This is a genomic window from Kocuria massiliensis (genome assembly GCF_900169715.1).
In the GTDB taxonomy this organism is placed as follows: Bacteria; Actinomycetota; Actinomycetes; order Actinomycetales; family Micrococcaceae; genus Rothia; species Rothia massiliensis.
This window is the reverse complement of sequence record NZ_LT835160.1, coordinates 1-57,671: the sequence shown is the minus strand read 5'-3', so window position 1 is coordinate 57,671 and position 57,671 is coordinate 1. Positions and strand designations below refer to the sequence as shown.

At 60.6% G+C, this 57,671-nt stretch carries 54 protein-coding genes (1 of these 54 running past the window's edge); 46 read left to right on the top strand and 8 right to left on the bottom strand.

Translation table 11 applies throughout. The features are described 5' to 3' along the window. The 3 genes in view from B9Y51_RS01780 to B9Y51_RS11385 are tightly spaced (each overlapping or abutting the next) and all read left to right on the top strand, a layout consistent with a single transcriptional unit that may run on beyond the window. Positions 1-889, top strand: partial view of a DUF819 family protein gene (locus tag B9Y51_RS01780; RefSeq protein ID WP_085528593.1) — the 3' portion only. Its footprint begins 266 nt before the window's first position; only the last 889 of its 1,155 coding nucleotides appear in the window; its start codon lies off the left edge, out of view; the stop codon is at positions 887-889. Further along, a complete protein-coding gene (locus tag B9Y51_RS01775) occupies positions 889-2,037 on the top strand; it encodes a dipeptide epimerase (RefSeq protein ID WP_143467955.1) in 1,149 nt (382 codons plus the stop codon). Before B9Y51_RS01780 ends, B9Y51_RS01775 begins: the two co-directional genes overlap by 1 nt. Next, positions 2,034-3,077, top strand: a complete 1,044-nt coding sequence (locus tag B9Y51_RS11385; RefSeq protein ID WP_085528592.1) for a C40 family peptidase — start codon at positions 2,034-2,036, stop codon at positions 3,075-3,077. The genes B9Y51_RS01775 and B9Y51_RS11385 overlap by 4 nt, the downstream gene beginning before the upstream one ends. A 40-nt stretch (positions 3,078-3,117) precedes the next feature. On the opposite strand, the gene B9Y51_RS01765 is transcribed toward B9Y51_RS11385, so the two are convergent. Continuing rightward, positions 3,118-3,921, bottom strand: coding sequence for a serine hydrolase (locus B9Y51_RS01765; protein WP_085528591.1), 804 nt, complete (start codon positions 3,919-3,921; stop codon positions 3,118-3,120). Between the two features lie 70 nt (positions 3,922-3,991). Next, positions 3,992-5,956, bottom strand: a complete 1,965-nt coding sequence (locus tag B9Y51_RS01760) for an acyltransferase family protein (RefSeq protein WP_158088229.1) — start codon at positions 5,954-5,956, stop codon at positions 3,992-3,994. A gap of 192 nt (positions 5,957-6,148) precedes the next feature. Here B9Y51_RS01760 and dapB point away from each other — a divergent pair, with 192 nt between their 5' ends. From dapB to B9Y51_RS01705, 11 genes are all read left to right on the top strand, one after another. Next, on the top strand, positions 6,149-6,904 hold the full coding sequence (dapB, locus tag B9Y51_RS01755) for a 4-hydroxy-tetrahydrodipicolinate reductase (RefSeq protein WP_085528589.1): 756 nt from the start codon (positions 6,149-6,151) through the stop codon (positions 6,902-6,904). Positions 6,905-6,906: 2 nt separating this feature from the next. Further along, positions 6,907-7,524, top strand: a complete 618-nt coding sequence (locus B9Y51_RS01750) for a hypothetical protein (protein WP_173834726.1) — start codon at positions 6,907-6,909, stop codon at positions 7,522-7,524. A 21-nt stretch (positions 7,525-7,545) separates the two neighbouring features. Further along, complete coding sequence (gene dapA / locus B9Y51_RS01745) at positions 7,546-8,475, top strand: 4-hydroxy-tetrahydrodipicolinate synthase (protein WP_085528587.1); 930 nt, start codon at positions 7,546-7,548, stop codon at positions 8,473-8,475. Between the two features lie 52 nt (positions 8,476-8,527). Continuing rightward, positions 8,528-10,234 carry a ribonuclease J gene (locus tag B9Y51_RS01740; RefSeq protein WP_048679150.1) on the top strand — a complete coding sequence of 569 codons (1,707 nt, stop codon included), beginning with the start codon at positions 8,528-8,530 and terminating at the stop codon, positions 10,232-10,234. 116 nt (positions 10,235-10,350) lie between these two features. Further along, positions 10,351-13,350, top strand: a complete 3,000-nt coding sequence (locus tag B9Y51_RS01735; RefSeq protein ID WP_085528586.1) for a DNA translocase FtsK — start codon at positions 10,351-10,353, stop codon at positions 13,348-13,350. A gap of 46 nt (positions 13,351-13,396) precedes the next feature. Continuing rightward, a complete protein-coding gene (pgsA, locus tag B9Y51_RS01730; protein ID WP_085528585.1) occupies positions 13,397-14,026 on the top strand; it encodes a CDP-diacylglycerol--glycerol-3-phosphate 3-phosphatidyltransferase in 630 nt (209 codons plus the stop codon). After that, complete coding sequence (locus B9Y51_RS01725) at positions 14,023-14,532, top strand: CinA family protein (RefSeq protein ID WP_048679143.1); 510 nt, start codon at positions 14,023-14,025, stop codon at positions 14,530-14,532. Before pgsA ends, B9Y51_RS01725 begins: the two co-directional genes overlap by 4 nt. A 211-nt stretch (positions 14,533-14,743) precedes the next feature. Continuing rightward, entirely contained in the window at positions 14,744-15,196 is a 453-nt protein-coding gene (locus tag B9Y51_RS01720) for a helix-turn-helix domain-containing protein (RefSeq protein WP_048679140.1), read from the top strand. Positions 15,197-15,391: 195 nt separating this feature from the next. After that, positions 15,392-15,613, top strand: a complete 222-nt coding sequence (locus B9Y51_RS01715) for a DUF3046 domain-containing protein (RefSeq protein WP_048679938.1) — start codon at positions 15,392-15,394, stop codon at positions 15,611-15,613. 194 nt (positions 15,614-15,807) lie between these two features. Continuing rightward, entirely contained in the window at positions 15,808-16,938 is a 1,131-nt protein-coding gene (gene recA / locus B9Y51_RS01710; RefSeq protein ID WP_048679138.1) for a recombinase RecA, read from the top strand. Next, a complete protein-coding gene (locus tag B9Y51_RS01705; protein WP_245826018.1) occupies positions 16,938-17,717 on the top strand; it encodes a regulatory protein RecX in 780 nt (259 codons plus the stop codon). Before recA ends, B9Y51_RS01705 begins: the two co-directional genes overlap by 1 nt. A gap of 21 nt (positions 17,718-17,738) precedes the next feature. Here B9Y51_RS01705 and B9Y51_RS11015 read toward each other — a convergent pair whose 3' ends face one another. After that, complete coding sequence (locus B9Y51_RS11015) at positions 17,739-18,008, bottom strand: hypothetical protein (protein ID WP_143467954.1); 270 nt, start codon at positions 18,006-18,008, stop codon at positions 17,739-17,741. 801 nt (positions 18,009-18,809) lie between these two features. Here B9Y51_RS11015 and miaB point away from each other — a divergent pair. The 3 genes from miaB (at position 18,810) to dapF (ending at position 22,350) form a co-directional block, all read left to right on the top strand. Beyond that, positions 18,810-20,333, top strand: coding sequence for a tRNA (N6-isopentenyl adenosine(37)-C2)-methylthiotransferase MiaB (miaB, locus tag B9Y51_RS01695; protein WP_048679132.1), 1,524 nt, complete (start codon positions 18,810-18,812; stop codon positions 20,331-20,333). Positions 20,334-20,403: 70 nt separating this feature from the next. Then, complete coding sequence (miaA, locus tag B9Y51_RS01690; protein WP_085528891.1) at positions 20,404-21,324, top strand: tRNA (adenosine(37)-N6)-dimethylallyltransferase MiaA; 921 nt, start codon at positions 20,404-20,406, stop codon at positions 21,322-21,324. A 126-nt stretch (positions 21,325-21,450) separates the two neighbouring features. Next, complete coding sequence (gene dapF, locus B9Y51_RS01685) at positions 21,451-22,350, top strand: diaminopimelate epimerase (protein ID WP_245826046.1); 900 nt, start codon at positions 21,451-21,453, stop codon at positions 22,348-22,350. A 30-nt stretch (positions 22,351-22,380) separates the two neighbouring features. Here dapF and B9Y51_RS01680 read toward each other — a convergent pair whose 3' ends face one another. Continuing rightward, positions 22,381-22,986, bottom strand: a complete 606-nt coding sequence (locus B9Y51_RS01680) for a class I SAM-dependent methyltransferase (RefSeq protein WP_048679129.1) — start codon at positions 22,984-22,986, stop codon at positions 22,381-22,383. 167 nt (positions 22,987-23,153) lie between these two features. Between B9Y51_RS01680 and hflX the strand changes: the two genes are divergently transcribed. Together hflX and B9Y51_RS01670 are read left to right on the top strand one after the other, a co-directional pair. Next, positions 23,154-24,716, top strand: coding sequence for a GTPase HflX (hflX, locus tag B9Y51_RS01675; RefSeq protein ID WP_048679125.1), 1,563 nt, complete (start codon positions 23,154-23,156; stop codon positions 24,714-24,716). Beyond that, on the top strand, positions 24,640-26,790 hold the full coding sequence (locus B9Y51_RS01670) for an ATP-dependent DNA helicase (RefSeq protein ID WP_082156654.1): 2,151 nt from the start codon (positions 24,640-24,642) through the stop codon (positions 26,788-26,790). The genes hflX and B9Y51_RS01670 overlap by 77 nt, the downstream gene beginning before the upstream one ends. Before the next feature lie 99 nt (positions 26,791-26,889). Here B9Y51_RS01670 and lexA read toward each other — a convergent pair whose 3' ends face one another. Then, positions 26,890-27,603 carry a transcriptional repressor LexA gene (lexA, locus tag B9Y51_RS01665; RefSeq protein ID WP_085528582.1) on the bottom strand — a complete coding sequence of 238 codons (714 nt, stop codon included), beginning with the start codon at positions 27,601-27,603 and terminating at the stop codon, positions 26,890-26,892. Positions 27,604-27,879: 276 nt separating this feature from the next. Between lexA and B9Y51_RS01660 the strand changes: the two genes are divergently transcribed. Genes B9Y51_RS01660 through B9Y51_RS01635 form a run of 7 tightly spaced genes read left to right on the top strand, consistent with a single transcriptional unit; the run spans position 27,880 to position 32,624 of the window. Next, positions 27,880-28,281, top strand: coding sequence for a LysM peptidoglycan-binding domain-containing protein (locus tag B9Y51_RS01660; RefSeq protein WP_048679120.1), 402 nt, complete (start codon positions 27,880-27,882; stop codon positions 28,279-28,281). A 23-nt stretch (positions 28,282-28,304) separates the two neighbouring features. Further along, positions 28,305-29,420, top strand: coding sequence for a histidinol-phosphate transaminase (locus tag B9Y51_RS01655; protein WP_048679118.1), 1,116 nt, complete (start codon positions 28,305-28,307; stop codon positions 29,418-29,420). Between the two features lie 57 nt (positions 29,421-29,477). Next, positions 29,478-30,092, top strand: a complete 615-nt coding sequence (gene hisB / locus B9Y51_RS01650) for an imidazoleglycerol-phosphate dehydratase HisB (RefSeq protein ID WP_085528581.1) — start codon at positions 29,478-29,480, stop codon at positions 30,090-30,092. Further along, positions 30,092-30,850, top strand: coding sequence for an imidazole glycerol phosphate synthase subunit HisH (gene hisH / locus B9Y51_RS01645; protein WP_085528580.1), 759 nt, complete (start codon positions 30,092-30,094; stop codon positions 30,848-30,850). The genes hisB and hisH overlap by 1 nt, the downstream gene beginning before the upstream one ends. Continuing rightward, positions 30,850-31,017, top strand: a complete 168-nt coding sequence (locus B9Y51_RS11200; RefSeq protein ID WP_173834725.1) for a hypothetical protein — start codon at positions 30,850-30,852, stop codon at positions 31,015-31,017. The genes hisH and B9Y51_RS11200 overlap by 1 nt, the downstream gene beginning before the upstream one ends. 6 nt (positions 31,018-31,023) lie before the next feature. Further along, positions 31,024-31,767: a bifunctional 1-(5-phosphoribosyl)-5-((5-phosphoribosylamino)methylideneamino)imidazole-4-carboxamide isomerase/phosphoribosylanthranilate isomerase PriA gene (gene priA / locus B9Y51_RS01640; protein ID WP_085528579.1), complete on the top strand. Its 744-nt coding sequence runs from the start codon at positions 31,024-31,026 to the stop codon at positions 31,765-31,767. After that, complete coding sequence (locus B9Y51_RS01635) at positions 31,767-32,624, top strand: SseB family protein (protein WP_085528578.1); 858 nt, start codon at positions 31,767-31,769, stop codon at positions 32,622-32,624. The genes priA and B9Y51_RS01635 overlap by 1 nt, the downstream gene beginning before the upstream one ends. A gap of 87 nt (positions 32,625-32,711) precedes the next feature. Here the strand turns inward: B9Y51_RS01635 and B9Y51_RS01630 are convergent, their stop codons facing one another. Next, entirely contained in the window at positions 32,712-33,164 is a 453-nt protein-coding gene (locus tag B9Y51_RS01630; protein ID WP_048679106.1) for a DUF1844 domain-containing protein, read from the bottom strand. 343 nt (positions 33,165-33,507) lie between these two features. Here B9Y51_RS01630 and infC point away from each other — a divergent pair, with 343 nt between their 5' ends. From infC to B9Y51_RS01585, 9 genes are all read left to right on the top strand, one after another. Further along, positions 33,508-34,185, top strand: a complete 678-nt coding sequence (gene infC / locus B9Y51_RS01625; RefSeq protein ID WP_048679103.1) for a translation initiation factor IF-3 — start codon at positions 33,508-33,510, stop codon at positions 34,183-34,185. A gap of 138 nt (positions 34,186-34,323) precedes the next feature. Then, on the top strand, positions 34,324-34,518 hold the full coding sequence (gene rpmI, locus B9Y51_RS01620; RefSeq protein ID WP_030016127.1) for a 50S ribosomal protein L35: 195 nt from the start codon (positions 34,324-34,326) through the stop codon (positions 34,516-34,518). 90 nt (positions 34,519-34,608) lie between these two features. After that, the gene (gene rplT / locus B9Y51_RS01615) at positions 34,609-34,989 is read left to right on the top strand and encodes a 50S ribosomal protein L20 (RefSeq protein ID WP_048679098.1); all 381 of its coding nucleotides are present in this window, start codon (positions 34,609-34,611) and stop codon (positions 34,987-34,989) included. A gap of 153 nt (positions 34,990-35,142) precedes the next feature. Then, positions 35,143-36,078, top strand: coding sequence for a TrmH family RNA methyltransferase (locus tag B9Y51_RS01610; protein WP_085528577.1), 936 nt, complete (start codon positions 35,143-35,145; stop codon positions 36,076-36,078). Positions 36,079-36,144: 66 nt separating this feature from the next. Then, entirely contained in the window at positions 36,145-37,101 is a 957-nt protein-coding gene (locus B9Y51_RS01605) for a cation diffusion facilitator family transporter (RefSeq protein ID WP_085528576.1), read from the top strand. 3 nt (positions 37,102-37,104) lie between these two features. After that, positions 37,105-37,539 carry a (deoxy)nucleoside triphosphate pyrophosphohydrolase gene (locus B9Y51_RS01600; RefSeq protein WP_085528575.1) on the top strand — a complete coding sequence of 145 codons (435 nt, stop codon included), beginning with the start codon at positions 37,105-37,107 and terminating at the stop codon, positions 37,537-37,539. 111 nt (positions 37,540-37,650) lie between these two features. Next, on the top strand, positions 37,651-38,781 hold the full coding sequence (gene pheS, locus B9Y51_RS01595; RefSeq protein WP_048679087.1) for a phenylalanine--tRNA ligase subunit alpha: 1,131 nt from the start codon (positions 37,651-37,653) through the stop codon (positions 38,779-38,781). A gap of 3 nt (positions 38,782-38,784) precedes the next feature. After that, a complete protein-coding gene (gene pheT, locus B9Y51_RS01590) occupies positions 38,785-41,337 on the top strand; it encodes a phenylalanine--tRNA ligase subunit beta (RefSeq protein WP_085528574.1) in 2,553 nt (850 codons plus the stop codon). 64 nt (positions 41,338-41,401) lie between these two features. Beyond that, positions 41,402-42,028 carry a hypothetical protein gene (locus B9Y51_RS01585; RefSeq protein ID WP_085528573.1) on the top strand — a complete coding sequence of 209 codons (627 nt, stop codon included), beginning with the start codon at positions 41,402-41,404 and terminating at the stop codon, positions 42,026-42,028. 119 nt (positions 42,029-42,147) lie between these two features. Here B9Y51_RS01585 and B9Y51_RS01580 read toward each other — a convergent pair whose 3' ends face one another. Then, on the bottom strand, positions 42,148-43,146 hold the full coding sequence (locus B9Y51_RS01580) for a quinone oxidoreductase family protein (protein ID WP_342742319.1): 999 nt from the start codon (positions 43,144-43,146) through the stop codon (positions 42,148-42,150). A gap of 98 nt (positions 43,147-43,244) precedes the next feature. Between B9Y51_RS01580 and argC the strand changes: the two genes are divergently transcribed. The 6 genes from argC to B9Y51_RS01550 all read left to right on the top strand — a co-directional run bounded on the left by argC (position 43,245) and on the right by B9Y51_RS01550 (position 49,230). Next, a complete protein-coding gene (argC, locus tag B9Y51_RS01575; protein WP_085528572.1) occupies positions 43,245-44,306 on the top strand; it encodes an N-acetyl-gamma-glutamyl-phosphate reductase in 1,062 nt (353 codons plus the stop codon). Then, complete coding sequence (gene argJ, locus B9Y51_RS01570; RefSeq protein ID WP_085528571.1) at positions 44,303-45,517, top strand: bifunctional glutamate N-acetyltransferase/amino-acid acetyltransferase ArgJ; 1,215 nt, start codon at positions 44,303-44,305, stop codon at positions 45,515-45,517. Before argC ends, argJ begins: the two co-directional genes overlap by 4 nt. Before the next feature lie 67 nt (positions 45,518-45,584). Continuing rightward, complete coding sequence (argB, locus tag B9Y51_RS01565) at positions 45,585-46,535, top strand: acetylglutamate kinase (RefSeq protein WP_245826045.1); 951 nt, start codon at positions 45,585-45,587, stop codon at positions 46,533-46,535. Further along, positions 46,532-47,755, top strand: coding sequence for an acetylornithine transaminase (locus tag B9Y51_RS01560; RefSeq protein WP_085528570.1), 1,224 nt, complete (start codon positions 46,532-46,534; stop codon positions 47,753-47,755). The genes argB and B9Y51_RS01560 overlap by 4 nt, the downstream gene beginning before the upstream one ends. Positions 47,756-47,800: 45 nt before the next feature. Next, positions 47,801-48,745: an ornithine carbamoyltransferase gene (gene argF, locus B9Y51_RS01555; RefSeq protein WP_048679075.1), complete on the top strand. Its 945-nt coding sequence runs from the start codon at positions 47,801-47,803 to the stop codon at positions 48,743-48,745. A 5-nt stretch (positions 48,746-48,750) separates the two neighbouring features. After that, positions 48,751-49,230, top strand: a complete 480-nt coding sequence (locus tag B9Y51_RS01550) for an arginine repressor (RefSeq protein WP_085528888.1) — start codon at positions 48,751-48,753, stop codon at positions 49,228-49,230. Positions 49,231-49,248: 18 nt separating this feature from the next. Here B9Y51_RS01550 and B9Y51_RS01545 read toward each other — a convergent pair whose 3' ends face one another. Continuing rightward, positions 49,249-49,668, bottom strand: coding sequence for an ankyrin repeat domain-containing protein (locus B9Y51_RS01545; protein ID WP_085528569.1), 420 nt, complete (start codon positions 49,666-49,668; stop codon positions 49,249-49,251). A gap of 181 nt (positions 49,669-49,849) precedes the next feature. On the opposite strand from B9Y51_RS01545, the gene B9Y51_RS01540 reads away from it, so the two are divergent. The 5 genes from B9Y51_RS01540 to tyrS all read left to right on the top strand — a co-directional run bounded on the left by B9Y51_RS01540 (position 49,850) and on the right by tyrS (position 57,101). After that, positions 49,850-51,055, top strand: coding sequence for an argininosuccinate synthase (locus B9Y51_RS01540; RefSeq protein ID WP_048679069.1), 1,206 nt, complete (start codon positions 49,850-49,852; stop codon positions 51,053-51,055). Between the two features lie 114 nt (positions 51,056-51,169). Beyond that, complete coding sequence (argH, locus tag B9Y51_RS01535) at positions 51,170-52,618, top strand: argininosuccinate lyase (RefSeq protein WP_245826017.1); 1,449 nt, start codon at positions 51,170-51,172, stop codon at positions 52,616-52,618. 156 nt (positions 52,619-52,774) lie between these two features. Continuing rightward, positions 52,775-53,326, top strand: coding sequence for an adenine phosphoribosyltransferase (locus B9Y51_RS01530; RefSeq protein WP_048679063.1), 552 nt, complete (start codon positions 52,775-52,777; stop codon positions 53,324-53,326). A 55-nt stretch (positions 53,327-53,381) separates the two neighbouring features. Then, positions 53,382-55,712, top strand: a complete 2,331-nt coding sequence (locus B9Y51_RS01525; RefSeq protein WP_085528568.1) for a HelD family protein — start codon at positions 53,382-53,384, stop codon at positions 55,710-55,712. Between the two features lie 60 nt (positions 55,713-55,772). Next, positions 55,773-57,101 carry a tyrosine--tRNA ligase gene (tyrS, locus tag B9Y51_RS01520; RefSeq protein ID WP_085528567.1) on the top strand — a complete coding sequence of 443 codons (1,329 nt, stop codon included), beginning with the start codon at positions 55,773-55,775 and terminating at the stop codon, positions 57,099-57,101. Positions 57,102-57,671 lie beyond the last annotated feature (570 nt).

The window sequence follows — 57,671 nt, the reverse complement described above, 5'->3', positions numbered from 1 at the left end:
GCTCGGACCCAAACTGTTGCTCACCTTCGTCGTCACCGCCTTCAGCATTTTTCTCGGTTTTGTGGTGGCGTTCTTGATTCTTCAGAAGGTCTTGGACCCGGAAGCATGGAAGGCCTTGGGCGCACTCTCGGCGTCGTGGACGGGCGGCTCCGCCAACATGGTGGCGGTCCAATCTATTCTTCAGGCCCCGCAGAACGTCTTCGGATATGTCCTGATCGTGGACACCATCATCTACTCGGTGTGGTTGCTGGTGATGTTTGGCTCGGTGTCGATTTCCGACAAATTTAATGCCTGGACCAAGGCTGATACGAGCTATCTCGATGCCCACTCAGGGGAGAAAGAGGCCGACCAGCAGAAGCCGATCGATCTGGGATCGCTCATGTGCGTGATCGGTTTCGGAATCTTCATCTCCGCAGTGGCCACCGCTATCGGAAATGTTTTGCCTGAGGTTGGCGTGGTCATTACGTCGAGCACCTGGACCATTCTCATCGTCAGCGTGTTGGGCTTGGTGATCGGTTCCACCCGGCTCGGAGCCGTCGCCGGATCGAGCGAGGTTGCCACCGTCATGCTGTACCTGATTATCGGAATCATTGCATCGCAGTCCGATTTTTCCTCGCTGGCTCAAGCGCCGTTGTACCTGGTGGCGGGCGTCATCGTCATGATCGTGCACATCGTCGTGATGGTCGTATACGCCAAATTGACTCGGACGGAACTCTTCAGCCTCGCCGTTGCGAGCACGGCCAACATTGGGGGCATCGCCTCCGCACCGGTGGTCGCGAGCGCCTTCAATCGGCAGCTCGTCCCCGTGGGTGTGCTCTTTGCCCTGATGGGTGCATTCCTGGGGACATTCTTCGGGCTCATCACCGCGCAAGTTTTGGCGGTGCTGTGATGATGGAGTCAACCGAAAAGCACCTGAGCATGCCAGCCCCGACGGATGGCGCACTGACCGTCCGTCGCCTCGCTACCGTGCCTTACCGTGGCCCTTTGGTCCGGCCTTTTGTGACATCCCGACGTCGAGCGGATGCCATCGACGGAGTCCTCGTCGAGCTCGACCTCGACGGCGACGTTCGGGGGATCGGATCGGCGGCTCAAACGTGGGCGGTGACGGGGGAATCGGTGGCATCGATTGAGGCGGCGGTCAATGGGCCCATGTCCGAAAGCCTCGTTGGGCGCACGTTGTCGCTACACGAAGCCTCCGACGTCGTCATGAACAGTTGCTCTGGGAATTCCAGTGCCAAGGCCGCCGTCGACGTCGCGCTTCATGATGCGTGGTCGGCTGCCCTGGGACGCCCGCTGACCGTCGCATTGGGCGGTCGGACCGAGGGCAGCGTCGAAACCGATATGACCGTCAGCCTGGGAGAGCCTGACGTCATGGCACAGGACGGGATCAAGGCTTGGGACGAGGGTTTCCGAATCCTCAAGATCAAGCTCGGTCAGAATTGGCACCGTGACATGGAACGCTTAGAGATTCTCCGGGAGGCCGTGCCTCAAGCGCGGTTCCGCCTGGACGCCAACCAGGGGTGGACGGCCCAGGAAGCGATCCGCGCGATTTCGTCCCTGGAAGATTCGGGATTCCCCGTGGACCTGGTGGAACAGCCCACACCCAAACACGATCTCGAGGCGTTGGCGGCTGTGACGGCGGCGGTCTACACGCCCATCATGGCGGATGAGTCCGTAGCCACGCCGCATGACGCCGTGGAGATTGTCCGGCGCGGCGCAGCTGACATGCTGAACATCAAACTTGCCAAATGCGGCGGTATTCGGGCCGCCATTGCGCTCGCCGACATCGCCGAAGCCGCTGGGCTCGGATGCATGATCGGCGCCATGATGGAGCCGCGACCTTCAATTGCGGCCGCGGTACATCTCGCGATCGCTCGATCGTCCATCGGCCTGGTCGATCTCGATTCGGCCGAATGGATCGATGACCCCAGAATCTCGGGCGGATACGTGCGCGACGGCGCGCATCTGACCGTGACGAAAGAGACCGGACTTGGCATCCACGCCGCTGGGTCCCTGATGGAAGGACATCTCGCATGAAAACCCCACGCATTCTCGCGGCCGCCGCGACTTTAGTGTTCGCGTGCACGACGACGGGTACGGCCGCTTGGGCCGACGGTTCCTCCCCGTCGGATGTTGCCCATGAATCCGGGCAGATATCTGCCGGTGACACGGCTTTTGTCAATGACAACGTCGCAACCCTGTGGACCGAGCCTGGTCAAGACCGCCCCGAAGATCGCCCCTCAACGACCCATCCGACCGATCTGGACTTGTGGAATCGGAACCTTCAGGACACCAAGCTCCGGGGCTGGCTCACCGGACATCTAGAGACTCAGGCTCTCTATGGGTCTCGTGTCACGGTGACGGAGGTTTCCGGGGAATGGGCCAAGGTGGTCGTGACCGATCAAATGACGCCCCGTGATCCACGTGGATACCCTGGGTGGATGCCCGTCCGTCAGTTGGTGGAGAATCCGTCCTTTGCCGACGAGAAGAAGCAGGCACCCCGTGCCGTGGTGACCGCGAAGAAGAGCGTCGTCGCCGGGACGAAAGCCGGAACTCCGACGACCGACGTCAGCTTCAATACCGAACTTCCGGTGGCGAAACAGTCTAGCGACCATGTGACCGTTCAGTTGCCGGACGGGGGTTCCGGTACGTTGCCGACCAGCGACGTCGAGGTCTACCAGCCGGGCCAGACGGCACCGAAACCGACCGGGGAGCAGGTCGTTGAAACGGGCCAGCGGTTCTTGGGTCTGCGGTACCTGTGGGCCGGAATGTCGTCCTACGGGTACGACTGTTCGGGATTCACCTCGAATATGTACCGGGCGCATGGAATCGATATTCCCCGTGACGCGGACGCACAGGCCGAGTTCGGCACAGCGGTGGACGAACGGGACCTGCAACCGGGTGATTTGTTGTTCTTCGCCCAACCTGGAGGCACCGGTGCCGTGCACCATGTGGGGATGTATATGGGCGACGGCAAGATGATTCACGCTCCCAACGAGTCGACGAGCGTCTCGGTCACGGACTGGAAGACATGGGATTCCAAGGACGAGTTCTCGGGCGCACGCCGGATGCTGTGAACGGCGAAACCCCCATACGACGACGTCGTATGGGGGTTTTCTACGAAGACCGGGGGCGGCTCATGAGCGCGGCGACCAAGGCCGCTATCGCCTCGTCGGCCGCCTCCTCGGTGTAACCCCGGGTACAAATGGACAGGTACTGGCAGTCCTTGGCGCCCGGGTCGCCGACGAAGGCGACGTCGTGGCGGATCCCGGGAACCTCCCCGGACTTGGAGCCCCACACCGTTCCGGCGGGCAGTGCTCTACCGATGGGTGCCGTGCGTTGTGCCTTCAGGATTTCTTGGAAGAAACGGGTGGTCTCTAGGCCCAAAGACGTGGCACAGGGGCCCTCCCACCCGTTCGCGGTCGCATGCATCAGAGTGACGAGATCGCGTGCGGTGGTTATGTTGCTGAGACCCCGTTGCTCGGCGGCCTCATCACCGATGAGTCGTTCGATGCGCGTCGAATTCACAGCGAAATCTCGAAGGACGCCCTCGATCGCCGGGAGCCCAACCTCGCGCATCAGCATATTCGTCGCTTCATTCGACGACCGCGAGATCATGGCCTCCAGAAGGTCAGTCACTGGAACCGGCGTGGACTCAGGGGGAAATTCAGGGTCGAGATGGTCGCCCGTCAAGCGAAATGGGTGCCCGTCGACGCCGGTGAAAGTCCTGGTGGACGGGTAGGTCGCCGTCCAGTCCAACGTCCCTGCCTTGAGGCCACGGCCCGCCGCCAGTAGCACGGCGAGCTTCATGGTGGATGCCGCGTAGTACTGGGCATCCGGTCGGTGTCCAGCGAGGAGCTCTCCTCGCGCATTGCCCACGGCAAAACTGATGGAAACGGGACTGGCGTGAGGATTCTCCATCCATCGAACCTAACAGCCCAGACCGTCGTCACCCGTCGGAGGTCACGTCACAGAGCGCCGTGGATCGAAATTACGGCCCGGGAGCAGCGGATTGTTGGGCGTTCTGCGACTCGGAGAGTCCAGCCGTGGCTTTCTCGAGATTCTGTTTAGCGTGATCGACGGCGTCGGCGACCGTGGTGGCATAAAGGTCCTGGCCTGCGGCCTGCGGATGAACGCCGTCGGAAACCAGAAGGTCCCGTTTGCCGTCCGAAGCCTTCGCCCAATCGGCGAGCACCAGCTTGTCATTCGCCCCGGTGGCCTCCCGGATGGTGTTATTTGACGTCGAGACCCAGTCCAAGGTTGGGGGCGCTTGACCCGTGACTAATACGACTTCTCGGACCTCGCCGGACTCCGCGATCTTGACGAGTTGATCGACGTCGTGAGAGGTCATGGCGGCGTTGGTGGACAGCGAGATGACGACCACTCGGCCCAAGGTGCCGTCTTCCGAACGTTGCCGCGCCAGGTCGATGCCTTCGCTGACGTTGCGGCTCACCGCTGCATCGATAGAAATCCCCGGCAACTTGTCTTGGAGCGCCTCGGCCGAAGCCAGGGTCACGGAGTCTCCAATCATCGTGACGTCTTGTCCGCCTGGCGTGGGGTGATAGGGCTGAGGTCCGGAGGCGGTCTCCGAGGGGGAAGCGCTCGGCGTCGGGCTCGACGACAGTGCGGATTCTCCTTCCGCCACCACGGATTCGGCTTGCGTCTGCTGGGGAGCGTGAAGGCACGCGACGACGGTTCCGCCTACCGCGAGGAGCCCCAAACTGACCGAGCCAACGGCGATCCACCGGGGACGACCTGCACGCGTCACGGCTCCGCCCAACCGGGCCAGAGCGCCTCCGAATCCCAGTCGGCGAACGGGTTGTTCGAGCCAGCGGTAGGACACCGCAGCGATCACAACCGTCACGAAGAGGACACCAAGATTTCGCAAATGCCCCGGAACCTCAGGTGCGCCGTAGTGGGCCAGGGCCATGAGCGGCCAGTGCCATAGGTAGATTCCGTAGGACCTCTTGCCGAGCCAGGCCAGCGGAGCCAGGGATAAGAGTCGGCGCAACCCTTCGGCGCCCGTTCCTCGAACGTCCGGTAGAAGTGCCTGAATGCACCCGATGCCAAGGATTGACGCGGCAAGAAGGCCCCAAGGAGCCAAAAGTGAAGGGTTCGCCTCATTGAGCGTGAGGCACAGGAACGGCAACAGGAGCAGACTCAGCCAACCAGCGAGGATACGCACGATATTCAGGCCGGGGCGAAAACCTCGATCGAGGGCCCAGACCTTCACCCCGGGACGCGGCGGGTACATACTCCACGGGATAGCCAATGCCAAGACCGCTCCCAGCATCAGACCGAAGGCGTGGGTATCGAGGCCGTAGTATCCGCGAGTGGTGGAGCCTTCCACGGCGTTCCACACGAGCATCGCCACGATGGACCCCACGCCCAGGACCATGGGCACAACACGGCGACGCCGCCAGGTGCTGACGAGCATGCACGTGACCACGAGGATGACGGGCCAGGCGAGGTAAAACTGCTCTTCCAAAGCCAGCGACCAGAAATTGGTGTACAACTCCGGATTGGTCTGTGCGAAATAGTCATTCCCCGCAGCAATATTGGTCCAGTTGGAGGTGTACGTCAGCGCCCCAAACACCTGGCGCGGCATTTCCACCAATACGTCGCCGCCCACCAGCAGGGCGAGACTCGTGCACACCACGACGCACAGAACCATCGCCGGGACGAGTCGACGGAGTCGTCGCATCCAGAACTGGGGCAATCGCATCCGGTCCGTAAATGCGGCTTCTTTGAGTAATAGCGCCGTGATGAGATACCCGGAGATCACGAAGAAGAGGTCGACGCCGACCAAGCCACCCGGCAGCGCTCCCGGCCACAGGTGATACACCATCACGGCCGCAACGGCGATCGCTCGCAACCCGTCAAGGCCGCGGAGCACGAATTTGCTCTCTGCCGCTTCAGGGGGAACGGAGGAGGCAAAGGGAGTGGGGGAAGACATACGAGGTGTGGATCCTGGGGAATGAAACGTGGGGTTGTGTTTCCTCTCGCTGACGCGAAGGTAACTGAACTTCATGGTATCCGTCCCAGCTGGGAGGAGGTCGCGTTCTCAGCCACACATCGCGGGAGGATCCCTCGCGGAGACGGACGTCATCGTCGTCGAGTGCAGCGACGCGGCGATAGGGTGGGGTTTATGACTGACGTGATCAAGGTGGCCGTTCTGGGTGCCGCGGGCCGTATGGGTTCGCAGGCCGTCGACGCGGTGAATGCAGCAGAAGATATGGAATTGGTGGCGGCGCTCGGCTCGAGTGATGCCTTGGACGCGCTGGTGGAGGCAGAGGCCGACGTCGTCGTCGACCTGACTGTTCCCGACGCGAGCGAGGAGAACGTCCGCTTCGCCGTTTCGCACGGGATGCACGCCGTCGTGGGGACAACGGGCTGGGACGAGGCCAAGCTAGGCCGGTTGAACGAATTGCTCGAGAAGAATCCCGGAGTGGGCGTACTGATCGCCCCGAATTTCGCGATCGGCGCCGTGTTGGCCGGGAAGTTTGCGGCGACCGCAAGCAAGTATTTTGAATCCGTTGAGGTGATCGAACTGCATCACCCGGAGAAATTGGATGCTCCCTCGGGAACGGCTCGACACACCGCGCAGGAGATTGCCCAGGCACGGCGAGAAGCCGGCCGAGGTCCGAGCCCGGATGCGACTCAAACCGATCCCGAAGGCTCCCGTGGCGCCGTGATCGACGACGTCCACGTTCACGCCGTTCGTTTGCGTGGGCTCGTGGCACATGAGGAGATCGTGTTGGGTGATATTGGGCAGCAGCTGACAATCCGCCACGACTCCTTTGACCGGGTGTCTTTCATGCCGGGAGTTCTTTTGGGAGTGCGAACCGTGGGGGAGCGCCCCGGCCTGACTCACGGTCTCGACGGCTACCTGGACTTGGCCTGAGCGTGCGCGGACTCAAAGTATTCACGGCGGTGGTGGCCGTGCTTGCCGCCGTCAGCGTGTGGCTCCTCCCGATTCCGAGCGGAACTCGGCTGTTCATCCTCGTTATTTTGGCGTTCAGCGCTGCCTTCGTGTTTGTCGAATCCACGAATAAAGGCAAGACCTTCGCCGCCGTCACGGTGGCACTATTGGCTTTGTATCTGGTGCTGACCCTCCAGCGAGGCATTCTTTTGGTCGCCGCCGGTAACATCACGGGAATTTTGCTCGGTGCCGGTCTGATCGTTCTGCCCTTGATTGGGGCATGGGCGCTCATCCGAGAAGTTCTTTTTGGCATTCGTGTTCAGCAGCTCGGATCAATCCTGGCGTCAGAAGGCGGGCTCCCCGAAGACAATCTGCCTCGAACGGCCGCCGGTGGAATTGACCGCGCCGCCGCCGATGAGCAGTTTCCTCAATTTCAACGTGACGTTGAGGAAAATCCTGACGATTGGCGTTCCTGGTTCCGACTTTCGTGCGCGTACGACGCCGCGGGGGACCGGAAGCGGGCCCGGAGGTCCATGCGCGACGCCGTGGCCTTACATCGTGGACGTTCAATAGGCGCGTTGTACCAGGGCGAAGAGTCCTAGTTGTGTTGTAGCCTGGGGATTATGTCTGAGTCTTCGAACGAGAACCCCACTACCGTCAAGCCGTTGTTCGGTCGATTGCTGACCGCTATGGTCACGCCGTTCGCGGACGATGGTAGCGTCGACGAACAGGCGACGGCCCGACTGGCCGTCGACCTGGTAGACCGCGGCAACGACGGCCTAGTGGTGTGCGGAACCACGGGTGAATACTCGACCATGACGGACGAGGAAAACGCGAAGGTATTCCGCATCGTCAAGGACGCCGTAGGGGATCGGGCCTCGATCATTGCGGGTGTGGGCTCGAACGACACCGCACACACCTTGCATCTTGCAGCCCTCGCGGAAGAGGTCGGAGTGGACGGCCTTCTGGTCGTGACGCCGTATTACAACAAGCCCACGCAGTCCGGCCTCCTTGCTCATTTCCGCACGGTCGCCGACGCGGTGACGACTCCGGTCATGCTGTATGACATCCCCGGACGCGCCGGCATTCAGATCGCTCCGGACACGATGATCGCGCTGGCGGAGCACCCCAATATCGTTGCCGTTAAGGACGCCAAGGCGGATTTTGCGGCCGCAACCGAAGTCATGTCCCGCACGAATCTGCAGTTTTACTCGGGTGACGACGGGCTGACGCTACCGTGGATGTCCATCGGTGCCATGGGACTCGTCGGCGTGACGACTCACGTGATTCCCGAGCACTTCCGGGAACTGATTGATGCCGTCGTGGCCGGTGACCTGGCAACTGCGGCCGCCCTTCACCGCGAGATTCATCCCGTCGTCTCCGCGACCATGGCCCGGGTCCCCGGGGCAGTGGCCGCAAAATCGATTCTTCACTGGCAGGGACGGCTGACATCCAGCCGAGTTCGCCTGCCCCACGTGGACCCCACCGAGGCGGAAGTCGCTCAGATGCGATCCGATCTCGAGGGGACCGTGGCAACTTCAAGCATCAAATAAATACGGTCGACGCGGTTTAGAGCGCGACCGAAAACATTCAGAAAGGGGTCACGTGACCCAGATTCCCACAGATTTGCCCAAGCCTCCTAGGCTTCAGAAAGACACCTTGCGTGTCGTGCCGCTCGGCGGCCTGGGCGAAGTTGGTCGCAATATGACCGTCTACGAGATCAACGGAAAACTCTTGATCGTGGACTGTGGCGTGCTCTTCCCCGAAGAGACGCAACCCGGTGTGGACTTGATCTTGCCGGACCTCAACCACATCTTGAACCGGCTCGACGACGTGCTGGCCATTGTGCTGACGCACGGCCATGAGGATCACATCGGCGCCGTTCCGTACCTGCTGAAGCGCCGCCCCGATATTCCCTTGATTGGCTCGCAGCTAACCCTCGCGCTCGTCGAGGCCAAACTTCAGGAGCACCGCATTCGTTCGGCTTCTACGGCAGTGGCCGAGGGAGACATCGAGAAATTCGGTCCGTTCGAATGCGAATTCGTTGCCGTAAACCACTCCATCCCGGATGCCCTCGCGGTATTCATCCGCACACCTGCGGGCAATGTCCTGCACACGGGTGACTTCAAGATGGACCAGCTTCCGCTGGACGGTCGCATCACGGACTTGCGCCACTTCGCGCGACTCGGCGAGGAAGGCGTGGACCTGTTCCTGCCTGACTCCACCAACGCCGAGGTCCCGGGCTTCACTCCGACCGAAAAGAACATCGGTCCTGTCCTCTCGGACGTCTTCCGTGATGCTCCGAAACGCCTGATCGTGGCGTCGTTCTCCTCGCACGTTCACCGTGTGCAGCAGGTCATCGACGCCGCCGTCGAGCGTGGCCGCAAGGTCGCCCTGATCGGCCGCTCGATGGTCCGCAATATGTCCATCGCGGAGAAACTGGGGTACCTCCAGGTTCCGGATAACGTGCTGATCGATATGAAGCACATCGATGATTACCGGGATGACGAGGTCGTGCTGATGTGCACGGGTTCTCAGGGTGAACCGATGGCCGCGCTGTCCCGCATGGCCAGTGGCGATCACCGGGTGCAGATCCAGGAAGGCGACACCATCGTCTTGGCGTCGTCGCTGATCCCGGGCAATGAAAACAGCGTGTTCCGCATCATCAACGGTTTGCTGAAGCTTGGTGCCAACGTGATTCACAAGGGCAACGCCAAGGTTCACGTTTCGGGCCACGCCGCAGCGGGAGAATTGCTCTACTGCTACAACATTCTTGAACCGGGTTACGTCATGCCCGTGCACGGTGAAGTCCGCCACTTGATTGCCAACGGCAAGCTGGCGATGGAAACCGGCGTTCCGGAGGAGAACGTCCTTCTCGGTGAATCCGGCGTCGTCGTGGACATGAAGGACGGCCAGGCGAAGATTGTGGGCGCGGTGGACTGCGGCTACGTCTACGTGGACGGTAAGTCCGTGGGCGAAATCACGGATCAAGACCTCAAGGATCGTCGGACGCTCGGCGAAGAGGGCTTCGTGTCCATCGTGATCGTCGTGGACCGTGCCTCCAAGAGGGTGGTGGCCGGGCCGGACGTCCACGCGCGTGGCGTTGCCGAGGACGACTCCGTGTTCAAGCCGATGATCCCCAAGATCACCGAGGCCTTGGAAGAAGCGATGCAGGAGAAGAGCTCCAAGCGTCTGAGCAACCACCAGATGCAGCAGATCGTGCGTCGCACGATCGGCCAGTGGATTGGCCGCAAGCTCCGCCGCAAGCCCATGATCATTCCAGTGGTCGTGGAGGCGGGAAAGAACTCCTAAGAACGGTTATCCCCAGGCACATGGAGTGCCGGGTCTTCGAGGGCGGTATCCACATGTGGTGCGGTTGAGGCCGTACGTGAGTGTGGGTTCCGCCCTCATCGTTTACCCTGGAACATATGGCGACTCGAACTTCCCCCACCCCAAAAAAGGGCGCATCGCAGTCGCGACGATCGTCGAGCGGCACGACAAAGGCCGCCAACCGTTCTTCGCGTGCAGGCGCCAACGCACCCGATCAGCCCCATTGGTTTATCCGGGCCATTGTTGGTGCGTGGGTTGGTTGCGCCCATCTCGTGGGTGGCGCCGTGCGCCGGATGGGTACCCTCCGGACGTCTGTAGAGCCAGAGGAGCGTCGCGACGGCGGCGCCCTGCTCATGTTGATGTTGGCGCTCATCACCGCCGCCGTTGAATGGTGGTCTCTAGCCTCCGTGGGTATTCAAGCGGTGTCGTGGCCGGCGATGGCGTGGCACTCGGTGGTCGCCGGAACATTTGGGCACATGGCGCTCGTGGCTCCGGTCCTCTTGGGCGGTTTTTCGATCCGAGCCTTCCGTCACCCCACGGAGATGGGGGCCAATAATCGCATCGCCGTGGGCCTTCTGATCATGATGATTTGCGGCTCCGCCCTTTTCGATATCGCGGCCGGATCGCCCAGCATCGACGGCGGGTTTGAAGGCGTTCGCCGTGGCGGTGGAATCGTGGGTCTCCTTGCGGGCGCCACCATGGGCAAGCTCGTTACGGTGCCCGGCGTCGTGGCGTTGCACGTGCTGCTGTTGCTCATTTCGATTCTCATCGTGACCGCGACGCCGGTGCGACGGATCATCCCGAATATTCAGTCGGCCTTTGGGCGACTCATGGGGGAGAAGCCCGCCCGCACGGATACCGACCTTGCGGCTCCCGACCACGACCGCAGCTATCTTGAGACTGGCTCCCTTCCCGAGGCGGAGCGGAAGAGCAAGAAGTCTCGGTTCCGGCGTCGTCAGGGCAAGAAGGCCGACGAGGAGCCCCTGGACCTGTACGACGGTGATGAAGCCTTTACGCGCGCCGTCGTGGACGAGAGTGGCCATCGCGCGGATCCGAACGGCGGTCGTATCCAGCCGTCGGATACTGAACTCTTTGACCACACCAATGCTGGCGCGAAGACGGCAAGGCCCACTAAGAAGAAGTCCGAGATCTTTGACTTGGGCAAATTCAATCGCGCCCGTGCAGCACGCGGCGAAACCGATCCGGCCGCCCCGGCTCCCGAGGATGAACTGGACCAAACACGGCAGCTCAACGCACCAGGCGAGGACGAGACCGAGGTGCTCACTGGTACGGCTCGAGGGGGCGCCCCCTCTCCGAAGAGTCGGCCCAGCACAGCGACGCCGAGTGGAGCATCGGTCCAGGACCCCTCAGACGGGGTATCACCCATCGTCGACAAGGCAGACCCCCAGGACGCTCAGGCTCATGGCGCCACGGTAGCGGACGCCGTCGACACCAACCTTCCTCATGCTCAACCTCAGACCGGTGCCGCACGCGATGCCGCGCTCGCCGTTAATCCGTATGAGCTTCCGACACAGCAGATGCTGACCCAAGGCCCTCCCGCGAAGGAACGGTCCGAGGTCAACGACGCCGTCGTGCGCGCCCTGACCAACGTGCTGGAACAGTTCAAGGTCGACGCCGAGGTCACCGGTTTCTCCCGCGGACCCACCGTGACTCGATACGAGATCGAACTGGGTGCAGGCACCAAGGTCGAGCGCGTCACGGCATTGTCCAAGAACATTTCGTATGCGGTGGCCAGCGCGGATGTGCGCATTCTTTCGCCGATCCCCGGCAAGTCGGCCATCGGAATCGAGATTCCCAACACCGACCGCGAGACGGTCGCGCTCGGCGACGTCCTGCGTTCTCAGATGGCGCATGCGACGCCGCACCCCATGGTTATGGGCGTCGGCAAGGACGTCGAAGGCGGATACGTCGTGGCAAACCTCGCCAAGATGCCGCACATGTTGGTGGCTGGCGCCACGGGTGCAGGTAAGTCCTCGTTCGTGAATTCGATGATCACGTCCATCCTGATGAGGGCCACCCCCGACGAGGTCCGCTTGGTCATGGTGGATCCCAAACGTGTCGAACTCACGGCCTATGAAGGTGTCCCGCACCTCATCACCCCGATTATCACGAATCCGAAGAAGGCCGCCGAGGCGTTGCAATGGGTCGTTCGGGAGATGGACGCCCGCTACGACGACCTCTCTCACTTCGGGTACAAACACATTGACGACTTCAACAAGGCGGTCCGAGAAGGAAAGGTTCAGGCCGAGCCTGGATCCAAACGAAAGATCCGCCCCTACCCGTACCTCCTGGTGATTGTTGACGAGCTCGCGGACCTCATGATGGTTGCCCCGCGTGACGTCGAAGACGCGATCGTGCGCATCACCCAGCTCGCTCGTGCCGCGGGCATTCACCTGGTCCTGGCGACCCAGCGCCCGTCCGTGGACGTGGTCACCGGTCTGATCAAGGCCAACGTGCCCTCCCGTATGGCATTTGCGACGTCGTCCGTGACCGACTCTCGCGTGGTCCTGGACCAGGCGGGTGCGGAAAAGCTCATCGGCCAAGGCGATGCGCTGTTCCTCCCGATGGGCGCGTCGAAGCCGATGCGTGTCCAGGGTGCGTGGGTCACGGAGTCGGAAATTCACGACATCGTCGAGCACGTCAAGAAGCAGATGCCGGTGAGCTACCGAGCCGATGTCATCCAAGATCAGCCGAAGAAACAGATCGACGAGGACATCGGAGACGATCTCGACGTCCTGTTGCAGGCGGCCGAACTCATCATCAATTCCCAATTTGGTTCGACCTCCATGTTGCAGCGAAAGTTGCGTGTCGGCTTCGCAAAGGCCGGTCGTCTCATGGACCTTTTGGAATCTCGGGAGATCGTCGGGCCCTCCGAGGGATCGAAGGCTCGCGACGTTCTGGTAGCCCCGGATGACCTCCCTAACGCCTTGGCCCGACTTCGTGGCGAAGAACCCGAGCCGGAAGAGCCCGCCGGCGGCGACCCCGTGGAAGAATCGTTGCAAAACGTCGCAACGGATTATCACGACGGCGCCGACGAGCCCAGTAACGAAGACGCATGGCAACTGACCGGTCGGTGACGAATCAAGGCCCAATGCCACGGAGAGTCGATGGAGGAGACGGAAGATGAGTAGCCCAAACCCCGCGGGGGAAGCCGCCAAACCGTCCAACCTCAACCTGCCCAACGTGCTGACCACGATTCGGATCCTGATGGTTCCGTTCTTCGTGTGGTTCCTGCTCGCGGGCGGTCACTTTGGCGAGACCTCAATGCTTATGCGGTGGGCCGCCGTGGTCGTCTTCGGCGTGGCGATGTACACGGACAAGCTCGACGGTGACATTGCACGTGCCCGCAACTTGATCACGGACTACGGAAAAATCGCCGACCCGATCGCGGACAAACTCCTGACGGGCGCGGCCTTTGTGGTGCTGTCGATCTTGGGCGAGCTCTGGTGGTGGGTCACCATCGTGATCCTCGTTCGGGAATGGGGCATCACGATCATGCGGTTCTTCGTGATTCGATATGGGGTCATGGCCGCTTCCAAGGGCGGAAAGCTTAAGACGGTGCTCCAGACGATTGCACTCATCTTGTTCATCCTGCCGCTCGGTGCGATCGGATGGTGGGCCATGATCCCTGGGTGGGTCGTCATGGCCGCCGTCGTCATCGTCACGGTGATCACGGGCATAGATTATGTCGTCAAGGCCGTGCAACTACGCCGTGAATATCTGACGAATCACTCGGAGAGCAGGGCCGGATGAGCCGGGCCGAGATTCCGAGGGACGAATCATCCTCCTCGTTGGCGGCGCGGATTATTGCCTCGGCGACCGTTTCGGGGCAGAGCATCGCGACGGCCGAGTCTTTGACCGCCGGGTTGGTCGCCTCGGCTCTGTGCGATGTTCCGGGGGCTTCGTCGGCCTTTCTGGGAGGCGTTGTCTCCTATGATAATTCCGTCAAAGCGGGGCTCTTGGGGGTGAGACGGCAACTCTTGGAAGAACAGGGTTCTGTGGATCCTGAGGTCGCGCGTGCCATGGCCGCAGGGGCACGTCGTGCCTGCCGCACGGACTGGGCGGTTTCTACCACAGGCGTGGCAGGACCCGAGCCACATGACGGTAAGCCCGTCGGTCTCGTGTACGTGGGATGCGCCGGCCCTTTCGGCTTCACCACCAAGGAACTTCGGCTCGAAGGCGACCGCCGCGAGATCAGGGAATCCGCCGTCGATGGCGCCCTGAGATTACTGCTGGATGCGATGATTGCGGGCGACTGATCACTGGGTTTACCCATTGTTCAGAGTATTCACAGGATTCTTCCATCGGGGCCGGGAATGAATTCACAGGGAACACCGTTTGACTGTATGTAACGGTTCAGGAAGTAATCGTTGAGAAGCCTAACGTGGCTGAGAAAACTCCACTAGGCTGTAGTAGACCAGTGGCCCACAACACATGATGGGTCACGTTGAGAGGGAGACAGGCATAAAGATGACTAAGCAACCCGTGTCCGTGAACGGCGTCGTCCGTTGGAAGGACGTGGGACAGTCTGAAAAATTCACGCCCGAATCACAGGAGCCCAAAGTGATCGTTCTTCGTCACGAAATCGGTGAAGTTCTCCGCGACATCCGTCAGCGCCAGGGGCGCACCCTACGCGAGGTTTCCCATAGCGCTCGAGTTTCGCTCGGATACCTGAGTGAAGTGGAGCGCGGTCAGAAGGAGGCTTCGTCGGAACTGTTGGCCTCCATCTGCGCTGCGTTGGATATACCCATGTCTCAGATGTTGCGCGAGGTTTCTGACCGACTCGCGACGGCCGAGGGTCTTCACGTTCCCGATACGGTTCCGAACGAATTCTCTGAGGAGTTCCGCCGCGAATATGGCATGAACGCCACCGGATCCAGCGATTTGCCGCACGTCCATCGCGGGCGCCCCGTCGCTCAGTAATCCACGGAAGCTGGCTCATCGGTGCTTTCGGGCGGGGTGAGCCACGCTCCGAGACTTACAACAACAATCCGCGTCTCCTGCACTGCGTATGTGCCGGGAGGCGCGGATTTTCCGTGGCATCCTCAAAGCGACGCCGGGAAGCCCGGTGTCCATGAGAACTCAAGGCCCGGCTCGATCACGAAGGGAATGCAAAGCATGAAGCTATCCGAATTCTGGCGGAGTATGGATGACGAATTCGGGGCGGGGTATGCCCGGGTGGTGGCTTCTCAGACGGTGCTCGACCGGGTGGAAAACCGAACGGCCCAAGAGGCGCTGGACGACGGCGTTCGCCCGCTCGAGGTGTGGCAAGCCGTCTGCGAACAACATGATTTGCCCCGACATCGCTGGCTAGGCACGGACGTGGGGGAGCCTAAATAATTGAGACGACGCGCCGAGTCGGTGATATTCGAAACTATGTTCGAAATCCGCTAGGCTGTCCAGAGAACGCGAAGCACGGGTTATCCACAAATGACCCCCAGCGCTTAACTTGTCAGTCCCCGCCGTTAGCGTAGGTACTGAAACGCACGACATCAGGTCTCGCCTCCAGGCGAGCCTCCGGAAATGAGGTAACCATGGCTGCCAAATCGCGAAACACTCAGTCCGTTTCCCGCGCGACAGGATCGGATCGGGAAAAAGCGCTGGACACCGTTCTGGCGCAAATCGATAAGAACTACGGCAAGGGATCCGTGATGCGGCTGGGCGACCGCGAGGCCGTGAAGACGGAAACGGTCTCCACTGGTGCCCTCTCTCTGGACGTCGCTCTCGGCGTTGGAGGGCTTCCGCGCGGTCGCGTCGTCGAAATCTACGGGCCGGAATCCTCCGGTAAGACGACCTTGGCCCTCCATGCGGTGGCCAACTGCCAGAAGAATGGCGGAATCGCGGCGTTCATCGACGCTGAGCATGCGCTCGACCCGGTATACGCGGAGAAGCTGGGCGTCGACACGGACAATCTTCTGGTGTCACAGCCCGACACCGGTGAACAGGCTCTGGAAATCATGGACATGTTGGTCGGATCCGGATCCGTCGACATCATCGTGGTGGACTCGGTGGCCGCGCTGACGCCCCGCGCCGAAATTGAGGGCGAAATGGGTGACTCCCATGTGGGTTTGCAGGCGCGACTGATGTCGCAGGCCCTCCGTAAAATTACGGGGCGTTTGTCTCAGACCAACACCACCGCGATCTTCATCAACCAGCTTCGCGAGAAGATCGGCGTGTTCTTCGGTAGCCCTGAGACCACCACCGGTGGTAAGGCGCTCAAATTCTATGCATCCGTACGAATCGATATTCGACGGATCGAGACCTTGAAAGACGGCGCCAACCCCATCGGGTCCCGGACCAAGGCCAAAATCGTCAAGAATAAGATGGCGCCGCCGTTCAAGATTGCGGAATTCGACATCCTGTATGGCGAAGGCATCTCCATTGAAGGCGGAATCATCGACATGGCGGTGGAGCACAATATCGTCAAGAAGTCTGGCGCGTGGTTCACCTACGAAGGCGACCAGCTGGGGCAGGGCAAAGAGAACGCCCGGCGGTTCCTCAAGGACAACCCCGAATTGGCCGAGGAGATCCAACAGAAGACCCTCATCAAGGCGGGGATTGTCGACACTGAACCGGAATCGGCCGAGGACGAGCAGCCTGTGGTGACCGCCGAAGCCGGTGAGCTCAGCGACGATCCGCTGGATGCTCTTCCCGAGAACTTCTAGTGCCTATTACCTCAGGACGCGGTGGCGGCCGGAACCGCTACGGTTCCGGCCGTCGCCGTCAGGGAAGTAGTCTCGGAGGTCGACCGTCGTCGGACGGCCGATTCTTAGGTGCTGCGGAACAAGACTCTGGGGACCACGCGGTCCAAGCGGCTTCACCCGGCTCAGCCCAATCAGGTGAAGGCGGGTCTGATCATGCAGGCTCGTCGAGCGAGTCGGCGCGGAAAACGCCACCGGCGAGTGAATACGATCGGGCCAAAGAGATTGTTCTTCGTCAGTTGACTGCTTCGGCCCGGAGCCGAAGCCAGCTGGAAGAAAAGTTGCGAAGCAAAGAAATCGGCGAGTCGACCATCTCCGAGATTCTGGACAAATACGAAGACCTCGGTTTGGTTGATGACCAGCAATTTGCCGAGATGTTCGTTCGAAGTCGCGCGATGAGCCGGAAACTCGCCAAACCAGCATTGCGCCGGGAGTTGGCGAATAAGGGTGTCACAGGCGAAGTCGCTGAAGCCGCTCTCGCTCAACGTACAGACGAGGACGAACGCACCGACGCGAGTGAATTGGTGCGAAAGAAGCTCAAGTCCTCTGTCGATCTGACGGATAGGACGGCGCGAGAGAAGGAGCTTCGGAGGCTCGCTTCGATGTTGTCTCGGCGAGGGTACGCGCCGGGTTTGGCCTTCGAGGTCGCCAAGGCTGAGCTTGATCGGGCTGCATCGGGTCAGGATGAATTCAATGCTTTTCCCGAGGGCCTAGAGTACGAAGCCTACGAGGAGCTTCCATAGGTTGAAGCCTTGAGGGAAAGATCAGCGTAGCTCGTGAGAAATTGCGTCAAGACATCGTCGGGCAATCTCTTCGTCACGGCTGGTCACGTGCCAATGACCGGCTAAGTGGTCGGCAGCCTCATCCCATTCCTGGGGTGTGAGAAGGCCGAGAAAGCGGTCCCGATTCAGGGCTGAGGGCAACCGTCCCCGCACCTCCGCGACGAGAAGTGCGGGGTCGCAATAGCCGGTCCCTTCGGTATCTATCTGGAGGATGCCGCGTTCCCTATGCCGAACAAAGTTGCTGGGATTCATGTCCCCGCACCATAGGACCGATCGTTCAGGCTCGATCAATCGGCGGATCTCCGACTCGGGGATTCCACGTCGTCGGAGTAGTCCTAGAGACGGAAGCGCTCCAGAGGTCCCGCGACGCGCCGATTCAGGGTCGGAGGCCGCAATGGAGTTTCGGAACGCCCGGCCCAAAGTCGAGTCAGCGTCACGACACAAAGTGGGCCAGGAATGGAGCCACGATCGAAAAGATAGTGGCCCCTTCGTCACAGGATCTCCGGAACCGACGTCTTCGAAGATGAGCATCCTCGCCACCTCGTCGACGGCCAGCAACCGAGCTACGTGCGGTAAAACCTCTGCACCGTGGCGGGCCCGAAGGAAACCAAATCCACTGGCGTTCGTGGCAGAGTCGCGCCGTCGAAAGTGTTTCGCCACCACGCTGGATTCCCGCGTCCTACATCGAAGGACGATAGCCCGGAAGGATTCGGCGAGCACCTCCACTTCCATAGGGGCGCCGCCCAATATGTGTGAGGCGAGCTCCCATGCGCGACGCATCGGTTCACGTGCTCGAGCCGAAAAGGCAGCGGTCAGACTCGCGGAATCCTCGAATCGCCAAGGCTCCCTATCGGTGGAGAAACGGGTATGCGGGATGTTCGGCACAAGGTCAGCCTACGTGCCTCGACCCAGTTTTCACTCCACGGGGCATGCACGTGCCGATGGTGACGGAGCTCAACTGGGGGCCACGGGCTTTCCGGATTCTTGTACGCTGGACCGGTGACCGTCTTAGCATCCGAATCTCGCAGCCAAACACCGGACGTCCGTCAACCCATGCCGGGTATCGATGGGCGGACCGGCGAACACCGTACCTATGAAGTGAGAACCTTCGGGTGCCAGATGAACGTTCACGACTCGGAGCGTATCTCGGGTCTGTTGGAATCTGCGGGATACATTCCAAATGACGGAGGAACGCCCGATCTCGTCGTCTTTAATACGTGCGCCGTGCGGGAAAATGCCGACAACAAGCTGTACGGCAACCTAGGCCAGCTGGCGCCCACCAAGCGTGCCAACGAAGGTATGCAAATCGCCGTCGGCGGGTGTCTGGCACAGAAGGATCAGGACACGATCGTCGAAAAGGCCCCGTGGGTCGACGTCGTCTTTGGTACGCACAACATTGGTTCGCTTCCCACTTTGCTCGAGCGTTCACGGCACAATGAGGAGGCCGCGACCGAACTGCTTGAGTCTCTTGAGGTCTTTCCGTCCACTCTGCCGACCAAGCGAGATTCGGTGTACTCGGGCTGGGTCTCCATTTCCGTCGGGTGTAATAACACCTGCACGTTCTGCATCGTCCCCTCGCTCCGAGGCAAGGAAAAAGACCGGCGCCCCGGCGACATCCTGGCCGAGGTCCAGGCCCTTGTGGACGACGGAGCCATCGAGGTCACTTTGCTGGGTCAGAACGTCAATTCCTACGGCGTGGAATTTGGAGATCGACAGGCATTCTCCAAACTGCTGCGAGCCTGCGGTGAGATCGAAGGCCTCGAACGGGTTCGTTTCACCAGCCCTCACCCTGCGGCGTTTACCGAGGACGTCATCGACGCGATGGCCGAAACCCCGAACGTCATGCCGGTGTTGCACATGCCGCTGCAATCAGGATCCGACGCAGTCCTTAAATCGATGCGCAGGTCGTACCGCTCCAAGAAGTTCTTGCGCATCCTCGACCAGGTGCGGGAAAAGATTCCGCACGCTGCGATTACGACCGACATCATCGTGGGCTTCCCCGGGGAGACCGAAGAAGACTTTCAAGCAACTCTGGACGTCGTCGAAAAATCCCGTTTTACCACCGCCTTCACCTTCCAGTATTCGATCAGGCCGGGAACTCCGGCCGGTGAGATGGAAAACCAGGTGCCGAAGGACGTGGTGCAGGAGCGTTACGAACGACTCACCGCTCTGCAGGACCGCATCAGCGCCGAAGAGAACGCCGCGCAACTCGGTCGTCGAGTCGAGGTGATGGTCTCGGCCGAGTCGGGTCGCAAGAGTGCGGCCACGCACCGCTTGTCCGGCCGAACGCAGGATCAACGTCTCGTGCATTTCTCCGTCCCGGAAGGCGGGGAGACGCCGCGCCCGGGTGACCTCGTCACACTCACCATTACGGAGACGGCTCCGTTCCATCTGATTTCTGACCCGGTGTCGTCATCCTCCGAGGAATACTCCGTGCGTCGCTCCCGGGCCGGTGACGCGTGGGACCGCTCCCAGGCGGATTCATGCGGCGTGGGTGAGAGCAAGCCCGGCACTACGAATCTCGGGATGCCGACCATTCCGCGACGAGGCTCCCTCTCCCTGCCCAACGGGCTCTGAGGCCGTGGGGCTGATGAGTGATGATCAGGAACAAGAGCGCCCCACGGGGGAGAAGCTCGGCTCGTCACCCATGACGCCCGACGTACCGGTTCTCGCCGTGGTGGGCCCGACCGGCACGGGTAAGTCTGACCTTGCGGTTGCCGTGGCGCATGAGATCGGCGGAGAAGTAGTAAATGCCGATTCGATGCAGTTCTATCGGGGCATGGACATCGGCACCGCGAAACTGCCGCTCCCCGAGCGAGAGGGCATTCCCCATCATCTTCTCGACATCCTTGAGGTACGAGACGAGGCTTCGGTCGCGGACTTTCAGACGATGGCACGCCAGCTCTTCGACGACATTATTTCTCGGGGCAAGGTGCCCATTGTGGTGGGCGGCTCCGGGCTCTATGTGAGGGCCGCTTTGGACGTCTTGGAATTTCCTGGGACCGATCCGCAGGTTCGGCATCGCCTGGAAGACGAGCTCACCGCGCGGGGACGAGGTCCCCTCATGGATCGTCTGAAAGCCGTCGATCCAGAATCTGCCGCCCGGGTCAAAGATGACCGTCGTCTGGTTCGTGCATTGGAAGTCCACGAGGTCACGGGCCGCCCTTTCTCGTCTTTCATGCCACGGCGCGAGTACGCACGTCCGGCGCTGCAAATCGGTCTGGACGGTGACCGCCACCTACTTCACGAGCGGTTGGCCCGGCGCGTGCACACGATGGTGGATCAAGGGCTGCTGGACGAGGTCAAAAGACTGGACCAGGTAGGGCTGCGTGAGGGAAAGACGGCGTCGAAAGCTCTCGGTTACGGTCAATTTTTGAGGGTGCTCGACGGCGAAGCGGATGTTTCGGAAGCCGCGGAAGAGACCATGGTCGCGACGCGCCAATTCGCCCGACGCCAGATCACCTGGTTCCGGGCCGATCCACGGATTAACTGGTTGGATTTTACGGACCCTTTCGCCGAGAACGTGAACGCGGCCGTCGAACTGTTCCGCACGGCAACCGAGGGCTAACATAATCGGGTGACTTCTCATCGCCTTGAAACCCCACGCCACGACGTTGCCCAAGACGACGCCGCAACCTCGCGCTCCGCTGATGAAGCCAAGCCTGAGGGCCAATCGGCTTCCCCTTGGGGCGAGTTGGCCGGCGTCGAGCTGACGAAGGCCCACGGCACCGGTAACGATTTCGTGATCGTGACGGACCCGGAAGGGAACTTGGCTCTCGACGCGGAGTTGGTGGCCGCCGTATGCGACAGGCATCAGGGAATCGGTGCGGACGGGTTTATCCGAGCCATACGCAGCGAACATCTGGCTGAGGGCCGTTCCGTCGTGGAATCACACTCGAGCGCCGAGTGGTTCATGGACTACCGAAATAGCGATGGCTCGCTGTCGGAAATGTGTGGAAACGGCGTCCGCGCCTTCGTCCACTATTTGATCCACGAGGGCCTCGTGAGCCTGGAGGAAGGGCAGTCCCTCACCATCGGTACCCGAGATGGGGCCAAGACGGTGGCCCGTGTGGCCTCGGGATATGCCGTCGACATGGGAGCTTGGGGATTCATCGACGGCGAAGAGGCCCGTTCTTCCGGATCTGACGCCCTCGTGACCGCTCGTGGACTCAAGACGCCGCGACCCGGGCTCTCAATCACCATGGGTAACCCACACACCGTGGTTGCTCTGGCGGGGGAAGAAAAGCTCGAAAAGCTCGGACTGGAAAGTGCCCCGACGGTCAGACCCCACCCCGACGGCGGAACAAACGTCGAGTTCGTGGTTCCTCTCGATTCTGATGAAAGCGAAACCATTGGTCGCATCGCGATGCGCGTCCATGAACGCGGGTCGGGGGAGACACAGTCCTGCGGTACTGGAGCATGCGCCGCCGCGGCCGCCACACGTTTCTGGGCGGGAGAGGATGCACCGGATGAATGGATCATCGATGTGCCCGGGGGTTCTCTGGGGGCGACCTTCGTTCTGGGCCCGGACGACCTCGAACACATTGTGCTCTCCGGCCCGGCGACTCTCGTGGGTCGGGTCGTCCTGATGTGACGATGGGTTGGCTTCTCGTCTCTGACGCGGTCAGCGGTCGCGTTCGACGTGGAGGATCCTGAATCCTTTGGAGGTCGCATACCGTGTTACCGCAAAGGAGTCGTCGAGATGTTGGCTCATCCAAGGCATCAATGAGTCAGCTCCAAGATTCTTTTGGACGACGAGGTACGCGTGTCCTCCCGGGGATAGCCGAGGTAACCACGTGAGAAGGATGTCGTGGAGAACATCCTTTCCGACCCGGATGGGTGGGTTGGACCAGATCGTGTCGAATCGCTGGTCCGGAGCGATGTCTTCAGGGAGGCCGACCGAAACATTGGTCAGGCCTAACAACTCGGCGTTTCTCCGCGTCAGGTCGAGGCTTCGCTGGTTGACATCGATACCGAGCACCTTGGCGGTCGGGCGTCGGAGGGCCAGGCTCAGCGTGATGGGGCCCCAACCGCAACCGATATCCAGGAGGGAATTTCCCTGAGGTTCAGGGACTTCTTTGAGAAGGACGGCCGTTCCTTTGTCGAGGCCTTTCGGGCTGAAGACACCTGGAGCGGTCACCAAATCTCTGCCGACGCCGTCGAGCTCGACCTTCAGGGGGATTGTGCGGGTGGTTTCCCCATCGTGGGATGAAAAGTAGTGCTCGGCCATGTTGCCCGATTTTACGGCATGGGGTGGCTTTGCGTTTCCGCAGATCGGATGCGGACGAGCGTTCATCCACAACCGTCCCGCCGAGCCCCAATCGCTCAACGTTCCCGATAGAATTACCGAATACTACCGTGGCGGGCAGAATCCGCTACGTTCTCAAGAAAGGCATTATGCCCCAAGACAACACCTCAGGATCATCCCACCTCAACTCCGGCGATTCCACGCCGAGTGATGCTCGGCTGAGGGCATCGGTGGATCGAGTCCTCGGGCGTATCTCGTCCGACGAGGAACGTGATTCCTCGATCCTCGCGCATAAAGCGCCCGAACTGGCCGAAGAAGGCACACGTCACACCGAGGCCGACGGGGACCAACAAGAACTTGACGAACGTCGGGCCTTGCGACGAGTCCAGGGACTCTCGACCGAGCTCGAAGACGTGACCGAAGTCGAGTACCGCCAGCTTCGCCTTGAACGGGTGGTCCTCGCGGGTATTTGGTCGGAGGGAACCCAACGAGAAGCCGAAGACTCCCTTCGAGAGCTTGCGGCCCTTGCAGAAACTGCTGGTTCCGAGGTGCTGGACGGGCTCGTGCAGCGGCGCCTCAAGCCTGATCCGGGTACCTTCCTCGGTTCCGGGAAGGCCCAAGAGCTCCAAGAGATCGTGAAATCGACGGGAGCCGACACCGTGATCGTCGATTCCGAGTTGGCACCCTCGCAGAGGCGCGGACTGGAGGACATCGTCAAGGTCAAGGTCATCGACCGCACCGCGCTCATCCTGGACATTTTTGCCCAGCATGCGAAGTCTCGCGAGGGCAAGGCTCAGGTGGAGCTTGCGCAGTTGGAATACCTGTTACCCAGGCTCCGCGGTTGGGGCGATTCCATGTCCCGTCAGGCTGGTGGTCGTGCCGCTGGCGGCGAGGGTATCGGTTCCCGCGGTCCCGGTGAAACCAAGATCGAGCTGGACCGACGCCGCATTCGTGGCCGGATGGCCAAGCTACGCCGTGAAATTGCCGCCATGAAGCCGGCTCGAGAAACGAAACGGTTGAACAGGCGTCGGAATCATGTCCCCTCGGTCGCCATTGCGGGATACACCAACGCCGGCAAATCGTCACTGCTGAATCGGCTGACCGATGCAGGGGTTCTCGTAGAGAACGCCCTGTTCGCTACGTTGGATCCGACCGTCCGCAAGGCCGAGACACCCGACGGAATTGGCTATACGCTCTCGGACACCGTGGGTTTTGTGCGGTCGTTGCCGACTCAGCTTGTCGAGGCCTTTCGGTCCACTTTGGAAGAAGTCGCGGACGCCGACGTCTTACTGCACGTCGTGGATGTCTCGCACCCCGAGCCGGAGGGACAGATCCGTGCCGTCCGTGAAGTGTTGGCGGATGTCGATGCCCATGACGTACCGGAGATCATCGTTCTGAATAAGGCCGATGCCGCAGACCCCTTCGTCGTCGAACGTCTCCGTCAGCGTGAACCGCAACACGCCGTGGTCTCTGCGCGAACTGGGGAGGGCATCGAAGAACTCAAGCAACTCATCTCGGAGAGCATCCCGCGGCCGGACGTGCGGATGGAACTTCTCGTGCCCTATACCCATGGCGAAGTAGTTTCACGCCTTCACTCGTGGGACGCCGAGATCCTCGAGACCGAGTTCCACGAGAATGGCACACGGCTCACGGTCCTCGTGCGTGCGGATATGGCCGCGGAGCTTCACGACTTCGTTGTCGCATCCGAGTAGGGGCGTGGACTCGGTGAACCGTGAGAATATCGTCGCGCCACAAGGCAGCGAACCCGAAACCTTGCCCGGTGCCAAGGACACCCTCGAATTGCTCGACGTGGCCGTTGAACGCACGGGAGGGCAACGCCGAGACGGCCAGCGGAACATGGCCGCGCACGTGGCTCAAGCGCTGGAGACGCAGCGTCATCTGCTGGTTCAGGCAGGTACGGGGACGGGAAAATCGCTTGCCTATTTGGTGCCGGCCATTCGTCACTCCATCGAGTCGGAGTCTCCCATCGTTGTTGCGACGGCGACGCTCGCGTTGCAGTCGCAAATCGTCAATCGGGACCTACCCCGCTTACTCGAAACACTGGACGACCAACTGGAACGCCCCGTGGATGTTGCGTTGTTGAAGGGGCGCAATAACTACGTGTGTCTTCACAAATTGGAAGGTGGTTATCCGGACGAAGAAGACCCGAACGCCCTCTTCTCGCTGAACTCCGAGGGCGCGAAGGCTTCGGGGCATCCGGACCAGGCCGGTTCGAGTCTTGCGGAAGAGGTCGTGAGGTTGAGGTCATGGGCCGAATCCTCTGATACCGGTGACCGCGACGAGCTTCTTCCGGGTGTCTCGGACAAGGCGTGGCGGCAGGTTTCCGTGACGGCTTCGGAATGTCTTGGCCGAAAATGTCCGTTGGTCGAGGAATGCTTCTCGGAGCTCGCTCGCCACAAAGCGGGCGAGGCCGACGTCATCATTACCAATCACGCGTTGTTGGCGATCAACGCCTTCGAGGGGATTGGGGTCTTGCCGGAGCACGACACCGTGATCGTCGATGAAGCCCACGAACTCGTGGACCGGGTGACCGGGGCCGTGACGGGGGCAATATCTCCGGTCATGGTGCGTTCGGCTGCTCGCGCGGTCCGGAAAAATACTTCTGCAGCCTTTGAGCCCCTTCAGTCTGCCGCGGAGGCCCTCGACGCCGCGTGCACTGGCAAACCTGCCGAACTCATGCCTCAGGGGCTCACCCCAGATCTCCAACGGGCCATGGAACTCACCCGGGATGCGGCTAGGGCGGCCTTGTCTGACACCAAGCCAGAAGCCAAGGATTCCGACGCCGGACGTCAAATGGCCCGTGCACGGTTGACGGAAATTCTCGAGCTCGCCGAGCGTACTCTCGGGGCGGACGGCGTCTTTGAAGTCGTGTGGCTTAGCCGAGTGGGGGGATGGGAGCCTGGGCGTGGGTACGTCGCAGCGGCGGATACGGACCCGGCGACGATACATGTGGCTCCTTTGTCTGTGGCCTCCCGATTGCGAGAGGGGCTATTCGAGGACAGAACAGTGGTTCTCACCTCCGCGACGCTCTCGATCGGGCAATCTTTCGACGCCGTTGCGGGGTCTTTGGGCCTCAAAGGGGAGAAGGCCCCGTCCTGGGAAGGGCTCGATGTCGGTTCGCCTTTCGACTACCCCAAGCAGGGGATGCTGTATATGGCGGCGGACCTGCCCAAACCTGCACGTGGAGTTTCCGAAGAACAGCTCGAACGGATCCTCCAACTGGTGGAAGCTTCCGGAGGCGGTGCATTAGGGCTGTTTTCCTCCAAACGCGGTGCCGAACAAGCGGCCGAGTACGTGCGTCAAAACTCCGATGTGCACGTGTTGGTTCAGGGGGAATCCTCGCTCCGAGGGCTCGTGAAGGAATTCACCGAAGACGAGGACGCATGTCTCTTTGGAACCATGAGTCTCTGGCAAGGGGTCGATGTACCAGGGTCGTCCTGTCGATTGGTGATGATCGACCGCATCCCCTTCCCGCGTCCCGATGACCCCCTCTCCTCGGCACGGGCGCGCGCGGTGAGCTCGAATGGGGGAAATGGTTTCATGGCGGTTTCGGCGTATCACGCCGCGATTCGTCTGGCCCAAGGCGCCGGACGCCTCATCCGGTCCCAGGGGGATCGCGGCGTCGTCGCCGTCTTGGACTCTCGTCTGGCGACGGCGCGCTACGGAGGATTTCTCCGTGGGGCTCTGCCTCCCTTATGGACCACGGATCGTCTGCCGACGGTGACTGCGGCTTTGCGAAGGCTAGCGGAACACTCGTCGGACTAAGCAGGCTGACGACGCACGGAATCACCATCTCCGTCGTCCAGAGCACAAGGCCCTCGGCACATCACTGTGCCGAGGGCCTTTGCTGACCGACGCCAAAAGCTAGATCGACCGAAGGACCGAGACGACCTTGCCCATGATGGTCGCATAGTCACCGAGGATCGGCTCGTATTGGCGGTTTTGGGGCAGGAGCCAGGTATGCCCGTCTCGCTGACGGAACGTTTTGACGGTGGCTTCCTCATCCAAGAGCGCGGCCACGATATCTCCGTTATTGGCCGTGTTCTGCTGTCGGACGACTACCCAGTCGCCGTCGCAGATGGCTGCCTCAACCATGGAATCGCCCCGGACCTTCAGCATGAAGAGCTGGCCCTGGCCGACCAGTTGCCGCGGCAAAGGGATCACGTCTTCGACGTGCTGCTCCGCGGTGATCGGCACACCAGCCGCGATGCTGCCCACAAGCGGCACACGTGCAGTGTCTTCATTCTCAGATGCAGGGAAGAGCTCGACGACGTCCGCTTCCGCCTGGTCACTCGACGAACCCGCACCAAATGTCGGGATGCCGTCCTGGGGGAGCGGCATATCGCAGAGAACTTCGATGGCGCGGGGACGCTTGGGGTCTCGACGGATGAGACCCAGAGTTTCAAGTCGAGTCAGTTGGTGGGTCACGCTCGAAAGACTCGACAGTCCCACGAGGTCGCCAATTTCCCGCATGGACGGTGGATAGCCGTGGGTTGCGATCGAGGAAGAGATGGCCTCGAGGATCTTCCGCTGGCGCGGTGTGAGCGGTTTGGCCTGTTGAGGAAGCTGGGGGGCCACCGGGTCGTCCTTCCCTGGGTTCTTAAGTTGTCAGTCCCCCTGTGTGTACTGGGAGTACGACCGGCGCTGACGACGAATGACGGATAAATGATCCGGTATTCGAAGATCGTCGGCCGAACCGACATGTCACCCCTCAGGCTAGGCCAGTCAAGGTGGCAAATCAAACATGTGTTCTATTTTTGTCGACAGTGTTCGAATTATTTGGTAGAACAGATGTACGAACTAGAACACATATTCGAATCTGGATCACTCGCGATCTACAGGAGGAAGCATTCGATGCGTACCGCACTCGCCGCCCCGCGTTCCGCGGAATTGACGAACCACTCCACTGTCTCGGAAGTCGCTCGCCGTTCGAACAGTGGTCACCTGACCCTCACTCGCAGGGGAAGGTTCCTCTTCATTGGTCTTCCGACCATCGCGCTGACGTTGTGTGTGGCCGCCGTCGTCATGCTTTTCCTGGCCTCGGCGGCTGCCACGGCCAGCGGGTCCTCGGAAGGTCGGGGTACCGAAACTGTCGTCGTGGGGAGCGGGGAAACGCTGTGGGAGATTGCGTCAGAGGTTGACCCGGGTGGCGACACCCGAAAGATCATCAGTCAGATCGATGATTTGAATGATCTGACCAGTGGAAATCTCAACCCGGGACAGCGTCTCATCGTGCCGGTGATTTCGAACCGCTAGACACAGGTCCTTAAGATGGGATCGTGAGTACATCATTGGACGCCATGAATAGTCTGCCGCTTCGAGAAGATCTCAGGGGCAGATCGCCCTATGGGGCGCCCATGATCGAGGTTCCGTACGCCTTGAACGTCAACGAAAACACTCATCCGATGCCGGATGAAGTCGTTGACGCCATTGTTGATGGAGTGCGTCTCGCGGCTCAAGGGCTAAATCGGTACCCGGATAGAGACTTTGTTGCGCTTCGTGAAGAGCTTGCCGCATACCTGGGGCATGGCCTCGCCGTCGAAAATCTGTGGGCCGCCAATGGGTCAAACGAGATTCTGCAACAGATTCTTCAGGTCTTCGGAGGCCCGGGTCGAAGCGTCTTGAGTTTCACGCCGACCTACTCGATGTACCCGCTGTTGGCCTCCGGCACGAGCACGGAATTTATTGCCGGTCATCGAGCCGAAGATTTTTCCTTATCTGCTGACTCGGCGGCTCGCCAGGTTGCTGAGCATCGACCGAATGTGACGATCCTCTGCTCGCCCAATAACCCCACGGGCACGGGGCTTGACCAGGACGTCATCACAGCGGTGTACGACGCCGCATCGGAATTCAACGGGATTGTCGTCGTCGACGAGGCCTACGCTGAATTTGCGCGTGACCCTGAGCAAACTGCGCTGACCCTATTGCCTGGAAGGCAACGCCTGATTGTGTCGCGCACAATGAGCAAAGCATTCGCTTTGGCAGGTGCTCGCCTTGGGTATTTCGCCGCGGATCCGAGCGTCGTGGACGCCATCATGCTGGTTCGCCTCCCGTATCACCTTTCCGGAGTGACTCAAGCGACGGCGTTGGCGGCCTTACGCCATTGCGATCAGCTTCTCTCTAACGTTGAAGACATCAAGCATCAGCGGGACAGGATCGTCGAGACGTTGACGACTTTGGGCCTGAAGCCAGCATCGTCCGATTCAAACTTCGTCTTTTTCGGCGGAGTCACAGACAGCCATGCACTGTGGGAAGATTTACTCTCGGATGGCGTACTCATTCGCGACGTCGGTATCCCCGGATACTTGCGGGTCACCGCGGGAACGGAAGAAGAAACGACGGCATTCCTGAACAGCCTCGAACGCCATCTTCACGGCCAAGTATCGCCCGCTTAATCGTCGTAGGCCTGGTCTTGGATTCATAAGATCGGCAATCACCAGCAGGAGAAACCCATGAATACCTCTGCATCGTCGAGGACGGCCTCGCTGACTCGTGAGACGAGTGAATCGTCCGTTTCGGTACGGATCGATCTGGACGGGACCGGTCAGTCCACGATCGATACATCCGTTCCTTTCTATGACCACATGCTGACGGCGTTGTCGAAGCACTCATTGATCGACCTGGACGTCAAGTGCACGGGGGATACCCACATCGATGTTCACCACACGGTGGAGGATACGGCGATCGTTTTTGGAGAGGCCCTTCGCGAAGCTCTAGGGGATAAACGAGGCATTCGTCGATTCGGGGCGGCTTCGGTCCCCTTGGATGAATCTCTGGCTCGTGCCGTGGTGGATATCTCGGGGCGACCCTTTCTCGTGCACGAGGGTGAGCCTGAAGGGTTCGCTTTTCACCTCATCGGTGGGCACTTTACGGGGTCGATGGTTCGTCACGTCTTCGAAGCCATCGCCAATCACGCAGGTATCTGCGTCCATGTTGATCTCGTGCGTGGACGCGATCCCCACCACATTGCTGAAGCCCAGTTCAAGGCCTTCGCCCGTGCCCTTCGCCAAGCCGTCGAACCGGACCCGAGGGTGGATGGCATTCCTTCGACGAAGGGCGCGCTCTGATGGTTGCGGACACATCTGCCCAGACTCCACAGTCGGATACAGACTCCCGTCCGACCGTCACCGTCCTCGACTATGGCGCGGGGAACGTCAGGTCTGCCGTGCGGGCTTTGGAAGCCGCCGGAGCCGACGTCATCTTGTCGAAGGCCGAGAAGGATGTGCTCGGGGCCGATGGTCTGGTGGTTCCTGGCGTTGGCGCGTTTTCGGCAGTGATGGAGGCGCTCCATGCCGTAGGAGCACCGCGAATGATCGGACGCCGTATCGCAGGAGGCCGTCCTGTTTTGGGTATTTGCGTCGGCCTTCAAGTCTTCTTTGATCGCGGTGTGGAACACGGCATCAACACCGAGGGACTAGGGGAATGGCCGGGCGTCGTCGAGAAACTTCGGGCCGAGGTTGTCCCTCACATGGGGTGGAATAGTGTTAGCCCGCCCGAAGGATCTCGACTTTTCGAGGGCATACGTGACGAACGATTTTACTTCGTCCACTCCTATGGTGTTCAGGATTGGTCCTTTGATCAGACCATCGCAGAGATGAGGCCTCCGCAGGTGACGTGGGCTCATCATGGTGGTCCCTTTATTGCCGCCGTCGAGAATGGGCCGCTCGCTGCGACGCAGTTCCATCCGGAAAAATCGTCGTCGGCCGGATTACGACTGTTGCGCAATTGGTTGAGCACCCTTCCTCGGACGGGCCGGCTGGCGTCAGCGGGAAAACCCGTCGATCTCACGACCGAACGTTACGACCGGAAGGACGAAACTTCCTGATGAGTCCCCTCGTATCTGGGCTATTGCTCATGACCTTCGGTGCTTTCCTCGCCGGGGGTGCCATTTCTTTCCGCAAACAGAAGATCAGTGTGATCGCGCAAGCGGTCCTCTGGATCTTGGCCGTGGCGAGCTTTGCCTACGGTTTCTACGTCACGACCCTGGAGTAACCAACCATGACTGAGAATCAACGATTGCAACTGCTGCCGGCCGTCGACGTCGCCGATGGACAGGCCGTCCGGCTGGTGCAAGGTGAGGCTGGTTCCGAGACGGGATATGGAGATCCCGTCGAAGCCGCGCTGGCGTGGCAAGAAGCGGGGGCTGAGTGGGTGCACCTCGTGGACCTCGACGCCGCATTTGGACGAGGCAATAACTTCGACGTTCTCCAGAAAGTTTCCGAACGGCTGGACATCCGTATTGAAATGTCTGGCGGCATTAGAGACGACGAGTCTCTGGACCGTGCTCTCAAGCTCCGTCCGGCTCGCATCAACCTGGGTACCGCTGCACTCGAAAACCCTGAATGGACGCGTCGAGTCATCGCTGAACATGGCGACATGATCGCGGTAGGCCTGGATGTGCGCGGCACGACGTTGGCCGCTCGTGGGTGGACCGAAGAAGGCGGCGATCTGTGGGAGGTGCTGGACCGTCTCAACGACGACGGTTGCTCCCGCTTCGTCGTAACCGATGTGACGAAGGACGGAACCCTCCAGGGGCCCAACACCCAGCTCCTCGGTGACGTCGCGCGTCGCACTGACAAGCCGGTGGTTGCGTCTGGCGGCATTTCGAGCCTCGACGACCTCAAGGCATTGCGAGAGATGGTGCCTCAGGGCGTCGAGGGAACCATCGTCGGCAAAGCCCTCTACGCCGGAAAATTCTCGCTTTCGGAGGCCCTCGAAGTGGCTGGACGTCCGGAGGCCTGATGACTTCTCCACGGGAGCTACCCGAACACATCAAGGCCCAGCTGGCGAGTGCAGGCAGAGAAACGGACACCGGTGGCCAAGCCTGGGAAGGGCGCAACCTCGGTGAGGGAACGTCACACACGCACGCCTTCCCCGACGACGACGGGACCACCCCGGCGTCGTTGGCGGACGCCTTGACGCGGTTCGAGAAGGGCGACATCCCCGAGGAGTTGGTCGTGGATGCCCTGGCGGATGTTCGGCTCTTCGCTCCGGTCGTGGCTGAAATCTCTCGATCCGAAATCACGGAGGAGGGGCTGGTCGCGGACAAAGAAGCCGACATGGCCCTCGTGAGCATCGAAGCGCCCGACGGCCGCAAGGCGATGCCTGTTTTCAGTAGCGTGGACGGCCTCACCTCGTGGCACAGTGACGCCAGACCCGTCGCTGCAGCATCACGGAAAATCGCACTATCTGCTGTGGAAGACGAAAACCAGCTCCTGGTGCTCAATCCGGGAGGCGACATCACCTTTGTGGTGCGGAGGCCCGCCATGTGGGCGATCGCCAAAGGTCAACGGTGGAATCCATCGTATTCCGACCCTGAGGTTCTCACTGCTCTCAAGGAATGCGCCAGGCCAGAGAAGAGTATTGCGTCCATAGCCATGTTTCCTGGACGAGGAGTGGGGTCGCGGGATCGTGCCGGCAGGATGCTACCAGGGGGCGGCCCCGGGCCGGAGCTGAGTATCGAATTGTCCCTCGAGCCAGGCCTCGATCAGGAGCAGCTCGACCACGTCGTCGAGTCATTTCAGTCCAGGTTCTCGCGAGATGCCTTGTTGGCTGAACGAGTGGATTCGGCAGACATCCGTCTCACTCAGGCACGTTAGGCGACCGAATATCGGATGACGTCGCCGCCTCGGCACGAAGGCCCCAACGGAAATTTCCGCTGGGGCCTTCGCTTGTATGAATGTCCGTCAGTAAACGGGGCCGGTGAATTTTTCTCCCGGTCCCTGACCGGGCGCATCCGGCGCAATGGAAGCCTCACGGAAGGCCAACTGCAAGGACCGCAATCCATCACGAAGCGGCCCGGCATGCTGCGACCCAATTTCAGGTGCGGCGGCCGTCACTAATCCCGCGAGGGCCGTGATGAGTTTGCGCGCCTCGTCCAGGTCCTTGACCTCGGCGGCATCTTCCTCGGCCGCGAGGCCACACTTGACGGCTGCGGCGCTCATCATGTGAACGGCAGCGGTGGTGATGACTTCGACTGCCGCAACATCGGCAATATCACGCATCTGCTGGTTAATCGCGGCTACTTCCTCCGGCGAAGGCTCGGAGGCGGGGGAGTCTGCCGTGGAATCGGCGAAACGGAACGTGGACTCGCCGCCCTCTTCTGGGGTGGAGTCCTGAGATGAAGGGTTGGTGCTCATGGTTCTAGCTTCCCATATTGGACGGCCCCGAGAAGTCGTCACGCAATGTTTGACCTGAATCACCCTGTATACCTGGTCATTCATGGTGTATAGTCTTGAAGAGTTTCAAGCGGAGATGCGTCTCCCACCCGCGCCCATCGATGCGATGGCCGGGTCATCCCGATTCACAGGGTTCCTCGTGCCATGCACGGGGAGTTTTGTTGTGATCATCGGGGATGCGCCTCCGTTTGAATGTGACGGAGGCATTTTTTGTGTCCGTGACACGCAGAAAGAACACATTGGGGAAACCCACTGACCACAGGAGTGCCACATTAGCGATCCACGCATCAATGACCGTATCCGCGTGCCGGAAGTCCGCCTGGTAGGCCCAAGCGGTGAACAGGTTGGGATTGTCCGCGTTGAAGACGCCCTGCGTCTGGCGCGCGAATCGGATCTTGATCTGGTCGAGGTGGCTCCGTCCGCCAAGCCGCCGGTATGCAAGCTCATGGACTTCGGTAAGTACAAGTACGAAGCCGCTGTCAAGGCTCGCGAATCTCGCCGGAACCAGACGAATACGGTGCTCAAGGAAATCCGTTTCCGTTTGAAGATCGATTCCCATGACTACGAAACCAAGGTGGGACACGCAAAGCGTTTTCTCTCCGCTGGCGACAAGGTCAAGGCGATGATCCAGTTCCGCGGTCGTGAGCAGCAGCGTCCTGAAATGGGTGTTCGCTTGCTGGAGCGCATGGCCGAAGATCTCGCCGAGGTGGGGACCGTCGAGTCCAATCCTCGTCAGGATGGCCGCAACATGGTCATGGTGATCGGTCCGTTGCGCAATAAGGCGGAAGCACGTGCTCAGGCACGTCGCGAGCAGAAGCAGCAAGGTGGAGGTCGCAAGACGCGTGAACGTGTCGATACCACCACCGCCGAGCCCGTGTCGAACAGCATGGCCGATGCCATGCCGGCCGAGCTTAAAGAACAGGCGAAGGCGCAAGAATCCGCACCGTCGGCTGCGCCAAAGCCGGGTCCCTCAGCCAAGTAAGGGCCACCCGTCGGGAAACTGACGGGGCGGGGCATGCTCCCTGCACGGTCCACAGCGGCGGCCTGGACGGTCGTTGCAAGCCCACCGAGGGTGCCTCAAGGGGCATCTTCGGGACAGAACGTAAGGAGAACGGCAGATATGCCGAAGCAGAAGACTCACTCGGGTGCCAAGAAGCGCTTCAAGCTGACCGGATCGGGCAAGGTCAAGCGTCAGCAGGCTAACCGTCGCCACTACCTGGAGCACAAGTCCTCCCGCCTGACCCGTCGCCTCGCAAGTGACCAGATTGTCACGGGCGGCCAGGCCAAGGTCATCAAGAAGATGCTGACCAAGTAGTCCACTGGGCTTCCGCGGCATCAAGCCGCAGCACGGAATTTTATGTACGGGCCCAGAAAATTGGCCCGGTGAACAGTTAGGAGTACACACGTGGCACGTGTGAAGCGGGCGGTAAATGCCCACAAGAAGCGTCGTACAACCCTGGACCGCGCGTCCGGCTACCGCGGACAGCGCTCGCGCCTGTACCGGAAGGCCAAGGAGCAGGTCACTCACTCGCTCGTTTACAGCTACGACCACCGTCGTAAGAAGAAGGGCGATTTCCGTCGCCTCTGGATCCAGCGCATCAACGCGGCTGCTCGCGCCGAGGGCCTGACCTACAACCGTTTCATCCAGGGCCTCAAGGCTGCTGAGGTTGAGGTTGACCGCCGCATGCTGGCCGAGTTGGCCGTCAACGAGCCGACCGCCTTCAAGGCTTTGGTCGACATCGCGAAGAAGAACTTGCCCGAGGACACCTCGGCTCAGGTTGCCTAAGGACCACATGGTCTTGTGACTCAGCCGTAACGGCTTTGTTCATGACGACGCCGCCGCACCCGCCCTCATGAGGGACGGATGCGGCGGCGTTGTTGCGTTAATTGGAGTTGCTCATGGCCTGAAGATGGGCCGCCCGGCGTCGGGTAGCCTGACATGGTGGATATTATCGATTCGCTTTCTCGTGAACGCACCCTCATCAACCCGACCGCCGACAGGGTCAAAGACGTTGCGTCCCTAGCTCGGCCGCGGACCCGAAGTAAGAAGGGGCTGTTCATGGTCGAAGGGCCGCAAGGTGTCCGCGAAGCATTAGCAGCGCATCGGGTTATGCCGCTCCTGGACGCCTTATACGTCACCGAACGGGCACTGGAACGGCACGATGATCTCGCTGAAGCCATTGCCGAAGCCGTGGGCAGTGTGGCCCCGTCGGCCAATGGGTCTTCACGCAAGCTGTTCATTCGCTTGGTGACCGAAGAAGTCCTAGAGGCCATGTCCGATGCCCAAACACCGCAGGGCGTGCTGGCCATCGCGCACCAGGACCCCAGCCTCCGTGCCGACCCCTGGTCAGACGGTGCAACCCCTGGCTTTTTGGCTGCTCTGGTTCGGGTGCAGGACCCCGGCAACGCGGGAACGCTGATCCGTGCCGCAGACGCGGCAGGCGCAGACGGCGTCGTCACCACCCAAGGGAGCGTGGATGTCCTCAACCCTAAGGCCGTGCGCTCGACCGCCGGCTCTCTCTTTCACCTTCCCGTCACCCTCGGCATGGAAATTCATGAACTGGTGGGACGAGCTCGTGCCACCGGAATGCAGATTCTCGCAGCGGACGGTTACGGCGACCACGACGTAGACGATCTCTCCGATCAGGCTGCGGCGGATAGAGCCTCCGGAGCCCCCGTCCGGGACGATGCCCTCGACCTGAGGAGGCCTACCTTGTGGCTCTTCGGCAATGAGGCGCAAGGTCTCACACGGCAGGAGAAGCTCTTTGCCGATGCTCGAGTTGCGGTGCCGGTCTACGGCAGCGCAGAGTCGCTCAATGTTTCTACGGCGGCAACGGTTTGCCTCTACGCGTCGGCGCGGGCGCGACGTCCATAACTGGAGCCGCGGGCATCACCTGCTCACGTACCTGACCTCATCGAAGCTCACCACCAAAGGAACCACATGGCCGATAGCGGCGGAAATAAAGCGATCATGGCGGCGCTGGGTGCCAACCTCGGCATTGCCGTCCTCAAGTTTGGTGCCTTCTTACTCACCAAGTCGTCGTCCATGTTGGCGGAATCGATCCATTCGGTTGCTGACACAGGTAACCAGCTCCTTCTGCTGGTCGGGGGAAAGGCCTCGCGTAAGAAGGCGGATGACGAACACCAATTCGGGCATGGGCAAAATCGATATATTTACGCCTTCCTGGTCTCGATCGTGATGTTCAGTTTGGGCGGCTTGTTCTCCCTCTACGAGGCGTGGGAAAAGTGGCATGATCCGCACGGAATCGACTCATGGGCGTGGGTGCCGATCGTCGTCCTCGTGGGGTCGATCCTGCTGGAGGGGCGTTCATTCCTCGTCGCCAACAAACAAGCGCAAGAGAAGCGTGGACGGCGCTCATGGTTGGGCTACCTGCGAGAAGCTAAGTCGCCCGAGTTGCCGGTGGTCATGTTGGAAGATTCCGCGGCTGTGGCGGGGCTATTTTTCGCCCTCATCGGCGTGGTCGTGACCGTCATCACCGGAGACGGCCGCTGGGACGCGGCCGGTTCGGCTGCCATCGGTGTTCTCTTGGTTGTGGTCGCGATTTTCTTGGCCGTCGAAATTAAATCTCTCTTGGTGGGGGAGTCTGCCTCGCCCGAAACCGATCGGCGCATCCGTGAGGCTATTAAGTCTGAGGCGGGGATCGGCCTGATCCACTTGAAGACTATGCACCTAGGGCCGGAAGAATTGCTCGTCGCGGCAAAGATTTCCGTCGAAGGCGATGTCAGCGCTATTCAACTCGTGGAGGCCATCAACGCCACGGAAGCCCGGATCCGTCAGGCCGTGAGCCAAGCTCAGATGGTCTACATCGAACCGGATATTTACCGCGAGGATTACACGTCGAGTAAGCCCACCCCGGAATCGGAGGAGAAGCTCTAAGGCATGGCGGAGCGAAACTACCCGATCCAGGTGGTGGGCGCCGCATTGGTCGACGACGTCGCGACCCCAACGCGATTGCTGATCGCCCGTCGGTCAGCCCCAGAAGCCTTGAGAGGCTTATGGGAGTTCCCCGGAGGCAAAGTTGAGTCGGGAGAAGACGACGTCGATGGACTTTTGCGCGAACTACGGGAAGAACTCGGCGTCGAGGCGAGGCTGACGGACGAAGTGCCTGGCCCTCACGTTCAAGGGTGGCCGTTGAATGAGCGGTTGGCGATGCGGGTCTTCATAGGAACCGTCGTGTCTGGTGTTCCCAGGCCCCTCGAAGATCACAGCGAGCTCGTCTGGCATCGACTGGACGACATCGAAGGGCTTCTCGGCCTGGATTGGATTCCGGCGGATTACCCGATCGTTGAGGCGCTCATCCACAGGTTGGCTTGAGGGCCTGCCACATCCACTAGACTGGATGTGCTCGAGGTCAGCATGTCCCATGGTGGACGCGCTTCTCAGGCAATCCCCAACACGTCGAATATCACTAGAGATGAGTTGTTCATGACTGAAGCCTCCCCGGAAAACGTCGTGCCATCCGCGGGCCCCGATCCCGTACTGGAGGATGTAGCCGGCGTCCTGGAAAAGGATCCGAATGGCGGCCTGGAACGTGTGCGTGCGGCATTTGCCGACGAGACGCGGCAGGCCCTGGAGAGCATCGAAAACCACACGCCGGATTTCGAATCGCTCAAGCAGGTTCGCCTTCGATTTACCGGGGAGAAATCGGGCCTCAGCGCGGCGAATCGTCATATGCGATCTTTGCCCAATGAATTTAAGAAGGAAATCGGGAAGCTCTTGGGGCAAACCAGGGGACGCATCACTCAGGCTCTCGAGTCCCGGAATGAAGTTCTCGAGGCCGAACACGCCGAGCGAATTTTGGTCGAAGAAGCCGTGGACGTCACGTCCGGTTCCGGACATCGTCATATTGGGGGACGTCACCCCGTCTCAACCTTGCAGGAACGCGCAGCAGACATTTTCGTGTCGATGGGATGGGAAGTTGAAGACGGTCCCGAAGTCGAGTCGGAATGGTTCAATTTCGATTCCCTGAACTTCAAGCCGGATCACCCCGCCAGGGAACTCCAAGACACGTTCTTCGTTGATCCGGTAGACGCCCACTTAGTCTTGCGCACCCACACATCACCGGTGCAGATGCGTGCCCTCCACAAGCGCGATGTACCGCTGTACATCGTGTGTCCGGGCCGCGTTTATCGCACGGACGAACTGGATGCGACTCACACTCCTGTATTCACCCAAATTGAAGGGTTAGCAGTGGATCGTGATCTCACGATGGCCGACCTTAAGGGAACGCTGGAGCACTTCGCGCGTCAGATGTTCGGTCCGGAAGCTCAGATTCGGCTTCGCCCGCACTACTTTCCGTTCACCGAACCGTCGGCAGAGATGGACGTGTGGGTGCCTCACGCTAAGGGCGGGCCGCAATGGATCGAATGGGGCGGTTGCGGCATGGTCCACCCCAACGTCCTCCGAGCCGGTGGGGTAGATCCCGAGAAGTATTCGGGTTTCGCCTTCGGAATGGGAATTGAACGAACGCTGATGTTCCGTAATGGCGTGACCGATATGCGCGACATGATCGAAGGCGATATCCGCTTCAGCGAACACTTTGGGATGGAGATTTAATAAATGCGTATTCCCTTGTCGTGGCTGCGTGAGTACGCTCCGCTGCCCGAAGGAGCTTCGGCCGAATATGTCATGGAGACGCTCGTCAGGGTCGGTCTCGAGGAAGAAGCCGTTCACCGGCCGTCGGATGAAATCTCCGGCCCTGTGGTCGTCGGCCAGGTCCTCACCATGGAGCCCGAGGAACACTCCAACGGGAAGACCGTGAATTGGTGCACCGTTCGAGTGGTCCCCGAAGGCCAGCAACAAACTTTGACTGGGCCGGGAATTGAGCCTTCCGGCGTGCAGGGCATTATTTGTGGCGCTCACAACTTCGCCCCCGGCGACAAAGTCGCCGTGACTTTACCGGGCGCCGTCTTGCCGGGTAATTTCGCGATTTCCGCCCGTAAGACCTACGGCCACGTCTCCGCCGGCATGATCGCTTCCGTCAGGGAACTGGGCATTGGCGAAGACCACGACGGGATCTTGGTGCTTTCGAGACTCGGTCTGGACCCAGAAATTGGTTCGGATGCCCTGCAGCTCCTGGGGCTCGACGACGAAGCCGCCGAGGTGGAAGTCACTCCGGACCGCGGGTATGCATTTTCTATCCGGGGGATTGCCCGCGAGTATTGCCACGCGATCAACGAGCCGTTCACGGACCCCGTCGAGGCCGTCAATCAGCGAGTCCCTCAGGACAATGGGGCCGGACACCACGTGGTCCTCGACGACGACGCCCCGATTCACGGGCGGCTTGGAGCGACGCGGTTCGTCGCCCGGACTGTCGCGAACATCGACCCGACGGCGCCGACCCCCACGTGGATGTCCTCTCGCCTCCGTCTGGCCGGTATCCGGTCAATCTCCTTGCCCGTGGACATCTCGAACTACGTCATGCTCGAATTCGGTCAACCTTTGCATTTCTACGATGCAGACCGAATCCAGGGAGACATCGTGGTTCGTCGAGCCCAACAAGGCGAGACGCTGACGACCCTCGATGGCAAGGAACGCAAGCTCAATCCCGAAGACTTACTCATTACGGACGCGACGGGACCCATCGGCCTGGCAGGCGTGATGGGCGGAGGATCCACCGAGGTCACGGCCTCGACCCGTCGGATTTTGGTTGAAGCTGCGCGCTTCGAAGAGGTATCCATTGCCCGAACCCGCCGTCGACATAAGCTTCCGTCGGAGGCTTCCAAGCGTTTTGAACGCGGTGTCGATCCACTGGCTTCCGCCGCGGCTGCTCAACGTGCTGTTGAATTGCTCGAGGAACTTGCCGGAGGCCAGGCCGAGGATGGCGTCACGGACGTCTTCGAACACTATTTCCCGCATGAAATCCACATGGCCTTGGATTACCCGAGCCGTCTCATCGGGGTGGACGTCTCCGAATCGGACGTAGAGAAGATCCTTCAAGAGATCGGTGCGAAGGTCGTTCGTACAGGTGAGGTCCTACAGGTCACGGTGCCCTCATGGCGTCCGGACTTGTCTGAGGCCGAAGATCTCGTTGAAGAGATTGCCCGCTTGACTGGCTACGAGAAAATTCCGTCCCGCTTGCCGGTTCCCCCGAGCGGCCGCGGCCTAACCGTCCACCAGGCGGCGCGCCGTCGGGCTTCGGACGCGCTCGCAGCGGCTGGATTGACGGAAGCGGTCTCCTATCCGTTCGTGAGCCCGGCGGACAACGAACTCTTTGGTGCCGCCGAGGCAGGAACGACGGTGCGCGCCGTAAAGTTGGCCAATCCGATCAGCGAATCCCAGGGCTACCTACAAACGTCGCTGCTGCCTGGTTTGGCTCAGGTCTTGAAGCGGAACCACGCACGTGGCTTTAGGGATCTGGCGCTCTTCGAGTCGGCTCTGGTGTTCCACCCCGGCGAGCACTCGGGCACCCAGAACATTCCGGCCGTTGGTGTTAAACCCGATGCGGGGGTCTTGGCGGACCTCAATGCTGGGTTGCCGCATCAGCCGCGACACTTGGCCGCGATGTTCTGTGGCCATGACGCACAGCCGTCACCGGGTGTGACACCCCGGGCATACGACTGGCAGGATGCCCTCGACGCCGCCCGGATGGCGGCGGCTTCGATCGGCGTGGACATCACCATCCGGCAAGGTCGTCATCAGGCTTTTCATCCCGGCCGCACCGCCGAACTTTTGGACGCCCGAGGCCGTCACCTCGGATTCGCCGGCGAGTTGCACCCCCAAGTGACAAAGGACCGCGATCTTCCTGAACGCACGGTTGCCATGGAACTGAACTTCGACACACTCGCCGAGAACGCGGGTCATCCGGTCGAGGCTCAGGAGATCTCTGGCTATCCCGCCGTTTCGCAGGATGTGGCTCTCGTGGTGGATTCTGAGCTCCCGGCCGCGGAGCTCATGGCGACCCTGCGCGAAGGTGCGGGCGAATTGCTCGAAAGCGTTCGAGTCTTCGATGAATACAGCGGAGAGGGTATCGAGCCCGGTCACAAATCCCTGGCCTTCGCCCTGCGTTTCCGCGCGCCTGACCGCACGTTGACGAACGACGAAGCAAGTGAGGCACGTCAAGCTGCGATCGACCTCGCGTCACACCGACACGCGGCGGTCATGCGCGGGTAGACTCACGCGGAGTCCACCGTAATGACGCCGGCTTCCCCAATTGACCCGGTAGACGAGGAGAATCGTGTCCGAAGATTTCTTTGGCTTTGACGAAGACGAGGAACAGGCAGGGCTGAGCCTGCGTCATCGCTCCAAGTGGCGCTGGTTGGGCGTCGTCATCGTGTTGGTTGCGCTGATTCTTGGCGGCCTCTTGATGTACGGCGGTGTACGTTCTCTGGCCGACGCACGGGAAGATCAACCGTACGCCGGGCATTCCTGGGTCATCTCAGGGGAGTTCATTACGTCAACGGACGATCTGAAGACCAAGACGTTTAATGGCGTGTACCAGGGCAACTTGCCGCAGGACAGCAATGTCTCCTATCAAAAATTCGATGGGGGAGTGAACGACCCCGCGGACGTTAAGCCCGGCCAACAAGTTCAGTTCCGAGGAACCCAAACCGGGAATACGGATTCCGACTTCCCGAAGGAAATCGATGCCCTCGTCGCGGTGGATCACGGTGTCATGAAGGTCGTCAAGACCGACGACGCCGGATCCTTGTCCCCGGTCACCGACGGAAGCATCGCCAAGTCCCGATGGATCGGCTGGCTGGAAATCGTGGGTGCCATTGTCGTATTTGCCGCTGGGGTCTACAGCATCATTTTCGCGGTCAAGAAGACGCGCCAGGAAGAGGACGCCGTCCGAAACCTCTGAAGCGTGAGCCACTAACCGAGAGAGGGCCGCCCGGCGTTTTGCCGGGCGGCCCTCTTCGTCTCTTTCTTCAAACCAGTGGGGTGTTCACCCCTGTGAATACCCCAGTCGTTCGTCGGGGTCTATCCGAGCGAATCCGGTACAAGGAGAACTTTTCCTCGTGTCTTCCGATCTTCGAGGTAGCGGTGTGCCTCGGTGGCCTCCTCGAGAAGGAACGTTGTGTCCAGCGACGTCTTAAGGCGGCCGGCGAGAACGTCCTCAAACAGATCGTTCATGCGCCACTCGAGTTCGCGGCGATCCCGCAAATAATCGCCAATGGAGGGTCGGGTGACGAACAAGGAGCCGAGGGAATTCAACCGTTGCAGATCAAAGGGAGGAACTTGGCCGCTGGCACCGCCGAAAAGCACGGCCATGCCTCGAGGTTTGAGAGTGGAAAGGGACTCCTCGAAGGTCGTCCGGCCCACGGAATCGTAGACGACGTCGACGCCGCGCCCGTCGGTTAACTCTCGAACCGCAGCTCCGAAGCCCTCATAGCGAACTACATGGTCTGCGCCGTGAGCACGGGCGATGCTTTCCTTTTCATCCGTGGAAACCGTCGCAATAACCGTGGCGCCAAGGTTCTTCATCATCTGCACGGCCAAACCTCCAACTCCGCCCGCGCCAGCGTGAAAGAGCACCGTGTCGGAAGCCGAAACGGGATAGGTGGAGCGCACCAAATAGTGTGCGGTGACGCCTTGAAGCGGGAGGCACGCAGCTTCGCGTGGATCAATACCCTCCGGCAGCGTTACGGCACGTTCATCCTCGACGACGAAATATTCGGCGTAGGTCTGACGTGCCGTGCTGGTGGCAATTCTGTCGCCAACCTTCGCATGCGTGGTCGCTGAACCGGCGTGAACGACCGTTCCGACCGCCTCCGAACCGGGGATGAATGGATATTCGACGTCATATACACCGGAGCGCTGATACGTTTCGATGAAGTTGACGCCGGTGGCTTCCGTCCGCACGAGCAGTTGTGTCGAGCTGGGCTGAGGGACCGGGACCTCACGTTTTTCGAAGACTTCGGGCCCTCCACTGCGCGGTGCGCACTGAGCGGACATCTTCTGGGGGATCTGATCGGGCACGGTCGGCTCCTTCCGACGAGACAGTGATCTTCCGTCATTCTAGCCTCACAATGCATAAACATTTATGAGGTTGCATAAATCTGCGGTAGGCTGTGGGCATGACATTTTCGGTAGCAGTTTCCGGCGCCACGGGATATGCCGGGGGAGAGGTCCTCCGGCTTCTTGCCCAGCATCCCCACGTAGAGGTCACCACCGTGGCCGCTCACTCGCAGGCGGGTGCCCGATTTGGCGACGTGATGCCTCATCTGCGCTCCTACGCTGACATGACCGTCCAAGAAACGTCGACGGAGAGTCTCTCCGGTCACGACGTCGTCTTTCTCGCCTTGCCGCACGGGGCCAGCGCAAGTATTGCGTCCGAATTACCGAAATCCACGCTCGTGATCGACGCCGGAGCGGATCATCGACTCCGTGACCCGGAGGCGTGGAAGGCATTCTATGGAACGGACCATGCTGGGCATTGGCCGTATGGGTTGCCGGAACTCGTGACCGAACCCGTCAGTGGTGGCGTGCGCATCAAGCGGCGCTCGTCACTGGTCGGGGCTCGACGAATCGCCGTTCCCGGCTGCTACCCCACAGGCGCCCAGCTTGCACTCGCGCCTGGGCTGGCCGAAGGACTCATCCAGCCGGAAGACATCGTGATCGTCTCCGCTTCGGGAACATCTGGTGCTGGGAAGAGTCTCAAGCCTCATCTGCAGGCCAGTGAGGCGATGTCGTCGATGTCTCCCTATGGAGTTGGCGGAGTCCATCGGCACGTTCCGGAAATCGAACAGGGTTTCGGGGATGCGTCCGGGGCCATCCCCAGTGTGAGTTTCACGCCGACGTTGGCCCCGATGCCCCGAGGAATCCTGACGACCGCTACCGCACGCCTCTTCCCGGGAGTCACCGAAGAGCAGCTTCGTGAGGCATGGCAAGCAACGTACGAGGATGAGCCTTTCGTGCACCTGCTCCCAGAGGGTCAGTGGCCGACCACGAAATCCGTCCAGGGCAGTAACCACGTCGTGATGCAGCTGGCGGTCGATGAACGAGCGGGACGACTAGTCGTGACGAGCGCGATCGACAACCTGGTGAAGGGCACGGCCGGTGGTGCCATTCAGTCCATGAATATTGCCCTTGGTCTTCCCGAGACTACAGGCCTGACACAGGAAGGTTTGGTGCCATGAGCACCCCCACTCAGAATTCACCCCTTGTCTCCACGGAACATGGCTTGGCCGAGGTCCTTGGGTTCCAGTATTCCGGCGTGCGCGCCGGGCTGAAGGCCAGCGGTGCACCCGATGTCGCTTTGGTCCACAACCAAGGACCCGAATTTTCCGCAGCCTCCGTCTTTACGACCAACCGCTTTGCCGCGGCTCCCGTCGAGTGGTCTCGCGAGGCGGTTTCTGACGGCCGGGCGGATGCCGTCGTTGTGAACTCCGGGGGAGCCAACGCTTGCACTGGTCCGGAAGGATTCGCCGCGACGCATCGAACCGCCGAACATGTGGCGAATCTCCTGGGTGTTTCGGCCCTGGACGTGGTGGTCTGTTCCACCGGCTTGATCGGCGAGCAGTTGCCCATGGACAAGCTCCTTCCAGGGCTCGACCACGCCGTGACGGAACTCGGCGCCGGGGGACTCGCCGACGACGCCGCCGCGCGAGCGATCATGACCACCGACACGGTGCCCAAAAAGGCTTCGCTCGCTTTTGACACGGATGAGGGAACGGTGCATGTAGGTGGTGTGGCCAAAGGTGCCGGAATGTTGGCCCCGGGCTTGGCGACCATGCTCGTCGTCCTCGCGACCGACGCCTCCTTGCCGCCCGATGTGCTGAATCGGAGCCTTCACGCCGCAACGGAACAAAGCTTCAACCGCGCCGACTCGGACGGTTGCATGTCCACTAACGACACCGTGACCCTCATGGCTTCCGGCGCTTCCGGCGTACATCCTAGCGAGACGGACTTCACCGAGGCTCTGACGAAGGTTTGCGTGAGTTTGGCGTTGCAGCTGATTTCCGATGCGGAGGGGGCACAGCACGATATTCACGTCACGACCAAGAACGCGGTGACCGAGGGGCAAGCCCTCGAAGTCTCTCGCGCGGTCGCCAGATCGAACCTGTTCAAGTGCGCCATCTTTGGCAATGACCCAAACTGGGGCCGGATCCTGTCGGAAGTCGGAACTACTCAGGCCGAATTCACTCCGGGTGCCGTGAACGTGAGCATCAACGGCGTCGAAATCTGCCGCGGTGGCGCCATCGGAGACGACCGTGACTTGATTGACCTGGCCGCGGACCGAAAGGTCGACGTCGTCATCGACCTTGCCGCGGGAGACCAAAGCGCCACGATCTGGACGAATGACCTCACCTACGACTACGTCGAGGAAAACTCGGCGTATTCCAGTTAGGAGTACCGTGCCGATTCATAGTGAAAATACCCGGTACGCGGAGGCCGAGCTTAAGGCCGAAACGTTGATGGAAGCTCTTCCATGGATTCAACGGTTCGCGGGCAAAATCATGGTCTTCAAATACGGCGGAAACGCGATGGTTAGCGAGGAATTGCGTGCCGCCTTCGCCGAAGACATGGTCTTCTTGCGCTCGGTGGGAATCCGCCCCGTGGTCGTTCACGGCGGTGGGCCTCAGATTTCGGCGATGCTCGAGAGATTGGGCATCCCCAGCGAATTTCGTGGGGGTCTTCGGTACACGACTCCTGAGGCCATGGACGTGGTGCGGATGGTTTTGACGGGCCAGGTCGCACGTCAACTCGTGGGCCTGATTAATCAACACGGCCCACACGCGGTAGGGATGTCCGGAGAAGACGGCGGGTTGTTGCGCGCTCGCCGCATGACGACGGTCGTGGAAGGGCGGGAAACCGATCTAGGCCTCGTGGGTGAGGTCGTCGGGGTTAACACCACGGCCATTACGTCGATGATCGACGCCGGAAAAATCCCCGTGATTTCTTCGATCGCCCCGGAGATTTTGGCCGACGGTCGCGCAGACGCCGAAGGCATGCCGCTGGATACCTTGACGGGAAACATCCTGAACGTCAACGCAGACACGGCCGCCGCAGCAGTCGCAGCCGCCATCGGTGCGGAGAAGCTGGTGATGCTGACGGACGTGGAAGGCCTCTATGCTCAGTGGCCTGACCCCAACTCGCTGGTCAGCTCTCTGACGACCGCGGAACTGCGCGAAATGATTCCTCATCTCAGCGAAGGGATGATCCCCAAGATGGGCGGTTGCCTGGCCGCCGTCGAAAACGGTGTCCCGACGGCGTCCATCGTCGACGGGCGTCGTCCTCACTCGCCGTTGCTCGAGATCTTCACCGACTCCGGCATCGGAACACAGGTGACCAACGGGCAGACGATTAGACCGCTTGCGGATTTTGTGCCAGTGGATCCACTACACCCCACCGAGGAGACAGCATGACCCAGAAAGACTTACTGGCCGCTTACCGAAACGATCTCCTGGGCGTTTTCGGAGACCCCTCCCTGGTGTTAACGGAAGGCCACGGATGCCGGGTCATGGATGCCGACGGCAATACCTACCTCGATCTCCTCGGCGGAATTGCGGTGAACGCGCTCGGGCACGCTCATCCGCGGTGGGTCGAGGCCGTAACCCAGCAAGCGGCCAAGATGGCGCACGTGTCCAATTTCTTCACCTCGCCGTCCCAAGTGGGACTGGCACGAAAGCTCCTGGAAATTCTTGCGGCACCGGATGATTCCAAGGTCTTTTTCGCCAATTCGGGGACCGAAGCCAATGAGGCCGCCCTCAAGCTTATTCGGGCCCACGGAAACGCGGCGTCACCGAAGAAGTCCCGTGTGATCGCCCTTCAGGACGGATTCCACGGCAGGACGGCTGGGGCTCTCGCCGCCACCTGGAAGGAAGCCTATCGGGCACCGTTCCAGCCTCTTCCCGGAGGAGTGGAATTCATTGAACCGACCGTTGAAGCTCTCAACCGCGTGATGGATCAGAACGTTGCTGGGATCATTCTGGAACCGATTCAAGGTGAAGCCGGTGTTCGTCCTCTGCCGACGGGCTTTCTCGCCGAGGCCCGAAAGCGGAGTACCGAATGCGGTGCCCTGTTGGTCGTCGATGAAGTCCAGAGCGGCATGGGACGTACGGGGCAGTGGCTCGCGAGTTCTCGTGAGCTTGGGGTGGAGACCCCTCCCGATGCGGTGACACTCGCGAAGTCTCTCGGGGGAGGCTTCCCGATCGGTGCCATGGTGACCATGACATCCGTGGCCACGGGAGTACTTGGCCCCGGAAACCACGGAACCACGTTCGGTGGGAATCCATTGGCCACTTCCGCAGGATTAGCGACCATCGAAACCATCGAGGATGAAGGCCTGCTGACGAATGCGCGAGAAATGGGCGAGGTTCTCCGCCGTGGTCTGGAGGCGCTGGACGACGTCGTTGCGGTCCGAGGAGAAGGACTCCTGCTGGCCATGGACTTGCGCGACGCCGGCTCAGTCCCCGGGGGTCTGGCACCCGCCGTGGTGTCCGCCGCGCGGAAGAACGGATTCATCATCAACGCGACAGGGGCAGAAACGCTGCGTCTAGCACCGCCCCTCATCATTACGGAGGCCGAGGTTCGCGAATTCTTGCAAGCCTTGCCCGGAATCATCGAGGTCGCCCGGTCCGCTTGAGGCCGCGCGACATTCACCAGGACCATCGGAAGAGAAGTACCCCTCATGACACGGCATTTCCTGCTCGACACCGACCTCACGCCCGCTGAACAAGCGGATGTTTTGGATTTGGCCATCGCGATGAAAGCGGATCGTTGGGCTCATCGCCCATACGAAGGACCGCAGAGCGTCGCCGTCATCTTCGATAAGACGTCGACCCGGACGCGTTTTTCTTTTGCCACGGGAATTGCCGACTTGGGCGGTTCACCGATCATCGTGAATCCAGGCGAGTCGCAACTGGGACATAAGGAGTCCGTGGCCGACACCTCCAAGGTGTTGTCCCAAATGGTTGCGACCATTGTGTGGCGCACCTTTGAGCAATCGGGTCTCGAAGAAATGGCCGAAAATGCCACGGTTCCGGTGATTAATGCGTTGTCCGATGACTATCATCCGTGCCAGATCTTGGCAGACTTGCTGACCATTCGAGAGCGCTTCGGCCGGACCGAAGGCTTGACCATGGCCTATCTCGGAGACGCCGCGAACAACATGTCGAATTCGTATCTGCTGGGTGGAGCGACGGCGGGAATGAATGTTCACGTGGCCGGCCCCGAGGGCCACCTACCGGCATCAGATATTCTCGACGCGGCCCGCGAACGCGCGGCGCAGACGGGAGCCACGATTCGGGCGACCACGAATGTGAGCGAAGCGGTGGCGGGCGCGGACATCGTCGTCACGGATACGTGGATTTCGATGGGGCAGTCGGACCCGACGGGGCAACGGGAAAAAGACTTCGCGCCCTATCAGGTGAATGAGGACGTGATGAAACAGGCGGGACCGGAGGCCATCTTTATGCACTGCCTACCCGCATACCGAGGGAAAGAAGTGACGGCCGACGTGATCGACGGTGAACGGTCTGTGGTGTGGCAAGAAGCTGGAAATCGGGTCCACGCGCAAAAAGCCATCATGACCTGGCTCATGAATGAGTCGGCGCGCAATGCAAGGGAGCGATGAAGATTATGGGAATTCCGTCCACGAAAGCCGCTCGGCAGGCTCGCATCATTGCCCTGTTGGAATCGTCAAAAATTCGTTCGCAGTCCGCGCTCGCGGATCATCTCGAGAAAGACGGCGTCCAGGTCACTCAGGCCACGTTGTCGAGGGATCTTGTCGAAATTGGGGCAGAGAGAATTCGAGGGTCGGATGGGGTCCTCGTCTATGCGGTCCCTGGAGCAGACCCAGCTCGCGATCGCGACGGTGACGCTCCCGATCGCCTCAAGAGCCTCTTCCGAGACTTGCTGATCATGGCGGAGTCCAGCGGCAACATCGTGATGCTGAGAACTCCGGCGGGTGCCGCGCAGTTCTTGGCTTCAGCTTTAGACCACACGGAAATTCCGGAAGCCATCGGCACGATCGCGGGGGACGACACCGTGATGGTGGTCTCGAGGGACCCTCAGGGCGGTGCGGATTTGGCGCAACGCTTCCTGGAGTGGTCGGAATGAGCGACCCGGTGGCTGGGGCTATCGGATCCCGCGCTCGCTGAGAAAGGTCTTCATGTCCTCGATGTCGAAGAATTCCGCAACGGCGGCTGGGGTCTGGGAACCGATCGTTGCGTCGGCACCGGCATCCAGAAGGGCTTCCGCGATGTCTCTTCTATTCCGGAAAACCGCACTGACGAGGGCAGACTGACCGCGATCGTTAAGCCGGTCGAGGTCCGCGCCTCGCTCTATTAGCAGCGAAACGACCTCCGGTTGTTCACGGTAGGCGGCCAAGATGAGCAATGTGTCGCCCCGGGAATTGGTGAGGTTGACCGGCACTCCCTGGTCGAGGGCGCTCTGAAGCTCCTGGACCTGACCGTCGCGTGCCATATCAAAGATGTGGTGGAGTAACGCGAGCTCCTCGTCCGTGAGCTCAGGGGAATTTTGCGGTGAATCGGTCATGACGCTCCCTGATTTATTGTGAATAACTCAAAATAACCTTACCGGACGTCGGGAGGCCCTGTCAGGTGCGAGGGATTCGACCCACCCGATGTGTATAAATACAATAAAAGATGTATAGTCATACAGGAACGAGGCACGAGCGTCACCGGAGGCGGGACGCACAGCGAGAAAGGTGGACACCATGACGGATCGGGTAGTCCTGGCATATTCGGGAGGCCTGGATACTTCCGTGGCCATTGGATGGATCGGAGAAGCCACGGGCGCAGAAGTTATCGCCGTGGCGGTCGACGTCGGACAGGGCGGCGAAGACCTGGAGACCATCCGCCAGCGGGCTTTGGACTGCGGCGCCGTCGAGGCGTACGTGGCCGACGCACGCGAGGAATTTGCAACCGAATATTGCATGCCCGCGCTGAAGAGCAACGCGCTATATATGGACGCGTATCCGTTGGTTTCTGCGGTTTCTCGCCCCGTGATCGTCAAGCACTTGGTCAAGGCGGCGAAGCAGTTTAATGCGACGACCGTCGCCCACGGTTGTACCGGTAAGGGTAATGACCAGGTGCGTTTCGAGGTCGGCATCCAGACTCTGGGACCGGACCTTCAGTGCATCGCACCCGTGCGTGACCTCGCGCTGACCCGTGAAAAAGCGATTGGTTACGCTGAGCGGAACGACCTTCCGATCGTGACCACCAAGTCCAACCCGTTCTCGATCGACCAGAACGTGTGGGGCCGCGCGGTCGAAACCGGATTCTTGGAAGACATCTGGAACGCGCCCACCAAGGATGTCTACGACTACACGGACGACCCGACGTTCCCGCCGTCCGTGGACGAAGTCACGATCACGTTTGACCAGGGAGTTCCCGTCGCCATCGACGGCGAAACCGTGACTCCTCTGGAAGCCATCCAGATCATGAATCGTCGGGCAGGGGCCCAGGGCATTGGCCGGATCGACGTCGTGGAAGACCGTCTGGTGGGCATTAAGTCCCGCGAAATCTATGAGGCTCCGGGCGCTATGGCGTTGATCGCCGCGCACAAGGAACTTGAAAACGTCACGATCGAACGGGAGCAGGCACGCTTCAAGAAGACCGTGGATCAGCGGTGGACCGAGTTGGTCTATGACGGTCAGTGGTTCTCCCCGCTGAAGAAGTCCTTGGACGTCTTCGTGGATGACACCCAAAAGATGGTCAATGGCGAGATTCGGATGGAATTGCACGGCGGCCGCGCTACCGTGACCGGACGGCGCTCTGAAACCTCGCTGTATGATTTCAACCTCGCAACATACGACGAAGGCGACAGCTTCGATCAGTCTGCCGCCCGCGGGTTCATCGAGCTGTTTGGAATGTCGTCGAAGGTGGCATCAAGCCGCGAGCAGAAGCTCGGCGGACAATAGTCCACGACGCATCATCGGCCCGTCGAATTCGTAGTGCGTATTCGACGGGCCGTTTTCAGCACAGCACGACCTCCCGGAGCGGAAAAGCTCCGAATCTACGAGAAAGGCCGAACGGTGACTTTGACTCACGATAAGCACGGCACCAACGAGGGTGCGCTCTGGGGTGGGCGCTTCTCTGGCGGTCCCTCAGAGGCGCTCGCAGCCTTGAGCAAATCGACCCAGTTCGACTGGCGCCTCGCACCGTATGACATCGCTGGCTCGCGGGCTCACGCCCGAGTTCTCCACGCTCGGAACCTCCTCACAGATTCCGAACTTGAGGGGATGCTCCAGGCTCTCGACCGGTTGGAAGAGGACGTAAGGTCCGGCGCCTACACACCGGCAGAGTCCGACGAAGACGTTCACGGCGCCCTCGAGAAGGGACTCCTCGAACGAGCCGGTACCGAGCTGGGCGGAAAATTGCGTGCCGGCCGGTCCCGAAATGATCAGATCGCGACCATGGGGCGTATGTACCTCCGTGACCACGCTTCGATCATTGCCGGCGAAGTTCTCGGCGTTATCGACGCCTTGATCGCTCAATCGGAGGCTCACCCTTACGCCCCGATGCCCGGTCGAACCCACCTGCAGCATGCGCAACCCATTCTGCTCTCGCATCATCTGCTCGCTCACGCTTGGGCTCTTTCTCGTGACCTGGAGCGATTGAGGGACTGGGACCGCCGCGCGGCCGTTTCTCCCTACGGATCGGGTGCGCTCGCGGGATCATCTCTGGGACTGGACCCCAATGTCGTCGCCGAAGAATTGGGCTTCGACTCGGCCACACACAATTCCATTGACGGCACGGCAGGGCGCGACGTCTATGCGGAATTCTCGTGGATTTGCGCCATGATTTCGGTGGATCTTTCCCGGATTTCGGAAGAAGTGATTACGTGGGCGACCAAGGAATTCTCCTTCGTGACACTCCACGATTCTTTCTCGACGGGGTCCTCGATCATGCCGCAGAAGAAGAACCCGGATATCGCTGAATTGGCTCGAGGTAAATCCGGGCGTCTCATCGGTGACCTCGCGGGTCTGCTGGCCACCCTCAAGGCCTTGCCCTTGGCCTATAACCGTGACCTTCAGGAAGATAAAGAGCCGATTTTCGACGCGATTGATCAGCTCGAAGTTTTGCTCCCTGCGGTCTCCGGGATGGTCGCAACACTCGTCTTCCACGTGGACCGCTTGGCCGAATTGGCGCCGCAAGGTTTCGCCTTGGCCACAGACGTCGCGGAATGGCTGGTACGTCAGGGGGTTCCGTTCCGTGTGGCCCATGAAATTGCGGGTGATGCGGTGCGGGTCTGCGAAGAGAAGAACTGCGAGCTGTGGGATCTGACGGACGAAGATTTCGCACACATATCCGAACATCTTGTTCCCGCCGTCCGCGAGGTTCTGACCGTCGAGGGATCGTTGAACTCGCGATCCTCACAGGGCGGGACGGCGCCGTCGGCCGTGGCGCACCAGTTGCAGTCGCTCAAGACGGCGTTGGAAGCCGATCGTGAGTTTGCAGCCCGCCCCCAGCGAATTTCCTAAGACACGCTGAACCTGAGCCGTCCGCGTTCACGGATTCGGGCCAAGGCATCGGAACACCGCCCCGGCAAGGTATCTTGCCGGGGCGGTGTTGGCGTAATCTATGAGATGCACTTTGAGATCATGAGGGCTTGTGCGTGCCCGGAAAACAGGCGATTAATGAACCAATTCACCACGCCCACCGCCGACGAACGCGTTGTGCAGACCATCGAGAAAGTCTGCGCCGTCATCCCCAACTATCCGGAACCCGGCATTATTTTTCGGGACTTGACTCCGCTATTCGCCGACGGCGCCGCATTCCGTGAAGTCATTGACGCTTTGCTTCATCGTTTTGAGGGCCAATTCGATGTCGTCGCGGGCGTGGAGGCCCGAGGATTTCTGCTGGCTTCGGCGGCGGCCTACGCGGCGGGCGTCGGCGTGATGCCAGTTCGCAAGGAAGGCAAACTTCCGCGGGAAACGTACTCGGAGTCCTACAGTCTCGAATACGGGACCGCTACCTTGGAGATTCACCGCGACGATATTCCCGAAGGTTCCCGGGTCCTGATCCTGGACGACATCCTCGCGACCGGAGGCACCTTGGGCGCTACGGTGAAGCTCATGGAGCGGGCCGGTCTCGCGGTAGCCGGCATCGGTGTGGTCATGGAACTCGATGGTTTGAGCGGTCGGAATAATTTGAGTGGTCAAGCGATTGAGGCCTTGTACACGGTCTAAGATCGATTGTCCCTAGTTTCACGTCACGGTAATTCCGAGGGGTTTCAACACACACATGACTCATACCCACGAGGTCGCCGGGGACCACACTGTTCCTGACGAAAGCCCAGCCCACGAAGCCTATGAGCGCCAGCTCGAAGAGGCCATGAACCACGAGCGCTCCTATGTGGATCGGCTCTACCGGCGGCTGGATGAATTACGCGAGGAAAACCGAGAGAAACTTGCGGCGACCCGCCGAGTGGGTTCTGCAGGTAGTCACCAAAACCGGTCTGAACGCGATGCGTATGCAACCTTTTACGAGGACCGCCTGGCACAACTCGACGCCGTGGACAATCGTTTGGTCTTCGGACGCTTGGATCTCGACGACGAATCCACCCGATACATCGGACGTATTGGTATGGCTGATGAACACCACGAACGGCTCATGGTGGATTGGCGCGCACCGGAGGCCGGGACGTTTTACCAAGCCACGGCCTTCGAACGGCAGGGTGTTCAGCGTCGTCGGCACCTCATTTTGGACAGGCGAACGCTCAAGAATATTGAAGATGATGTTCTCGACCCGGAGTTCTTGGAGCATGACGAGGTTTTGCACGGTGAAGGCGCACTCTTAGCGGCCCTCAACCGTAAGAGGACCGGTCGGATGACCGATATCGTCGCCACGATTCAGGCGGAACAGGATCGGATCATCAGGGCTGACCTTCCCGGCGTGCGCGTAGTTCAGGGCGGTCCAGGCACAGGTAAAACGGCAGTGGCTCTGCACCGTGCCGCGTACCTGCTGTATACCAACAGGGAACGGCTCCAGAAATCGGGTGTCCTCGTGGTGGGGCCATCGTCCTCCTTCATGTGGTACATCGAACGCGTTCTTCCGTCCTTGGGGGAGACGGGCGTTGTGATGGCGTCCTTGGCCACGCTGTATCCGGGAATTCGGGCGGTGCCGGAACTTGACCCAAGAGTTGCGAAGATCAAGGGATCTCTCGACATGGCCAAGGTCATCAAACGGGCCGTTGCCGACCGCCAAAAAGTGCCGGCTCAGGTCCAGCGTCTACGCATCGATTCCTCGACCGTGGAACTCACGCCCAAATCGGTCAAAAGGGCTCGTGAACGGGCCCGCTCCACGGGGAAGCCGCATAACCAAGCGCGCGAGACCTTCGTCAAGATTCTCGTGCAGGAATTGGCGGACCAGCTCGAACAACAACTCAACGAGTCGAGCGGTAATGACATGGACCGCTCGTACCTGGTGGAAGATGTTCGCCAATCCCACGATGTCCGAGTCGCGCTGAATCTTGCGTGGATGCCGTTGCGGGCAGAGACCCTCATCAACGACCTCTTCACCAAGGAGCGGTATCTCGAATCGGCGGCGAAGAAACTGACCCGGGAAGATCGAGCAGCTTTGCTGCGGGATCGGGGCGCACCTTTCACTGAGGCGGATGTTCCGCTTCTCGACGAGGCCGCTGAACTGCTCGGCGATTTCGAACAGGCCGTGGGGCAACAAGCTGCACGCGCCGCGGCTCAGCGCGAGTCGAACCTAGAAAACGCGACGAAGACCATGGAAAACGTCGACGCAGCCCTGGAAGAGATGGGCCTCAACGGTGTCGTAACGGCCGAGATGCTGGCCGATATGAACGAGGCTGGTGCGGTCAGGATGACGGCCGCGGAAGCTGCCATGTCCGATAGGACCTGGGCTTACGGTCACGTCGTCGTCGATGAAGCCCAAGAACTGTCTCCCATGCAATGGCGTCTATTGATGCGTCGATGCCCGATGAAATCCTTCACCGTGGTGGGAGACATCGCTCAGGCGTCGGCGGCCGCAGCGTCATCGAGTTGGGCCGATGCGCTCGAACCTTTTGTGGGTGAGCGATTCAGTCTCGATGAATTGACGGTCAATTACCGTACTCCCGCCCAGATTTCGGATGCCGCGGTATCGGTGGCGCAGGCGGCGGGGCTGGACGTCTCGGCTCCGCGAGCCGTGCGTGAGGGAGAGTGGCCTCCGGCACTGATCCGCTCGAACGACGTCGTCGACGAGGTGATTCGCCGGATCCGCGAAGACCTCGACGCTGTGGTCGGCGGGTTGATCGGCGTCATCGTTGCTCGCCCCGAATATTCTGAGGTCGTGACCGCGGTCCGGCGAGAATTCGCCGATCTTGCGGGAACCTCCGAAACCGCGCTTGAACGGCAGATTTTGGTGCTATCCCCCTGGGAAGCGAAGGGGTTGGAGTTCGATACCGTGGTCGTCGTCGAACCGGCGTCCATTGTGGAAGCGGCGCACGGAACCGTGGGCGATCTTTATGTGAGCATGACCCGACCGACGCAGAGGTTGGCTCTGGTCGGCTCCCGCGAATTTCCACCAGGCCTCGAGAACTGGTGTGATGCGGACGCGAAGGCATAATCCTGGCCGAGGAATCGTCACGGAACGTGACAAACGACGAATGGTAATGTGAGAAAAGTGATGGAACAACAGGTGGTCAAGCCGGTTCACGGGCTCAACGAGCAGTCCAACGACCCGACGTTCGACAATATATGGCAAGAACTCACCTGGCGTGGGCTCGTCCATGTCTCCACGGATCAGGAGGCTCTCGAGAAGTCTCTCGCCGAAGAGACCGTCACCTATTACTGCGGATTCGACCCCACGGCCGCGTCTTTGCACCTTGGGCATTTGGTGCAACTCTTGCTGATGCGTCGACTTCAGCTGGATGGCCATAAGCCCCTCGGGCTGGTGGGCGGCTCCACAGGACTCATCGGCGACCCTCGTCAGACCGCGGAACGAACCCTGAACTCCCGCGAAGTTGTGAGCGAATGGGTGGATGCCCTCCGAGGGCAGGTCAAGCGTTTCCTCTCCTTCGAGGGGGACAACGCCGCGCGTATGGTCAACAACTTGGATTGGACGGGCGGCCTTTCCGCCATCGATTTTCTCAGGGAAATCGGCAAGAACTTCCGCGTCGGAACCATGATCAAGAAGGAAATCGTCGCGAAGAGGCTCCACTCTGACGAAGGAATTTCCTACACGGAGTTCAGTTATCAGATCCTCCAAGGAATGGACTTCCTCGAGCTGTACCGCCAATACGGTTGCACGCTTCAGTCGGGCGGATCGGATCAATGGGGCAACCTGACCTCGGGTACGGAGCTGATCCGCAAGGTGGAGGGCCAAACGGTTCACGCCATCGGTACTCCACTCATCACGAATTCCGACGGCACCAAATTCGGAAAATCCGAAGGCAATGCCATCTGGCTCGATCCGGATCTGACGAGTCCGTACGCGTTCTACCAGTTCTGGCTCAACACCGCGGACGCCGACGTCGTGGATCGGCTCAAGGTGTTTACCTTCAAGAGCCGAGCCGAGATCGAAGAACTAGGTCGGCAGACCGAGGAAGAACCGTTCCGTCGAGAAGCGCAAAAGGCACTGGCCTATGAAGTGTGCTCGCTCGTTCACGGTGTCGAAGCAACCGAAAAAGTCATCGAAGCCTCAGCTGCACTCTTTGGCAAGGGTGACTTCGCGAGCCTCGATGAGTCGACGCTGACCGCGGCGACGGCCGAGCTACCGCACGCAACCGTCGACGACAACGACCTCAGCCTGATCCACCTTCTCGTGGCAACTGGTCTGTGCGAATCCAAATCTGCTGCGCGTCGGACTCTGAAGGAAGGTGGTGCCTCCGTGAATAACCAAAAAGTACAGGGTGAAGACGCCGCCGTGGAGAAGGACCAACTCCTCTTGGGCAAGTACGCCGTAATCAGGCGCGGGAAGAAGAACATGGCGATGGTGACCGTTGAGCGGAGCTAGCACATCCGCACCGAGCCTTGCTGACTTCTGACAACTGACGCGACGACGGCCCGGCCCCCACTGAAGAGTGGTGGCCGGGCCGTTCTTCGTTGATATACCGGGCTTGTTGGGGGTGTGGTGTGTTTCACGTGGTTTCGAGTTGCTGTGGTTGTTCACGTGTGTGTAAAGTCTTTTCTTGTCGCCGCGAGGTGCGGGGGACTTGTTCTGACAGGTTCTGCTGTTGATTCGATTCTGGTGCGGCCGTTTTTCCTTCTCTGGTGAAGATTGCTGGGTTGTGTCTTGCTGTGTGTGAGGTGCTTCTGGTGGTTGTTCGGGGTTGGGGTTGCGGGCTGGTTTCGGGTCTGGTAGGTTAGAGAAGTTGCCGCTTTTTCGTGGTGATGGTTGATGTGACCGGCGTTGGCTGGGGTCATGATGGTTTGTTGTGATTCTGGTGGGCGTGTGGTTCGTTGTTTGAGAACTCAATAGTGTGCTTTGTTTATAGAATGTTGTACCAATGTTTTTTGTAGAAATTCTTGTTGGTTTCAGCATGACCTGATGAACGTTTGATCATCACCCCGTGATGGTTGTTTG

Coding starts and splice junctions, on each gene's coding strand:
- B9Y51_RS01775 (WP_143467955.1), top strand. CDS start 889: ATGATGGAGTCAACCGAAAAGCACCTGAGCATGCCAGCCCCGACGGAT.
- B9Y51_RS11385 (WP_085528592.1), top strand. CDS start 2,034: ATGAAAACCCCACGCATTCTCGCGGCCGCCGCGACTTTAGTGTTCGCG.
- B9Y51_RS01765 (WP_085528591.1), bottom strand. CDS start 3,921: ATGGAGAATCCTCACGCCAGTCCCGTTTCCATCAGTTTTGCCGTGGGC.
- B9Y51_RS01760 (WP_158088229.1), bottom strand. CDS start 5,956: ATGTCTTCCCCCACTCCCTTTGCCTCCTCCGTTCCCCCTGAAGCGGCA.
- dapB (WP_085528589.1), top strand. CDS start 6,149: ATGACTGACGTGATCAAGGTGGCCGTTCTGGGTGCCGCGGGCCGTATG.
- dapA (WP_085528587.1), top strand. CDS start 7,546: ATGTCTGAGTCTTCGAACGAGAACCCCACTACCGTCAAGCCGTTGTTC.
- B9Y51_RS01735 (WP_085528586.1), top strand. CDS start 10,351: ATGGCGACTCGAACTTCCCCCACCCCAAAAAAGGGCGCATCGCAGTCG.
- pgsA (WP_085528585.1), top strand. CDS start 13,397: ATGAGTAGCCCAAACCCCGCGGGGGAAGCCGCCAAACCGTCCAACCTC.
- B9Y51_RS01725 (WP_048679143.1), top strand. CDS start 14,023: ATGAGCCGGGCCGAGATTCCGAGGGACGAATCATCCTCCTCGTTGGCG.
- B9Y51_RS01720 (WP_048679140.1), top strand. CDS start 14,744: ATGACTAAGCAACCCGTGTCCGTGAACGGCGTCGTCCGTTGGAAGGAC.
- B9Y51_RS01715 (WP_048679938.1), top strand. CDS start 15,392: ATGAAGCTATCCGAATTCTGGCGGAGTATGGATGACGAATTCGGGGCG.
- recA (WP_048679138.1), top strand. CDS start 15,808: ATGGCTGCCAAATCGCGAAACACTCAGTCCGTTTCCCGCGCGACAGGA.
- B9Y51_RS11015 (WP_143467954.1), bottom strand. CDS start 18,008: ATGAATCCCAGCAACTTTGTTCGGCATAGGGAACGCGGCATCCTCCAG.
- miaB (WP_048679132.1), top strand. CDS start 18,810: ATGCCGGGTATCGATGGGCGGACCGGCGAACACCGTACCTATGAAGTG.
- miaA (WP_085528891.1), top strand. CDS start 20,404: ATGACGCCCGACGTACCGGTTCTCGCCGTGGTGGGCCCGACCGGCACG.
- B9Y51_RS01680 (WP_048679129.1), bottom strand. CDS start 22,986: ATGGCCGAGCACTACTTTTCATCCCACGATGGGGAAACCACCCGCACA.
- hflX (WP_048679125.1), top strand. CDS start 23,154: ATGCCCCAAGACAACACCTCAGGATCATCCCACCTCAACTCCGGCGAT.
- B9Y51_RS01670 (WP_082156654.1), top strand. CDS start 24,640: ATGGCACACGGCTCACGGTCCTCGTGCGTGCGGATATGGCCGCGGAGC.
- B9Y51_RS01660 (WP_048679120.1), top strand. CDS start 27,880: ATGCGTACCGCACTCGCCGCCCCGCGTTCCGCGGAATTGACGAACCAC.
- hisB (WP_085528581.1), top strand. CDS start 29,478: ATGAATACCTCTGCATCGTCGAGGACGGCCTCGCTGACTCGTGAGACG.
- hisH (WP_085528580.1), top strand. CDS start 30,092: ATGGTTGCGGACACATCTGCCCAGACTCCACAGTCGGATACAGACTCC.
- B9Y51_RS11200 (WP_173834725.1), top strand. CDS start 30,850: ATGAGTCCCCTCGTATCTGGGCTATTGCTCATGACCTTCGGTGCTTTC.
- priA (WP_085528579.1), top strand. CDS start 31,024: ATGACTGAGAATCAACGATTGCAACTGCTGCCGGCCGTCGACGTCGCC.
- B9Y51_RS01635 (WP_085528578.1), top strand. CDS start 31,767: ATGACTTCTCCACGGGAGCTACCCGAACACATCAAGGCCCAGCTGGCG.
- B9Y51_RS01630 (WP_048679106.1), bottom strand. CDS start 33,164: ATGAGCACCAACCCTTCATCTCAGGACTCCACCCCAGAAGAGGGCGGC.
- rpmI (WP_030016127.1), top strand. CDS start 34,324: ATGCCGAAGCAGAAGACTCACTCGGGTGCCAAGAAGCGCTTCAAGCTG.
- B9Y51_RS01610 (WP_085528577.1), top strand. CDS start 35,143: ATGGTGGATATTATCGATTCGCTTTCTCGTGAACGCACCCTCATCAAC.
- B9Y51_RS01605 (WP_085528576.1), top strand. CDS start 36,145: ATGGCCGATAGCGGCGGAAATAAAGCGATCATGGCGGCGCTGGGTGCC.
- B9Y51_RS01600 (WP_085528575.1), top strand. CDS start 37,105: ATGGCGGAGCGAAACTACCCGATCCAGGTGGTGGGCGCCGCATTGGTC.
- pheS (WP_048679087.1), top strand. CDS start 37,651: ATGACTGAAGCCTCCCCGGAAAACGTCGTGCCATCCGCGGGCCCCGAT.
- pheT (WP_085528574.1), top strand. CDS start 38,785: ATGCGTATTCCCTTGTCGTGGCTGCGTGAGTACGCTCCGCTGCCCGAA.
- argC (WP_085528572.1), top strand. CDS start 43,245: ATGACATTTTCGGTAGCAGTTTCCGGCGCCACGGGATATGCCGGGGGA.
- argJ (WP_085528571.1), top strand. CDS start 44,303: ATGAGCACCCCCACTCAGAATTCACCCCTTGTCTCCACGGAACATGGC.
- argB (WP_245826045.1), top strand. CDS start 45,585: ATGGAAGCTCTTCCATGGATTCAACGGTTCGCGGGCAAAATCATGGTC.
- B9Y51_RS01560 (WP_085528570.1), top strand. CDS start 46,532: ATGACCCAGAAAGACTTACTGGCCGCTTACCGAAACGATCTCCTGGGC.
- argF (WP_048679075.1), top strand. CDS start 47,801: ATGACACGGCATTTCCTGCTCGACACCGACCTCACGCCCGCTGAACAA.
- B9Y51_RS01550 (WP_085528888.1), top strand. CDS start 48,751: ATGGGAATTCCGTCCACGAAAGCCGCTCGGCAGGCTCGCATCATTGCC.
- B9Y51_RS01545 (WP_085528569.1), bottom strand. CDS start 49,668: ATGACCGATTCACCGCAAAATTCCCCTGAGCTCACGGACGAGGAGCTC.
- B9Y51_RS01540 (WP_048679069.1), top strand. CDS start 49,850: ATGACGGATCGGGTAGTCCTGGCATATTCGGGAGGCCTGGATACTTCC.
- B9Y51_RS01530 (WP_048679063.1), top strand. CDS start 52,775: ATGAACCAATTCACCACGCCCACCGCCGACGAACGCGTTGTGCAGACC.
- B9Y51_RS01525 (WP_085528568.1), top strand. CDS start 53,382: ATGACTCATACCCACGAGGTCGCCGGGGACCACACTGTTCCTGACGAA.
- tyrS (WP_085528567.1), top strand. CDS start 55,773: ATGGAACAACAGGTGGTCAAGCCGGTTCACGGGCTCAACGAGCAGTCC.